This window comes from Actinoplanes sp. ATCC 53533, from assembly GCF_003947245.1.
In genome coordinates this window covers 1-57,671 of record NZ_QHHV01000151.1, presented here as the reverse complement: position 1 = coordinate 57,671, position 57,671 = coordinate 1, and the positions used below count along the sequence as shown (strand labels likewise).

Annotated in this window: 45 protein-coding genes and 1 pseudogene (1 of these 46 running past the window's edge); 28 read left to right on the top strand and 18 right to left on the bottom strand. The window is 71.5% G+C overall.

Annotated elements, in window-relative coordinates; genetic code table 11:
* Positions 1 to 1,231, bottom strand: the 5' portion of a protein-coding gene (gene eno, locus DMB66_RS40635) for a phosphopyruvate hydratase (protein WP_125809450.1). It extends 53 nt beyond the left edge of the window; 1,231 of the gene's 1,284 nt are visible here — the first part of the coding sequence; its start codon is at positions 1,229 to 1,231; its stop codon lies beyond the left edge, outside the window.
* Between the two features lie 169 nt (positions 1,232 to 1,400).
* Here eno and DMB66_RS40630 point away from each other — a divergent pair, with 169 nt between their 5' ends.
* Together DMB66_RS40630 and DMB66_RS40625 are read left to right on the top strand one after the other, a co-directional pair.
* The gene (locus DMB66_RS40630; RefSeq protein WP_125809449.1) at positions 1,401 to 2,018 is read left to right on the top strand and encodes a hypothetical protein; all 618 of its coding nucleotides are present in this window, start codon (positions 1,401 to 1,403) and stop codon (positions 2,016 to 2,018) included.
* A gap of 58 nt (positions 2,019 to 2,076) precedes the next feature.
* Positions 2,077 to 2,766, top strand: a complete 690-nt coding sequence (locus DMB66_RS40625; protein WP_125809448.1) for a hypothetical protein — start codon at positions 2,077 to 2,079, stop codon at positions 2,764 to 2,766.
* Between the two features lie 51 nt (positions 2,767 to 2,817).
* Here the strand turns inward: DMB66_RS40625 and DMB66_RS40620 are convergent, their stop codons facing one another.
* The 4 genes from DMB66_RS40620 to mfd all read right to left on the bottom strand — a co-directional run bounded on the left by DMB66_RS40620 (position 2,818) and on the right by mfd (position 9,967).
* Positions 2,818 to 4,434, bottom strand: coding sequence for a DUF885 domain-containing protein (locus DMB66_RS40620; RefSeq protein WP_125809447.1), 1,617 nt, complete (start codon positions 4,432 to 4,434; stop codon positions 2,818 to 2,820).
* A gap of 138 nt (positions 4,435 to 4,572) precedes the next feature.
* Positions 4,573 to 5,523: a MazG family protein gene (locus tag DMB66_RS40615; protein WP_125809446.1), complete on the bottom strand. Its 951-nt coding sequence runs from the start codon at positions 5,521 to 5,523 to the stop codon at positions 4,573 to 4,575.
* Entirely contained in the window at positions 5,523 to 6,290 is a 768-nt protein-coding gene (locus DMB66_RS40610) for a hypothetical protein (protein WP_125809445.1), read from the bottom strand. The genes DMB66_RS40615 and DMB66_RS40610 overlap by 1 nt, the downstream gene beginning before the upstream one ends.
* A 56-nt stretch (positions 6,291 to 6,346) precedes the next feature.
* Positions 6,347 to 9,967, bottom strand: a complete 3,621-nt coding sequence (mfd, locus tag DMB66_RS40605) for a transcription-repair coupling factor (protein WP_125809444.1) — start codon at positions 9,965 to 9,967, stop codon at positions 6,347 to 6,349.
* A 190-nt stretch (positions 9,968 to 10,157) separates the two neighbouring features.
* On the opposite strand from mfd, the gene DMB66_RS40600 reads away from it, so the two are divergent.
* The 5 genes and pseudogenes from DMB66_RS40600 to DMB66_RS63010 all read left to right on the top strand — a co-directional run bounded on the left by DMB66_RS40600 (position 10,158) and on the right by DMB66_RS63010 (position 16,755).
* Positions 10,158 to 11,954 (top strand): enoyl-CoA hydratase-related protein, encoded by a 1,797-nt coding sequence (locus DMB66_RS40600; protein WP_125809443.1) that lies wholly within the window; start codon positions 10,158 to 10,160, stop codon positions 11,952 to 11,954.
* Between the two features lie 2 nt (positions 11,955 to 11,956).
* Positions 11,957 to 13,735, top strand: a complete 1,779-nt coding sequence (locus DMB66_RS40595; RefSeq protein WP_125809442.1) for a glycosyltransferase family 2 protein — start codon at positions 11,957 to 11,959, stop codon at positions 13,733 to 13,735.
* Positions 13,732 to 15,537, top strand: a pseudogene (locus DMB66_RS66185) (galactose oxidase); the annotation flags it as partial. The gene DMB66_RS40595 and the pseudogene DMB66_RS66185, both read left to right, overlap by 4 nt.
* A 64-nt stretch (positions 15,538 to 15,601) precedes the next feature.
* Entirely contained in the window at positions 15,602 to 15,682 is an 81-nt protein-coding gene (locus DMB66_RS64480; RefSeq protein WP_233625198.1) for a galactose oxidase-like domain-containing protein, read from the top strand.
* On the top strand, positions 15,682 to 16,755 hold the full coding sequence (locus DMB66_RS63010; RefSeq protein ID WP_199752912.1) for a glycoside hydrolase family 6 protein: 1,074 nt from the start codon (positions 15,682 to 15,684) through the stop codon (positions 16,753 to 16,755). Before DMB66_RS64480 ends, DMB66_RS63010 begins: the two co-directional genes overlap by 1 nt.
* 18 nt (positions 16,756 to 16,773) lie before the next feature.
* Here DMB66_RS63010 and DMB66_RS40585 read toward each other — a convergent pair whose 3' ends face one another.
* Positions 16,774 to 18,342 (bottom strand): lysyl oxidase family protein, encoded by a 1,569-nt coding sequence (locus DMB66_RS40585; protein WP_199752911.1) that lies wholly within the window; start codon positions 18,340 to 18,342, stop codon positions 16,774 to 16,776.
* 168 nt (positions 18,343 to 18,510) lie between these two features.
* Positions 18,511 to 20,067: a lysyl oxidase family protein gene (locus DMB66_RS40580; RefSeq protein ID WP_233625196.1), complete on the bottom strand. Its 1,557-nt coding sequence runs from the start codon at positions 20,065 to 20,067 to the stop codon at positions 18,511 to 18,513.
* Between the two features lie 244 nt (positions 20,068 to 20,311).
* On the opposite strand from DMB66_RS40580, the gene ppc reads away from it, so the two are divergent.
* Positions 20,312 to 23,107 (top strand): phosphoenolpyruvate carboxylase, encoded by a 2,796-nt coding sequence (gene ppc / locus DMB66_RS40575; protein WP_125809440.1) that lies wholly within the window; start codon positions 20,312 to 20,314, stop codon positions 23,105 to 23,107.
* Positions 23,108 to 23,197: 90 nt separating this feature from the next.
* Here ppc and DMB66_RS40570 read toward each other — a convergent pair whose 3' ends face one another.
* Positions 23,198 to 23,890 (bottom strand): SDR family oxidoreductase, encoded by a 693-nt coding sequence (locus DMB66_RS40570; protein WP_125809439.1) that lies wholly within the window; start codon positions 23,888 to 23,890, stop codon positions 23,198 to 23,200.
* A 100-nt stretch (positions 23,891 to 23,990) separates the two neighbouring features.
* On the opposite strand from DMB66_RS40570, the gene DMB66_RS40565 reads away from it, so the two are divergent.
* Together DMB66_RS40565 and DMB66_RS40560 are read left to right on the top strand one after the other, a co-directional pair.
* Positions 23,991 to 24,368 (top strand): MerR family transcriptional regulator, encoded by a 378-nt coding sequence (locus DMB66_RS40565; RefSeq protein WP_125809471.1) that lies wholly within the window; start codon positions 23,991 to 23,993, stop codon positions 24,366 to 24,368.
* Between the two features lie 284 nt (positions 24,369 to 24,652).
* Positions 24,653 to 25,315, top strand: a complete 663-nt coding sequence (locus DMB66_RS40560) for a maleylpyruvate isomerase family mycothiol-dependent enzyme (protein WP_125809438.1) — start codon at positions 24,653 to 24,655, stop codon at positions 25,313 to 25,315.
* On the opposite strand, the gene DMB66_RS40555 is transcribed toward DMB66_RS40560, so the two are convergent.
* Positions 25,286 to 25,897 carry a TetR/AcrR family transcriptional regulator gene (locus DMB66_RS40555; RefSeq protein ID WP_233625195.1) on the bottom strand — a complete coding sequence of 204 codons (612 nt, stop codon included), beginning with the start codon at positions 25,895 to 25,897 and terminating at the stop codon, positions 25,286 to 25,288. The two genes, DMB66_RS40560 and DMB66_RS40555, sit on opposite strands and share 30 nt — an antisense overlap.
* 184 nt (positions 25,898 to 26,081) lie before the next feature.
* On the opposite strand from DMB66_RS40555, the gene DMB66_RS40550 reads away from it, so the two are divergent.
* Complete coding sequence (locus tag DMB66_RS40550) at positions 26,082 to 27,023, top strand: endonuclease/exonuclease/phosphatase family protein (RefSeq protein ID WP_233625194.1); 942 nt, start codon at positions 26,082 to 26,084, stop codon at positions 27,021 to 27,023.
* Between the two features lie 6 nt (positions 27,024 to 27,029).
* Here the strand turns inward: DMB66_RS40550 and DMB66_RS40545 are convergent, their stop codons facing one another.
* From DMB66_RS40545 to DMB66_RS40525, 5 genes are read right to left on the bottom strand one after another with little or no spacing between them, the layout of a single operon-like run.
* Positions 27,030 to 27,773, bottom strand: a complete 744-nt coding sequence (locus tag DMB66_RS40545) for a trans-aconitate 2-methyltransferase (RefSeq protein ID WP_125809436.1) — start codon at positions 27,771 to 27,773, stop codon at positions 27,030 to 27,032.
* 22 nt (positions 27,774 to 27,795) lie between these two features.
* The gene (locus DMB66_RS40540) at positions 27,796 to 28,506 is read right to left on the bottom strand and encodes an ABC transporter permease (protein WP_125809435.1); all 711 of its coding nucleotides are present in this window, start codon (positions 28,504 to 28,506) and stop codon (positions 27,796 to 27,798) included.
* A 1-nt stretch (position 28,507) separates the two neighbouring features.
* Complete coding sequence (locus tag DMB66_RS40535; protein WP_199752910.1) at positions 28,508 to 29,419, bottom strand: ABC transporter ATP-binding protein; 912 nt, start codon at positions 29,417 to 29,419, stop codon at positions 28,508 to 28,510.
* A complete protein-coding gene (locus DMB66_RS40530; protein ID WP_125809434.1) occupies positions 29,416 to 30,279 on the bottom strand; it encodes an ABC transporter permease in 864 nt (287 codons plus the stop codon). Before DMB66_RS40530 ends, DMB66_RS40535 begins: the two co-directional genes overlap by 4 nt.
* Positions 30,272 to 31,186, bottom strand: coding sequence for an ABC transporter ATP-binding protein (locus DMB66_RS40525; RefSeq protein ID WP_125809433.1), 915 nt, complete (start codon positions 31,184 to 31,186; stop codon positions 30,272 to 30,274). The genes DMB66_RS40530 and DMB66_RS40525 overlap by 8 nt, the downstream gene beginning before the upstream one ends.
* A 147-nt stretch (positions 31,187 to 31,333) precedes the next feature.
* Here DMB66_RS40525 and DMB66_RS61690 point away from each other — a divergent pair, with 147 nt between their 5' ends.
* A complete protein-coding gene (locus DMB66_RS61690; RefSeq protein WP_158647530.1) occupies positions 31,334 to 35,368 on the top strand; it encodes a hypothetical protein in 4,035 nt (1,344 codons plus the stop codon).
* A gap of 1 nt (position 35,369) precedes the next feature.
* Here the strand turns inward: DMB66_RS61690 and DMB66_RS40515 are convergent, their stop codons facing one another.
* Positions 35,370 to 36,644, bottom strand: a complete 1,275-nt coding sequence (locus DMB66_RS40515; RefSeq protein ID WP_125809432.1) for a glycosyl hydrolase — start codon at positions 36,642 to 36,644, stop codon at positions 35,370 to 35,372.
* Positions 36,645 to 36,845: 201 nt separating this feature from the next.
* Here DMB66_RS40515 and cysC point away from each other — a divergent pair, with 201 nt between their 5' ends.
* The 8 genes from cysC (at position 36,846) to DMB66_RS40475 (ending at position 47,159) form a co-directional block, all read left to right on the top strand.
* Positions 36,846 to 38,369, top strand: a complete 1,524-nt coding sequence (cysC, locus tag DMB66_RS40510; protein ID WP_125809431.1) for an adenylyl-sulfate kinase — start codon at positions 36,846 to 36,848, stop codon at positions 38,367 to 38,369.
* 131 nt (positions 38,370 to 38,500) lie between these two features.
* On the top strand, positions 38,501 to 40,282 hold the full coding sequence (locus DMB66_RS40505; RefSeq protein ID WP_233625193.1) for a Wzz/FepE/Etk N-terminal domain-containing protein: 1,782 nt from the start codon (positions 38,501 to 38,503) through the stop codon (positions 40,280 to 40,282).
* A complete protein-coding gene (locus tag DMB66_RS40500) occupies positions 40,279 to 41,703 on the top strand; it encodes an O-antigen ligase (RefSeq protein ID WP_233625192.1) in 1,425 nt (474 codons plus the stop codon). The genes DMB66_RS40505 and DMB66_RS40500 overlap by 4 nt, the downstream gene beginning before the upstream one ends.
* Entirely contained in the window at positions 41,690 to 42,919 is a 1,230-nt protein-coding gene (locus tag DMB66_RS40495) for a hypothetical protein (protein ID WP_125809429.1), read from the top strand. Before DMB66_RS40500 ends, DMB66_RS40495 begins: the two co-directional genes overlap by 14 nt.
* Before the next feature lie 67 nt (positions 42,920 to 42,986).
* Positions 42,987 to 43,865 carry a sulfotransferase gene (locus DMB66_RS40490; protein ID WP_125809428.1) on the top strand — a complete coding sequence of 293 codons (879 nt, stop codon included), beginning with the start codon at positions 42,987 to 42,989 and terminating at the stop codon, positions 43,863 to 43,865.
* Positions 43,862 to 45,427: a lipopolysaccharide biosynthesis protein gene (locus DMB66_RS40485; RefSeq protein ID WP_125809427.1), complete on the top strand. Its 1,566-nt coding sequence runs from the start codon at positions 43,862 to 43,864 to the stop codon at positions 45,425 to 45,427. Before DMB66_RS40490 ends, DMB66_RS40485 begins: the two co-directional genes overlap by 4 nt.
* Positions 45,424 to 46,152 carry a methyltransferase domain-containing protein gene (locus tag DMB66_RS40480; protein ID WP_125809426.1) on the top strand — a complete coding sequence of 243 codons (729 nt, stop codon included), beginning with the start codon at positions 45,424 to 45,426 and terminating at the stop codon, positions 46,150 to 46,152. Before DMB66_RS40485 ends, DMB66_RS40480 begins: the two co-directional genes overlap by 4 nt.
* Positions 46,153 to 46,160: 8 nt before the next feature.
* A complete protein-coding gene (locus DMB66_RS40475; RefSeq protein WP_125809425.1) occupies positions 46,161 to 47,159 on the top strand; it encodes a glycosyl hydrolase in 999 nt (332 codons plus the stop codon).
* 60 nt (positions 47,160 to 47,219) lie between these two features.
* On the opposite strand, the gene DMB66_RS40470 is transcribed toward DMB66_RS40475, so the two are convergent.
* Positions 47,220 to 48,689 (bottom strand): AAA family ATPase, encoded by a 1,470-nt coding sequence (locus DMB66_RS40470; protein ID WP_125809424.1) that lies wholly within the window; start codon positions 48,687 to 48,689, stop codon positions 47,220 to 47,222.
* 92 nt (positions 48,690 to 48,781) lie between these two features.
* Positions 48,782 to 49,600 carry a WecB/TagA/CpsF family glycosyltransferase gene (locus tag DMB66_RS40465; protein ID WP_125809423.1) on the bottom strand — a complete coding sequence of 273 codons (819 nt, stop codon included), beginning with the start codon at positions 49,598 to 49,600 and terminating at the stop codon, positions 48,782 to 48,784.
* 62 nt (positions 49,601 to 49,662) lie between these two features.
* Here DMB66_RS40465 and DMB66_RS40460 point away from each other — a divergent pair, with 62 nt between their 5' ends.
* The 7 genes from DMB66_RS40460 to DMB66_RS40430 all read left to right on the top strand — a co-directional run bounded on the left by DMB66_RS40460 (position 49,663) and on the right by DMB66_RS40430 (position 55,611).
* Positions 49,663 to 50,613 carry a sulfotransferase gene (locus tag DMB66_RS40460; protein WP_125809422.1) on the top strand — a complete coding sequence of 317 codons (951 nt, stop codon included), beginning with the start codon at positions 49,663 to 49,665 and terminating at the stop codon, positions 50,611 to 50,613.
* Positions 50,613 to 51,527, top strand: coding sequence for a glycosyltransferase family A protein (locus DMB66_RS40455; protein WP_125809421.1), 915 nt, complete (start codon positions 50,613 to 50,615; stop codon positions 51,525 to 51,527). Before DMB66_RS40460 ends, DMB66_RS40455 begins: the two co-directional genes overlap by 1 nt.
* Before the next feature lie 91 nt (positions 51,528 to 51,618).
* The gene (locus DMB66_RS40450; protein WP_125809420.1) at positions 51,619 to 52,395 is read left to right on the top strand and encodes a DeoR/GlpR family DNA-binding transcription regulator; all 777 of its coding nucleotides are present in this window, start codon (positions 51,619 to 51,621) and stop codon (positions 52,393 to 52,395) included.
* Positions 52,392 to 53,483 carry a galactose-1-phosphate uridylyltransferase gene (gene galT, locus DMB66_RS40445; protein WP_125809419.1) on the top strand — a complete coding sequence of 364 codons (1,092 nt, stop codon included), beginning with the start codon at positions 52,392 to 52,394 and terminating at the stop codon, positions 53,481 to 53,483. The genes DMB66_RS40450 and galT overlap by 4 nt, the downstream gene beginning before the upstream one ends.
* Positions 53,484 to 53,757: 274 nt before the next feature.
* Positions 53,758 to 54,009, top strand: a complete 252-nt coding sequence (locus DMB66_RS40440; protein ID WP_199752909.1) for a hypothetical protein — start codon at positions 53,758 to 53,760, stop codon at positions 54,007 to 54,009.
* 35 nt (positions 54,010 to 54,044) lie between these two features.
* On the top strand, positions 54,045 to 55,181 hold the full coding sequence (locus DMB66_RS40435; RefSeq protein ID WP_199752908.1) for a serine protease: 1,137 nt from the start codon (positions 54,045 to 54,047) through the stop codon (positions 55,179 to 55,181).
* Positions 55,182 to 55,200: 19 nt separating this feature from the next.
* Positions 55,201 to 55,611 carry a hypothetical protein gene (locus DMB66_RS40430; RefSeq protein ID WP_125809418.1) on the top strand — a complete coding sequence of 137 codons (411 nt, stop codon included), beginning with the start codon at positions 55,201 to 55,203 and terminating at the stop codon, positions 55,609 to 55,611.
* Between the two features lie 439 nt (positions 55,612 to 56,050).
* Here DMB66_RS40430 and DMB66_RS40425 read toward each other — a convergent pair whose 3' ends face one another.
* On the bottom strand, positions 56,051 to 57,265 hold the full coding sequence (locus tag DMB66_RS40425) for an NADP-dependent isocitrate dehydrogenase (RefSeq protein ID WP_125809417.1): 1,215 nt from the start codon (positions 57,263 to 57,265) through the stop codon (positions 56,051 to 56,053).
* A 145-nt stretch (positions 57,266 to 57,410) separates the two neighbouring features.
* Here DMB66_RS40425 and DMB66_RS40420 point away from each other — a divergent pair.
* On the top strand, positions 57,411 to 57,671 hold a 261-nt coding region (locus DMB66_RS40420), incomplete at its 3' end, for a Uma2 family endonuclease (protein WP_148112803.1).

The following is a 57,671-nucleotide window of genomic DNA, read 5'->3' as shown; positions in this document are numbered from 1 at the left end:
TGCCGAGCTCTTCCTCGATGCGCAGCAGCTGGTTGTACTTGGCGACCCGGTCCGAGCGGGCCGGCGCGCCGGTCTTGATCTGGCCACTACCCACAGCGACGGCCAGGTCCGAGATGGTGGTGTCCTCGGTCTCGCCGGAGCGGTGGCTCATCATCGTCTTGAAGCCGGCCCGGTGCGCCATGTCGACGGCGTCCAGGGTCTCGGTCAGCGAGCCGATCTGGTTGACCTTGACGAGGACCGCGTTGGCGGCGCCCTCGGCGATGCCCCGGCCGATGCGGGTCGGGTTGGTGACGAACAGGTCGTCGCCGACGATCTGGACCTTGTTGCCGATCTGCGAGGTGAGCGCGGTCCAGCCGGCCCAGTCCTCCTCGTCCAGCGGGTCTTCGATGGAGACGATCGGGTACGTCTCGGCGAGCTTGGCGTAGTAGTTGATCATCTCGTCGGTCGACTTCGGCGAGCCCTCGAAGACGTACGCGCCGTCCTTGTGGAACTCGGTCGCCGCGACATCCATGGCGAACACGATGTCGGTGCCCAGGGTGAAGCCGGCGGCCTGCACGGCCTCGGCGATCAGGTCGAGCGCGGCCGCGTTGGTCGGCAGGTTCGGCGCGAAGCCGCCCTCGTCGCCCAGCCCGGTCGACAGGCCCTTCTTCTTCAGCACCGACTTGAGCGCGTGGTAGACCTCCGCGCCGGTGCGCAGCGCCTCGCGGAACGACGGCGCGCCGATCGGGGCGATCATGAATTCCTGCACGTCGACGTTCGAGTCGGCGTGCGCGCCACCGTTGAGGATGTTCATCATCGGCACGGGCAGCACATGCGCGTTCGGTCCGCCGACGTAGCGGAACAGCGGCAGCTCGGCGGAGAGCGCGGCGGCCTTGGCGACGGCGAGCGAGACGCCCAGGATCGCGTTGGCACCCAGCTCGGACTTGTCGGCGGTGCCGTCGATGTCGAGCATCTTCTCGTCGATCAGGCGCTGCTCGCTGGCCTCGTAGCCGAGCAGCTCGTCGGCGATCTTGTCCTCGACGTTGCTGACGGCCTTCTCGACGCCCTTGCCCAGGTAACGGCTCTTGTCGCCGTCACGGAGCTCGATCGCCTCGAAGGCGCCCGTGGAGGCGCCGGAAGGCACCGCGGCGCGTCCGACCGTGCCGTCGTCCAGGCCCACCTCGACCTCGACGGTCGGGTTGCCCCGCGAGTCGAGAATCTCCCGGGCGACGATCGCTTCAATGGTGGCCATCTGTCGTGTCGCTCCTCATGCTCGTATGGATAGATTCCAGACCGCGACCCTGCGGCCCACCACGAGCTAGAGCGTATCGACCCGAGGTGTCGGCCGTGGCGGCGGCCGGTGAACTCACGCACCCACATGCCTCAGGCATGCCCCGAAAATGCCGATCTCGGGTATCGCCATGACTACTATCCTGCTTCTTCCCGATGCCGGCTCGTACGTCGAGATGACTGCCTCCGACGAGCAGGCCACCCGTGTGCGCGTGGTCCACGCCGAGGACCACGGGCTGACCCTGTCCGCCCCGCTGGTTGCCGTCCCCGGCGTGGGCGAGACCATCACGCTGCGCTGGTCGGCGGCCCCGCGCGGCCGGTACGCGCTACCCTGCGCGGTGACCGAGGTGGACGAGAACCGGCTGAAGGTCGAGGCCCGCGGGGAACCGCTGGTCGAGCAGCAGCGGCACTACGTCCGCGGCGGCGGCGGCGAACAGGTGATCATGCACCGGACGGGCTTCCCGAGCGCGAACGGCTGGATCCGCGACATCAGCGAGAACAGCATGCGAGCCCACTTCGAGGGCACCAACGTGCGCGACGAGGAGAATTTGCGGCTGCGGATCGAGCTGGGCAGCGAGATCCTCGAGGTGCTCGCCATCGCGACCAGGGTCGAGGCGCTGCCCCAGCAGGTGCCGCCGGGCCCGATGTCGGTGGAACTGGTGGCCATCTTCGAGCCGAACGAGACCCAGGCCCGGGTCATCCGCAGGTACGTGATGCGCCAGCAGTTGCTGAGCCGCAGCCGAGCCTGAGAGTCACCCCTCGAATACCGGTTTGCGCGCAGTTGCACGCATCGGCAAGGGTGGGCAGGTGCCTTCCTCCCGCCGATTCCTAGCCGCGGCCGCGCTGATGCTGTGCGTCGCGACGGCAGGCTGCTCGGACCTGGACGACCCGGGCCAGGGCCTGACCCGCAACGACCTGGTGGCGGACCTGGCGGCGCAGATGACGGCGGCGGCGGACCTGACATACGAGGCGAGCTATCAGCTCTCCGGCGGCGGCAAGGCGACGGTCGCCCAGACGAAGAAGCCGGCCCGAACGGCATACGTCTACCCGGGCGGCAAAATCACGGTGACGGCCGACGCCACCACGGAGTGCCACATGGCGAAGACGACCACCTGCACGATGACGGCACCGCTCACCGCGGCGAGCCCGGCCCCGGCCACCGTGTTCGACGGCGCGGGCGAGACGGGCCTGGTCACCCCGGCGACGGTGCTGGCCCTGCTGAACGCGGCGGTCCTGGACAACGACGTAGAGGTCGACCAGCACGACACGACGATCGCGGGCCGGCACGCGACCTGCGTGCAGCTCGCCGGGGTCGACGACGCGGCGGCCCGCGACTTCACCACCTGCATCACGAACGAGGGCGTGCTGGGCAGCTTCAGCGGCATCCTGAACCAGACCCGCATGGACGTGGCGATGACCCACTACTCGGAGCAGGTCGAGGAGGCGACGTTCGCGCTGCCACAGTCGGCCAAGCTGGTGGACCGCCGCGGCCGCTGAGCGGTGCCAGGCGGCATATCGATCGCCACACCCGCCCCTGGAATGGACCGACTACACGCCGAGGAGCGTGCGGAGGTGGCGGGGCGGTGGGGAGCCGTGCGCCAGCATCGCGTCGTGCCATGCCTTCGGGGTGGCGCCGAACGGGCGGGCCGCCGCGATCGCCGACACCTCCGTGTAGCCGACGAAGTAGGTCGAGAGCTGGGTTGAGGTCAGCAGGGCGCGCTTCCACTTGCCGGCCGCCTCGCCCTCCTCCTGGAAGCCTCGGCCGGTCATCATCGCCATCGCTTCGTGCTCGCTCAGGCCCTCGCAGTGCACCAACTGGTCCAGAACCGCGTTCAGGCTCATCCGGAGCTGCATCTTGAGCTGCTGCAGGCGCACCGGCAGCCCGCCGAAGCCGAGGCCGGCCATCAGCTCCTCCGCGTAGACCGCCCAGCCCTCCACGAACGGGCCGGAGAAGCCCAGCGCCCGGACCCGGGTGTCCGCGCGGAATCGGCGCGAGTGTGCGAGCTGCAGGAAGTGGCCCGGCATCGCCTCGTGAACTGTCAGATTGCGCAGCATGTGGTCGTTGTATTCGCGGTAGAACGACTGCACGCGCTCGCGCGGCCACTCCGCCGGGGCCGGCGCGATGCAGTAGAACGTCGGCACCTCCGCCGTTTCCAGCGGGCCCGGCGGGTCGCAGTAGGCCACCGCCACGCCGCGGGCGAATTCCGGCATCTCCTCGATCACGCACGGGTCGTCGATCAGTGTCAGCAGGTCGTGCTCGCGGACGAACTCCGTCGCCTCGGCCATCGTGACCTTCGCCAGGTCGACGATCGTGCTGTCGTCCGGGTGCTGCGCGGCCAGGGCGTCCAGGGCGCGGCGCACGGTCTCGTCGGTGGCCGGACCGCCGGTCAGCTCCGCCGCGGCCGCGCGGAGCTGCTCGCCCACCTCCGCCAGGTTGCCTTCGGCGCGGGCCAGCACCTCGGCGGCCGGCAGCTCGGTGTCGAGGGTGTGCCACAGCCGGGCCTCCCACAGCGGGCGGCCCAGGCGGGGGTCGCGGCCCGGCTCGCCGCTCTCCAGCCGGGCCCTGAGCCAGCCGTCGAACTCGGCCAGCGCGGCCAGGGCCGTCGCCGCCGCCGGCTCGATCGCCGAACGCATGCCCGGCGCCTCGGCGAGCAGGCCGGGCACCTGGTCGCGGATCAGCGCCGCCGCGCCGGCGAACTGGCCGACCGCGATCTCGGCGTGCAGCCGGGGCACGTCGCGCAGCACCGCGCGGGCGGTGGCGAGCGCGTCGGGGACCGCCGCCAGCCGGCCGCCGAGGCTGCTGAGCCGCTCCTCCGCCGGGGCGAACGGGCGGGACAGCAGCGTGTGCAGCAGCGGGCCGGGGTTGTGGGAGAGCGGATTCCACTCGTGCTCGCGGACGTCGCCCAGCTCGAACATGCCGCGCTCGACGACCGCGGTGAGGATCGCGTGGTCGACCTTGTCCTGGTCGTCGAAGTCGTCGGGGTCGATGCCGGACAGCGCGTCGGCGGCATCGCGCAGCATGGTGACCCGGTCGGCGACCGCTCCGGGGGACAGATCGGGCAGCCGATCGTCGAACCGGTGATCACCGGCGTAGGACGCCAGCGCTGGGTCGGTCTCCAGGATGGCATCGACAATGCGCTCCGCGAGCGGCACGAACTCCGGCATGCGGCAGAATCTACTCGCCGGGTGCGACATTCTCGCGCCCGCGAACGCACCGGGCGCGGCAGGATCCGGAGCCGGCCGCGGGTCGCGGCCGGCCGCCGCGAACCATCCGCCAGACACCCCAGGCCGGGCGGCGGTGCCTCAGCCCTCGGCCTTGCGGATCTCGGCCGCCAGCTCCAGCGCCGCCTGGCGCAGGGCGGACTCCGGGTCGAGGCCCTGCGAGCGCGCGTCCGCGACCAGCCGCAGCAGCGTCGGGCCGAGCCCGGCGCCCGGCGGCAGCGGCACCGCCACTCCGGCCCGCTCCGCACGCTGCAGGATCTTCGCCGCCAGCGACAGCGCCGGCTGGCTCAGGGCGATCCCGTCCAGGACCGAGTCGCGGGCCTTCTCCGCCTTCTTGATGCGTTCCCAGTTGTCGATGATGTCCTCGACGCCGTCGACCTGTTCCCCCGCGAAGACGTGCGGGTTGCGGCGGACCATCTTCTCCACCAGGCCGCCGGCCACGTCGTCGACGCTCCACCGTTCGTCCTCCGGGAGGTCCTCCGCGAGCCTGGCGTGCAGCACCACCTGCAGCAGCACGTCGCCGAGCTCCTCGCGCAGCGCTGCCAGGTCGCCGGCCACGATCGCGTCGTACGCCTCGTAGCTCTCCTCCAGCAGGTACTGCGCCAGGCTCGAGTGGGTCTGCTGTCGCTTCCACGGGTCGCCGCCGGGCGAGGCGAGCCGGTCCATCACCGCCACCGCGTCGAGCAGCCGGGCGCCCGGCGGGTCCCACGAGCCGTAGCAGAGCTCCAGCTCGGCCAGGGCTGGCTCGCGGGCCAGGCGCAGACCCAGCCGCCGGGCGAAGTCCTCGTCGCCGGCCGCGCCGGCCAGCCAGATCACCGTTTCGTGGGTGGCCAGCGCCGCGATGAGCGTTTCCGGGTCGGGCTCGACCACGGTGACGGTGATGCCGGAGGAGCGCAGCGCGTCCGCCTGGTCGCTCGCGGCGGGCGTGTAGACCGGGTGGGCGCGCAGCAGATCCCAGGCCTCGGCGGTCAGCAGGCCGGCCGGCAGCCGCGGGGACGTGACCAGCAGGACGATGCGCCCGGCTGGGGCCATCAGGAGACGTCGGTGACGAACGGGGCCTCGGACGCGTCGGCGCCGGCGAACGAGACCTCGACCAGCGGTACGTCCTTCTCGCCGGCCTGCGCCGACAACAGCACCAGCTGCTGGTCGCCGAAGCGGGGGTTCAGCTTGACGTCGTCTTCCTCGACGATCTTGGCCAGCTCGTTGCGCAGGCCGATGCTCTGCTGCAGCGCCTTCTCGTTCTCGTCCGAGAGCTGGCTCTTGAACTGGTCGTACGGCGTCGCGTCGCTCCCGCTGCCGGCCAGCAGCCGCTCGTAGACCGGGCGCAGGTCGGCGTCGGTGAGCGCGGCCGGGGTCACCTTTGGCAGCAGCGCCGCCCGCAGCTGGAACGTGCGGGCGTAGAGCTTGGTGTATTCCCAGCCGGCGGAGAAGTTGGAAGCCTGGGCGACCTGCTCGACCGTGGGCTCCGTGGCCGGCTGCACGCTCTTGGCCGCCGCCGCCCGCTCCAGCACCTCGACGGTGAGCAGGGCGTTCAGCACGTCCTTCTGCTTGAACGGCACCTGCACCGGCGCGACGGCCGAGGCCGAGGCACCGGTCGTGTCCTGCTGCTGCACCTGCGCGCGGGACTTGGTCAGCTCGTCGCGGGCCTCGTCGTAGATGCGCGCGACCTGGGAATCGGTGATCGTCTTGCCATCGCCGAGATATGCGGCCACGCCGGGCTCCGCACGGCAGGCGGACAAGCCGCTCACCGCGAGGGCGGCGACGACGGCGGTGGATGCTAGTCGGCGGGCACGCTGCATGGGGATGACTCTCTCACGGGCGATGTGACCTACGCCGCCCGCCCCCGGAAATCGGATCATGCCGACACCGGGGCCGGAACCTCACCCAGCACGTCCTTCAGGAGCTGGGCGCACCACTGCAGCAGAGCCTGGTCGCGCAGCGGCTCGCCGCCCACCCGGCGGGTCGTCGGCCGGGGCACGCTGACCTGGTCGTTGGTGGTCTTGTATACCGCGTCCGGGTGGTAGCGCTTGAGCCGCATCTGCTTCGAATCGGGCAGCGGCAGCGGCGAGAACCGCAGGTGCTTGCCCTGCACGGAGACGTCGGTGAGGCCGTACGCGCGGGCCACCAGCTGGAACCTGGCCACCGCGATCAGGTTGGCGACGTGGGTCGGCGGCTCGCCGTAGCGGTCCGTCATCTCGGCCACGACCTCGTCCAGACGCGCGTTGTCGCGGGCCTCGGCGAGCTTGCGATACATCTCCAGGCGCAGCCGCTCCACCGCGATGTAGTCGGTCGGCAGGTGCGCGTCGATCGGCAGGTCGACCTTGACCTCGGGCTCCTCCTCGGGCCGCTCGCCCTTGAAGGCGCTGACCGCCTCGCCGACCATCCGCACGTACAGGTCGAAGCCGACACCCTCGATGTGGCCGGACTGCTCGCCGCCGAGCAGGTTGCCGGCGCCGCGGATCTCGAGGTCCTTCATCGCCACGTACATGCCCGCGCCGAGCTCGGTGTGCTGGGCGATGGTCGCCAGCCGCTCGTGGGCGGTCTCGGTGAGCGGCTTCTCCCGCGGGTAGAGGAAGTACGCGTACGCGCGCTCGCGGCCGCGGCCGACCCGGCCGCGGATCTGGTGCAGCTGGGAGAGGCCGAGCAGGTCGGCACGCTCGACGATGAGGGTGTTGGCGTTCGGGATGTCGATGCCGGACTCGACGATGGTCGTGCAGACCAGGACGTCGAAGTCCTTCTCCCAGAAGCCGACCATCACCTTCTCCAGGGCTTCCTCGCTCATCTGCCCGTGCGCGACGGCGATCCGCGCCTCGGGCACCAGCTCGCGCAGCCGGCGGGCCGCCCGGTCGATGGACTCGACCCGGTTGTGCAGGTAGAAGACCTGGCCGTCGCGGAGCAACTCGCGGTGGACGGCCGCGGCCACCTGCTTGTCGTCGTGCGCCCCGACGAAGGTCAGCACCGGATGCCGCTCCTCGGGCGGGGTGGCGATGGTGGACATCTCGCGGATGCCGGTGATCGCCATCTCCAGGGTGCGCGGGATCGGCGTGGCGGACATGGTCAGCACGTCCACGGACGCCCGCAGCGTCTTGAGCTGCTCCTTGTGCTCGACGCCGAAGCGCTGCTCCTCGTCGACGATGACCATGCCGAGGCTCTTGAAGCGGGTCGCCGCGGCCAGCAGCCGGTGGGTGCCGATGACGATGTCGGCGGTGCCGTTGGCGGCCTCCTCCAGCGTCTGGGTGGCCTCCTTCGGCGTCTGGAACCGGGAGAGCTGCTTGATCGTCACCGGGAACTGGCTCATCCGCTCGGCGAACGTGTTGTAGTGCTGCTGGGCGAGCAGGGTGGTCGGCACCAGGATGGCGACCTGCTTGCCGTCCTGCACCGCCTTGAACGCCGCCCGGACCGCGATCTCGGTCTTGCCGTAGCCGACGTCGCCGCAGATCAGCCTGTCCATCGGGACGGCGAGCTCCATGTCCTGCTTGACATCGATGATCGCCGCCATCTGGTCGGGGGTCTCGGTGTACGGGAAGGCGTCCTCGAGCTCACGCTGCCACGGGGTGTCCGGTCCGAACGCGTGTCCCTTGGAGGCCTGCCGGGCCGCGTACAGCTGGATGAGCTGGGCCGCGATCTCGCGGACGGCCTTGCGGGCCCGGGCCTTGCTCTTCTGCCACTCGGAGCCGCCCATCTTGTGCAGCGTGGGCGACTCACCGCCGACGTAGCGGGAGAGCTGGTCGAGCTGGTCGGTGGGGACGAAGAGCCGGTCGCCGGGCTGGCCGCGCTTGCTGGCCGCATATTCGATGACCATGTATTCGCGCTCGGCGCCGTTGACCGTGCGCTGCACAAGCTCGACGTATTTGCCGATGCCGTGCTGCTCGTGCACGACGTGGTCGCCGGGCTTGAGCTCCAGCGGGTCGATGGTGTTGCGCCGCCGGCTGGGCAGCTTGCGCATGTCCTTCGTGGACGCGCCGCGGCCGCCGGTGATGTCGTTGCCGGTGATGATCGCGAGCCGGGAGCCCTCGTCGACGAAGCCGTGGTTGAGCCCGCCGCAGGTCACCAGGAGCTGGCCCGGCTCGATCGCGGCGGGGATGGCGTCGACCGGGGTGACGCCGAGGCCGGCGTCGCGCAGCAGCTCGGTGGCCCGCTGTGCGGTGCCGTGGCCCTCGAAGACCAGCGCGATCGCCCACTGCTCGCCGGCCCACTGCCGCAGGTCGGCGGCGAGCTTGGCGGTGTCGCCGTGGTAGAGCGCGACGGGCTGGGCAGTCAGCGCGATGGCGTCGCCGAGGTCGGGCGACACCTCCACCGCGGGGGTCTCCAGCCACGGCGTCTCGGACTCTGCCGGAGCGGCGTCGGCCAGGCCGAAGGGCGAGACCGTCCACCATGGCTGGTGCAGGACCGCGGCGTGGGCGCGGACGTCGGCGAGGGTCTTGAACGCGGCGGCGCCGACGTCGATCGGGGCCTGGCCGCCGACCGCGGCCGCGGCCCAGCTGGCCTCCAGGAACTCGTCCGAGGTGCGGGTCAGGTCGTGCGCCCTGGTGCGGATCCGCTCGGGGTCGCAGAGCAGCACGTGCGTGCCTCGCGGCATGCAGTCGATCAGCAGCTCCATCGCATCCGAGTCGCCCACCAGCGCGGGCGCCAGCGACTCCATGCCCTCGACCGGGATGCCCTCGGCCAGCTTGTCCAGGATCTCGCCGATCTCCGGGTGTTGCTCGGCCAGCTCGGCGGCGCGGGCGCGCACCTGCGGGGTGAGCAGCAGCTCGCGGCAGGGCGGCGCCCAGAGCCGCTGGACCTCGGAGATGGTGCGCTGGTCGGCGACGGCGAAGGTGCGGATCTCCTCCACGTCGTCGCCCCAGAACTCGACCCGGGACGGGTGCTCGTCGGTGGGCGGGAAGACGTCGAGGATGCCGCCGCGCACGGCGAACTCGCCGCGCTTGGTGACCAGGTCGACCCGGGCGTACGCCATGTCGGTGAGCCGGCGCGCGACCGTCTCGAGCTCGGCGGCGCCGCCGGTGTGCAGCTCCACCGGCTCCAGGTCGCCGAGGCCTTTGAGCTGGGGCTGCAGCAGGCTGCGGACCGGCGCGACGACCACCTGGACCGGCTCGCCGCCGACGGCGCCGGGGTGGGCGAGGCGGCGCAGCACGGCCAGCCGGCGCCCGACGGTGTCGGAGCGGGGCGAGAGGCGTTCGTGCGGCAGCGTCTCCCACGAGGGGAAGACGGCGACGCGGTCGGGCGAGATGAGGCAGCCGAGCGCCTCGGCCAGGTCGTCGGCCTCCCGGCTGGTCGCGGTCACGGCGAGCACCGGGCGCCCGGCGCCACCGGACTCGGCCGGGCCGGCGACGGCGGCCACGATGAACGGGCGCAGCGAGGCCGGCGCGGTGAGGTCGAGGGCGTCGGAGTCGGCCCCGCCCTTGTGGGCCAGATCGCGGGCCCGGGCCAGCCCGCGGTCACGCAGGGCGGCCGGGATCAGGCCACTGAGTTGCATGAGAAAGACTCCCGAGGAGGCACATCGAAAACCCCCGACGCCAGTTGGACGGGGGGTATGCCCCAAGCTTAGTCCGCCGACCGACATCCTCGGGACGACGGACCGCTATCGGACAGCATGTCCGACATACCGGCAAACGGGTGGCAAAGACTGCCCATTGATCGTTGGGGGAATTGTCTGGGGAGGCAATGTGCGGGTTCTGCTGCTCGTGTCGGCGTTCAACGGTCTGAGCCAGCGGGCCTGGTGCGCGCTGCGGGAGGCGGGCCATGACGTCGGTGTGCTGCTCGCCACCGGTGACCAGGAGGTCATCGACGCGGTAGCCGCAGCCGAGCCCGAGTTGATCCTGTGCCCGTACCTCAGGGACCGGGTCCCCGCCCAGGTCTGGCGCCGGCACCGCACGGTGATCATCCATCCCGGGCCGGTCGGCGACCGCGGGCCGTCGTCGCTGGACTGGGCGATCACCGAGGGCACCCCCACCTGGGGAGTCACCGCCCTGCAGGCCGTCGAGGAGATGGACGCGGGGCCGGTCTGGGCCACCCGGACCTTTCCGATGCCCGCCGCCGCACCGCGCAAGTCCTCGCTCTACAACGGACCGGTCGCCGACGCGACCATGGAATGCCTCTTCGAGGTCCTCGCCAAGGCCGCCGACCCGGCGTTCCGCCCGGTGGCCGCCGCCGAGATGACCATCGAGGTGCAGGGCGCCCGGCCGCGGCCCGCCATGCGGCAGGCCGACCGCGCCTTCGACTGGTCCCAGCCCGGCGAGCAGATCCTGCGGCGGATCCGCGCGGCCGACGGCGCTCCCGGGGTACGGACCACGGTCGCCGGACTGGAGGTCTTCGCCTACGACGCGCACACCGGGCCGGGCCGCGGCGCCCGCCCCGGCATGGTGCTCAGCCGCCGCCAGGGTGCCGTGCTCGTGGCCACCGGGGACAGCAGCCTCTGGCTCGGCAACCTGCGCGACGCGGCCCACCCCGACCGGGTCAAGCTGCCGGCCACCACCCTGCTCGGCAAGCGGCTGCGCGGCGTACCCGACTCGCCGCTGCCGCCGGGCACGGAGCCGGAGGTGCCCTCGTACCGGCAGGTGCGGTACCGCCGGGCCGGGCCGGTCGGCTGGCTGGCCTTCGACTTCTACAACGGCGCGATGTCGACCGGGCACTGCCGCCGGCTGCTGGCCGCGCTGCGGTACGCGACGCTCCAGGACACCCGGGTGCTGGTGCTACGCAGCGGCACCGACGCGTTCAGCAACGGCATCCACCTCGCGGCGGTGGACGCCGCCGCCGACCCGGCCGCCGCGGCCTGGGCGAACATCAAGGCCATCAACGCGGTGTGCCGCGAGATCATCTCCTGCACCCGGCAGGTCGTGGTGGCCGCGTACGCGGGCAGCGCCGGCGCCGGCGGCGTGATGCTCGGCCTCGGCGCCGACATCGTGGCGGCCCGCCGGGGCACCGTGCTGAACCCCTACTACGACATCGGCCTGTACGGCTCCGAGCTGCACACGTTCACCCTCCCCCGGCGGGTCGGGCCGGAGGCCGCCCAACGGCTGATCGACGCGAAGCTGCCGGTCAGCGTCGAGCAGGCGGCCTCGCTGGGCCTGATCGACGAGGTCGGCCCCCGCCACCCCGAGGCGTACGCCGAGTGGCTGACCGCGCTCGCCGCCCGGCTCGCGGACGCCCGCGACGCCCGCCGTCGTCAGTCGGCGAAGGCCCAGCGGCTCGCCGCCGAACGGGTGCCGCTGGACGTGTACGAGGCACGCGAACTCGCGGAGATGAGCAGCGACATGTTCGGCGACCGGTCCGGCTTCGCCGCCGCCCGCCGGGCGTTCGTCAGCAAGACCCGGCCGGCCGCGACACCGGCCCGCCTGCTGCCGGCTCCGCGCGCCGAGCAGGCCGCCGCCCGCCCGCGCCGGCTCAACGTGTCGCGCGCCACCGGCGACAGCGCGGCCGATACCCAGGTGCGGGTCCGCTCCGCTGTGCCGCTGTCCGCCTGAGGATGAGTGACCCCAGCCTCGCGCGGGTTCTGAACGCCCCCACCGCCCTGCTGCCCGGCCGGTACGAGTACAGCGGCTACAGCGTGCTCGCCGGCCCCGCGGAGGTTCCCGGTCCGGGCCCGAACCGGGTCAGGATGCGCCCGCTGGCCCGGCGCAGGCCGCTGACCACCGTCCTGATCACCCTGTTCGCCTTCGCCTTCGAGAGCACGTTCCTCGCCTGGCTGGTCTCCTCGATCGAGCTCCCCGCCGCCGGCTCGCGCACCTGGCTCTACGCCGCCACCGTCGTGATGATCGTGTCGACCACGCTGATCGAGCTGTTCCGGCTGCTCAACGTGGTCACGTTGTGCCTGGCCACGCTCTGGGCCCGGGACCCGGTGCCGATGGTGCCGGACCGCGACCTGCGGGTCGCGTTCCTCACCACCATCGTGCCGGGCAAGGAACCGGTCGCGATGGTCGAGCGCACGCTGCGCGCGGCCCGGGCCATCCGCCACCCCGGCCGCTACGACGTCTGGCTGCTCGACGAGGGCGACAACGACGAGGTCAAGGCGATGTGCGCGCGGATCGGCGTGCGGCACTTCAGCCGGCGCGGCCGGGCGCAGTACAACACCGAGACCGGCGCCTTCAAGGCGAAGACCAAGCACGGCAACTACAACTCCTGGGTCAGCGACCACGGCACGGAGTACGACGTGTTCGTCTCGGTCGACCCCGACCACGTGCCGATGCCCAACTTCTGCGAGCGGCTGCTGGGCTACTTCCGCGATCCAGACGTCGCTTTCGTGGTCGGCCCGCAGATCTACGGCAACTACGACAACGTGGTGACCCGCTGGGCCGAGTCCCAGCAGTACCTGTTCCATTCGTTGCTGCAGCGGGCCGGCAACCGGCTCGGCGTCTCGATGCTGGTCGGCACCAACAACGCGGTGCGCATCTCGGCGCTGCGCGGCATCGGCGGCCTGCAGGACTCCATCACCGAGGACATGGCCACCAGCCTGGTGCTGCACAGCGCCCGCAATCCGGGCTCCGGCAAGCGCTGGCGCTCGGTCTACACCCCGGACGTGCTCGCCGTCGGCGAGGGCCCGTCGTCGTGGACCGACTACTTCACCCAGCAGCACCGGTGGTCGCGCGGCACGAACGAGGTCCTCGTCACCTCGTTCGCCAGGTTCCTGTGGCGGCTGGGGTTCCGCCGGGCGCTGCACTACGCGCTGCTGATGTCCTACTACCCGCTGACCGCGCTGGCGTGGCTGCTCGGCGCGGTCAACGCCGTCTGCTATCTGGTGCTCGGCGCCAAGGGCGTGCAGGTGCCGCAGGAGGTGTGGCTGATGTTCTATGTGGACGCCGCCCTGTTCCAGGTCGGGCTGTACCTGTGGAACCGCCGGCACAACACCAGCCCGCACGAGGACGCCGGCTCGTCCGGGTTCACCGGCATGCTGATATCCACATTGTCCACGCCGGTGTACGTGTCCTCGTACCTGAGCTCATTGCTGCGCCGGCAGACCGGCTTCGTGGTGACGCCGAAGGGCGACTCGGCCAGCCCGGACCGGTTGCTGACGTTCGGGCCCGGCCTGCGCTGGGCGGCCTTCTATCTGGTGCTGCTCGCCTGCGCGCCGATCGGCGGGCACGTCGACGGCACGATGTGGCTGTGGCCCAGCCTCAACCTGGTCATCTGCCTGCTGCCGCCCGCGATCTGGGCCGGCCAGGAACACCGGCGCCGCCGGGCGGCACCGCCGTCGTCCGGCACCCCGCAGGAGAAGTCCGCCGCCGACCCCGTGGAGTCCCCCGCATGAAGCCCCGCCCCCGCCCGTCGCTGCCGCGCCGCCTGCTGAGCGGCCTGATCGGCCTCGCCGTCCTGGGCCTGCTCGTCTTCGTCAACCAGCCGGTGGTGGCGTTCGGCTCGGCCGCGCTGCACGACTTCACCATCAACCGCGACTCCTACAAACAGCGGTACGGCCACTGGGCGCAGCTGCCGGTGCCGGCCGCCTTCCGGGTCAACGCCATCCACGCGGCCCTGCTGAACACCGGCAAGGTACTGATCGTGGCGGGCAGCGGCAACAACCGGAAGGATTTCGAGGCCGGCACCTTCCGCTCGGTGCTGTACGACCCCGGGCGCGACACGTTCAGCGAGGTGCCCACGCCGACGGACGTGTTCTGTGCCGGGCACACCTTCCTGCCCAACGGCAACCTGCTGGTCGCGGGTGGGACGAAATCGTACGAGGTGCTGGCGAAGAACATCACGCACGCCGCCGGCGTCATGAAGATCAAGAACGAGTCGCCGGCCGGCGGCCCCCGGGTATTGCGGAAGGGCACCAGGCTGACCGGCGCGACCGGCCAGTCCTACCTGACCCGCGCCGACGTGACCGTGCCGGCGGCGACCGCGATGAAGCACGGCGCGCAGGTCGCGACCCACGCGGGCGAGGCCGAGGTATGGGTCGACGCCGCGGCCGAGGGCGACGCGGCGGTGGTGGACCACCCGGCCCAGTACGCGGTCGCCGGCCTGCGGGGCCCGGACCGGCGCAACATCTACGGCGTCTCGGACAAGATCACCCGGGAGAAGCAGGAGTACGGCGGGGACAAGACGTCCTACGAGTTCGACCCGCGGACCGAGCGGTACGTCCGCACCGGCGACATGGTCAAGAGTCGCTGGTATCCGACGCTCGCCGAACTGCCCAACGGTGACGTGCTCGCGGTGTCCGGGCTGGACGAGTTCGGCCGGATGCTGCCCGGCAACAACGAGCGGTACGTCAAGGACCAGCGGCGCTGGGTCGACGCGCCGAAGCTCAAGCGGGTCTTTCCCACCTATCCCGCGCTGCACCTGATGCGGGACGGGCGGCTGTTCTTCTCGGGCGCCAACTCCGGCTACGGCTCGGACACCGTCGGGCGCACCCCCGGATTGTGGGACCTCGGGACGAACCGGTTCCGGGTGGTGCCCGGCCTGCTCGATCCGCGGCTGACCGAGACGAGTTCGTCGGTGCTGCTGCCGCCGGCGCAGGACCAGCGGGTGATGATCTTCGGCGGCGGCGAGGTGGGCGATTCGGCCGTGTCCACCCCGCGTACGGCCATCGCGGACCTGGACGAGGCGGCGCCCAGATACCGGCCCGGGCCGGACCTGCCGCAGCCGGCCCGGTACCTGAGCACGGTGCTGCTGCCCGACGACACGGTGCTGACCACCGGCGGCTCGTCCGGCTACCGCGGCGGCGAATACCGGGGCCGGCCCCGCAGCGACCTGTTCAACGCGCAGATCTACCGGCCCGCGAGCAACCGTTTCGAGGCCGTGGCGGAGTCCACGGTCGGCCGCGATTACCACTCCGAGGCGCTGCTGCTGCCCGACGGACGGGTCATCACCATGGGCGGCGATCCGCTCTACGACCCGGCCGGCAAGGACCCCGGCACCTTCGAGCAGCGCATCGAGGTCTACTCCCCGCCGTACCTCTTCAAGGGCCGGCGGCCCACCGTCGGCGCCGGACCGTCCTCTGTGCAGCGTGGCACGACGGTCGGCTTCGCCACCCCGGACGCCGGTCGGGTGCGCGCCGCCCGGCTGCTGCGGCCCAGTGCCGTCACCCACGTCACCGACGTGGATCAGCGGTCGGTCGCGCTGGACGTGACGCCGGCGGCGAACGGCGTGGCGCTGTCGATCCCGAAGGCCAAGGGGGCTCGTGCCGTCGGGCTGGTACCTGCTGTTCCTCGTCGACGACAGGGGTGTGCCGTCGACGGGCCGCTGGGTCCGGGTGCGCTGATGTCGAGGAGACGCCCCGGCCCGGGCCTGTCCCGCTGGGCGCTGCCCGCGGCCGGGCTGGCCCTCGTGCTGGTCGTAGCCGCTATCCTGGTGCTCGCCCGGCGCGACGCCGACTCGCCCGTCGTGCTCGGTCCGGCAGCCAGCCGGTCGGGCATGCCCGCTGCCCGGGCCGCCGGGCGGCTGGCCGGACAACCGCTGTACGTCGACCCGAACGGCGCGGCGGTGAACCAGATCGCGGCGTGGCGGGGCGCCGGGCGTACCGCCGACGTCGCGGCCATCCGGCGGATCGCCGACCAGCCGACCGCGACCTGGTTCGCCGACGAGGCACCGGGCTACGCGCAGCGGGCCCGGAGCCTGGTCGCGGCCGCGACCGCGGCCGGGCGGCTGCCCGTGCTCACCTTCTACAACATCCCGGAGCGGGACTGCTCCGGGCAGTCGGCCGGCGGCGCGGCCGGTGCCGACGCCTACCGGGCCTGGGTACGGGCCATGGCCGGCGCCCTGCACGGCCACCGGGCGCTGATCGTGCTCGAACCCGACGCGATTCCGCAGGCCGTGCGGGGCTGCCTGGACACCGAGGCCACGGAGGAGCGGTACGACCTGCTCGCCGAGGCCGTCGACGCGCTGCGAGCGGTCCCGGGCGTGCTGGTCTACCTCGACGCGGGCAATCCGACCTGGATCATCGAGCCGTCCCGGATGACCGCCCCCCTGCGCCGGGCCGGCATCACCCGGGCGGCCGGCTTCGCGCTCAACGTCGCCAACTTCGAGACGACCGCGGACAACGTCGCGTACGGCCGGAAACTCTCCGCGCTGCTGGACGGCGCGCACTTCGTCGTGGACACCAGCCGCAACGGCAACGGGCCGGCCCAGCGGGGCGGCGGCGACCGGCACTGGTGCAACCCGCCCGGCCGGGCCCTCGGCGAGACGCCGACCACCCGGACCGGCGTGCCGCTCGCCGACGCGTACCTGTGGATCAAACGGCCGGGCGAGTCCGACGGCGCCTGCGGCGGCGGCGCTCCCCCGGCCGGCGAATGGTGGCCGGAGTACGCCCTGGACCTGGCCGGCCCCCGGTCGTGAGCCGGGGGCCGGCGAGATTCAGCCCTCGATGCCGTTGACCGGCGGCACCTCAAGGGTGCGCGCGGTCGGCGTGCCGCCCAGGACGATCTTCCGCAGGGCGGAGTTGTTGGTCGTGCTCAGCTCGGTCAGCCTGTCGGACGGGTTGGCCTTGACCTCGATGTAGTAGGTGCCGTTCGGCAGGTCGGTGATGTCGAAGGACTGGCCGGGCAGGTTCTGCGTGTAGGTGTCGCCGCTACCGATGTCGAGCACCTCACGCACCGCGACGGCGGTGTTCTGGCCGCAGGAGCTGGACAGGTCGGTGTTGTCCGGGCGCCACTTGGCGTTCGGGATGGTGTAGTCGACCGCGTCGGTGTTGACCAGGCAGAAGGCCTCCTTGCCGCTGCGCACGGCCACCTTCTGGTCCGCCTTGAGCAGGTTGTACTGCGCGAAGTCGGTGAAGTGCCAGTGCCGGTGCCCGTCGCGGGCGTCCCATTCCATGGTGCCGGCGGCGACGGAGCCGACCTCCTTGCCGCTGGCGTCGAAGAAGTACTGGTACGCGTCCATCAGGTCGGTGCCGGTCTGCCGGAAACCGTCGACCAGTAGCGGCGACGTCCCCCCGTTCCAGACGGTGGCGCCGAAGGCGACATAGGTCTTGTCGCCCTCCTGTGACAGGGAGATGCCCCAGGCCGGCAGCGAACGCAGGTCCGGACGCGGGCCCTTGGCGATGCTGGCGGCCTTGACGGCCTTCGGCCGCTTCGCCGGCGGCCGGAAGCCCGGCTTGTAGGCCGAGATCTGCAGCTCCGGGTCGCCCTGGCTGGCGTGCTCACCGTGCTCGGCGACGGCCGCCGCCTCGGCGGTGTCCGCGCCCACCCGGGCGGCCTGCACCTTCGCCTTGACGGCCGCCGCGCCCTCGCCTTGGTCGATGGTCTCGACCTTGAGATTCACGCTCATCGCGGAGCTGCCCGCGATCTTGAAGTAGTCCCGGTACGTCTGGTTCACCGTCACGGTCGCCGTGTAGTCGCCGTCGGCCAGGTCGAACTGGCCGGTGGCCGGGATGCTGTCGGTGGTGGCGTTCCAGCCGGCCTGGATGCCCCAGACCCCGCCGATGGTGAACGGGTTGTACGAGCAGCCGCGCGGGTACGGGTTCTGCGCGGGCGCGTCCCGCCGGGTCCGCGCCGACTCGAACGAATTCGGGCAGAAGTCGGTCTTGTAGTTCGCGACCTCGGCGCCCGCGGGATTCTTGATGCTGACCGTGGTGAAGTCCTTGAGGCCCTGCCACCCGGTGACCATCCCGGCCGGCAGCGTCACCTCCTGCTTCTTGCCGTTCTTGAGCACGATCTGCTTGGCGACGATCGGGTCGGCGTACGACTTGCGGGTCGCCCGGATCTCGAACGGGTCCTTGCCCGCGATCACGTTGACGCCCAGGTCGAAGAACAGATAGCTCTCTTCGTCCCAGACGTACCGCTCGGCGACCACACTGGTGGTGGCGAGCGTCAGCGCCAGCGGTGGCAGTTCGGCGGCCGCGTTCGCCACGCCCACCCCGCCGGCGGCCACGCCGACGGTGGCGGCCACGGCGCCGGCCACCAGGATCCTGGTCCTTCTTGTCATGCTTTTCCTCCCCAGAGGCTGTGTTGCGCCCAGGTAAACCGGAAAGGAGTGAAGCGGACGTAAGGACCTATGAGACCTACCTCAAATCACGCAGGTGGGGACATACACGCGGGCACCGCCTCCCAAGAGCGGGAGCCGGTGCCCGGGTGTGCGTCGCGGGTGGAACGGTCAGTCGAGCCCGTAGACCGAGGGCACCTTGAGGGTGCGCGCGGTCGCGGTGCCGCCGATCACGATCTTGCGAAGGGCGGTGTTGTTCTTCGTGCTCAGCTCGGCCAGCTTGTTGGACGGGTTGGCCTTGACCTCGATGTAATAGGTGCCGTTCGGCACGCTGGTGATGTCGAAGGACTGGCCCGGCCGGTCCTGCGAGTAGGTGTCGCCGCCGCCGATGTCGAGCACCTCACGCACCGCGACGGCGGTGTTCTGGCCGCAGGAGCTGGACAGGTCGGTGTTGTCCGGGCGCCACTTGGCGTTCGGGATGGTGTAGTCGACCGCGTCGGTGTTGGCCAGGCAGAAGGCCTCCTTGCCGCTGCGCACGGCCACCTTCTTGTTCGCCTTGAGCAGGTTGTACTGCGCGAAGTCGGTGAAGTGCCAGTGCCGGTGCCCCTCGCGGGCGTCCCACTCCATGGTGCCGGCCGCGACCGAGCCGACCTCCTTGCCCTTGGCGTCGAAGAAGTACTGGTACGCGTCCATCAGCTCGGTGCCGGTCCGGCGGAAGCCGTCGACCAGCAGCGGCGATGTGCCGGCGTTCCACACGGTGGCCCCGAAGTTGACGTACGACTTCCGGCCCTCCTGCGACAGCGAGATCCCCCAGGCCGGCAGCGAGCGCAGGTCCGGACGCGGGCCCTTGGCGATGCGGGACGCGGCGACGGCCTTCGGCCGCTTCGCCGGCGGCCGGAAGCCCGGCTTGTAGGCCGAGATCTGCAGCTCCGGGTCGCCCTGGCCGGCGTGCTCACCGTGCTCGCCGACGGCTGCCGCCCGGGCCGGGTCGTCACCCGCGCGAGCCGCCCTGACCTGGGCCACGGCCGCCGCCGACTCCTCATCGTCGGTCACCGTGATGGTCTTGACCGTGATGTTGAGCTTCAGCGTCCCGCTCTTCGCGGTGATCTTGAAGTGGTCCCGGTACTTCTTGTTGACCGTGACGGTCGCGGTGTACTTGCCCTCCGCGAGGTCGAAGCTCTCGCTCCGGGGCAGGCTGGCGACGGGAGCGTTCCAGCCGGCCTGGATGCCCCACACCGCACCCAGGTTGAACGGAGCGTCCGAACAGCCCCGCGGATAGGGGGTCTGCGCCGGCGCGTCGCGCCGGGTCCGGACCGATTCGTAGGCATTCGGGCAGAAGTCGTTCTGGTAGCTGCCGACCTGCTTGCCCGCGGCGTTCTTGAGGACGACCGTGGTGAAGTTCTTCAGACCGCCCCACCCGGTGACCATCCCGGCGGGCAGCCGCACTGCCGTCTTCTTGCCGTTCTTGACAACGATCTGCTCGGCTGTGATCGGCTTGGCGTAGGAGGCGCGCTTCGCCCGGATCTCCAGCGCGTTCTTCCCGGCGATGGCGTACACGCCGAGGTCGAGGTTGAGGGACACCTCTTGTTGCCCGTCTTCGCCCTGATAGACGTACCGCTCCGCGAGCACGTTCTGCGTGGCCATGGTGAGGGCCAGCGGCGGCGGTGCGGCGGCGGCGTTCGCCACGCCCATGCCGGCGGCGGCCATGCCGACGGCAGTGACGGCCACGCCCGCCACCATGATTCGGGTCCTACTTGGCATTCTTGTTCCTCCCCAGAGGGTTTGTCTCGCACAGGTAATCCGAACAGGCGTGAAGCGGACGTAAGCGGCTATGAGACTTGCCTCAAAGCACCCCTGCGGGGCGGGGCACCGATACGATCGGCGAAGTCGGGACAGCGCTGTCCTCCGCACGCGATGCAGATCCAGTCCGCGGCGGAAAGCCCATGCAAGTCCTTCGTTGAGGAGCGCTCCGATGACAGACCAGCACGGCCAGCTCGACCCCGAGAGCCCCGACGCGGCGCTGCGCGCCGATATCCGGCGGATCGGCACGCTGCTCGGCCAGACGCTCGCCCGCCAGGAGGGCAAGCCCCTGCTCGACCTGGTCGAGGAGGTCCGTGCGCTGGTCCGGGCCGACGCTCCGGCCGCCGCCGAGCGCCTCGCCGCCATGGATGTCACCACCGGCACCAAGCTGGCCCGGGCGTTCTCCACCTACTTCCACCTGGCGAACATCACCGAGCAGGTGCACCGCGCCCGCGACCTGCGCCGCCGCCGGGCCCGCAACGGCGGCTGGCTGGACCAGGCCGCCAAGCGCATCGCCGAGCAGGGGGTCCCCGCCGACGAGATCGCCGCCGCCGCCCGCCGGCTGGCGGTGCGCCCGGTCTTCACCGCGCACCCCACCGAGGCCGCCCGCCGCTCGATCCTGTCGAAGCTGCGAGGGCTCGCCGACTCGCTGGACGGCGAGGCCAGCGCCGCGATCCTGTACGGCGCCTCCGACACCACGGCCTCCACGCGCCGCTTCGCGGAGCTGATCGACCTGCTCTGGCAGACCGACGAGCTGCGCCTGGACCGGCCCGACCCGACCGACGAGGCCCGCAACGCGGTCTACTACCTCAAGGACCTGTACGCGGACGCCGCCCCGCAGGTGCTCGACGATCTCGCCGAGACGCTGCGCCAGCTCGGCGTGGAGACCTCACCGACGTCGCGCCCGCTGACCTTCGGCACGTGGATCGGCGGCGACCGCGACGGCAACCCGTTCGTCACCCCGGCCGTCACCCGCGACGTGCTGATCATCCAGCACGAGCACGGCATCCAGGCCACCGAGGCGGCGATGGACGCCCTGATCGACGAGCTGTCGGTCTCCCGGCGCCTGCGCGGGGTGTCCCTCGATCTCTCCGCCAGCCTGGCCAAGGATCTCGACGCGCTCGCCGAGGTCGCGCCGCGGTTCCGCCGCACCAACGCCGAGGAGCCCTACCGGCTCAAGGTCCGCTGCATCAAGGCCAAGCTCGCCAACACCCGCGACCGGCTGCACCGCGGCACCGCCCACGTGCCCGGCCGTGACTACCTGGGCACCGACGAGCTGATCGGCGACCTCGAGCTGATCCGGGCCTCGCTGGCCCGCAACTCGGGGCAGCTCACCGCGGTCGGCACGGTCGCCTCGGCGATCCGGACGGTCTCCGCCTTCGGTCTGCAACTCGCCACTCTCGACGTCCGAGAGCACGCCGAGAAGCACCACGAAGTGCTGGCGCAGATGTACACGCAGGTCGGCGAGGTCGAGGACTACCTCTCGCTGGAGCGGCCCGACCGCACCAAGCTGCTCGCCACCGAGCTGACCGGCCGGCGGCCGCTGTCCAGCAACGACACCCCGCTGACCGACTCGGCGCGCAAGACCTTCGACGTGTTCAACACGATCCGCGACTCGCAGGACCGGTTCGGCGCGGAGGTCATCGAGTCGTACATCATCTCGATGACTCTCGGCGTGGACGACGTGCTCGCCGCGGCGGTGCTGGCCCGCGAGGCCGGCCTCATCGACATCCACACCGGCCGGGCCCGGATCGGCATCGTCCCGCTGCTGGAGACCCCGGCCGAGCTGGACGCCGGTGGCGACCTGCTGGACGAGATGCTGTCCCTCCCGGCATACCGGGAGATCGTGCGGGCCCGCGGCGACCTGCAGGAGGTCATGCTCGGCTATTCCGACAGCAACAAGGAGGCCGGGATCACCACCAGCCAGTGGTCGATCCACAAGGCACAGCGGGCGCTGCGCGACGCGGCGGCCCGGCACGGCGTCCGGCTGCGGCTGTTCCACGGCCGCGGCGGCACGGTCGGCCGCGGCGGCGGCCCGACGCACGAGGCGATCCTGGCCCAGCCGTACGGCACGCTGGACGGTGCGATCAAGGTGACCGAGCAGGGCGAGGTCATCTCGGACAAGTACACGCTGCCGGCCCTGGCCCGGGAAAACCTCGAGCTGACCGTGGCGGCGGTGCTGCAGGCGACGCTGCTGCACACCTCCCCGTCGGTCGATCTCACCTCGCTGGCCCGCTGGGACGGGGCGATGGACACCGCGTCGGCGGCGGCCTACGGGGCATACCGGGCGCTGGTCGAAAATCCGGACCTGCCCGCGTACTTCTGGGCGGCGACCCCGACCGAGCTGCTGGGCGCGCTGAACATCGGCTCCCGGCCGGCGAAGCGGCCGAACGCGGACGCCGGCCTGGGCGGCCTGCGGGCCATCCCGTGGGTCTTCGGCTGGACCCAGACCCGGCAGATCGTGCCCGGCTGGTTCGGCGTGGGCACCGGCCTGACGGCGGTCCGCGCGGCCGGCCACACGGATGTCCTGCACGAGATGTACGCGAACTGGCAGTTCTTCCGCACGTTCATCTCCAACGTGGAGATGATGCTGGCGAAGACCGACCTGAACATCGCCCGTCGCTACGTCGAGACGCTGGTGCCGGCCGAGCTGAAGCCCATCTTCGACACCATCGAGCAGGAATACGCCAAGACGGTCGAGCAGATCCTGGCCATCACCGGCCGGGACGAGCTGCTGGCCGGCTCGCCGGAGCTGTCCCGCACGCTGGGCGTCCGGGACACGTACCTGGAGCCGCTGCACCACCTGCAGGTCGCGCTGCTGCGCCAATACCGCGAGCTCAACGACGACGACCGGCAGCCGGCGACAGCACCGGGCGCACGGCGCCCACCGTCGGATTCGACGGCGCTGGAGCGGGCGCTGCTGACCACGGTCAACGGCATCGCGGCCGGGATGCGCAACACCGGCTGAGCCCACCCGCGGCGGAAACCAGGCAAGTTCGCCAGATGAACCCGTACCGATCGACGGCCGGGCCCGCATCGCGGGCCCGGCCGCTTCGTCTCAGACCGCCGTGGGGTAGGTCAGCCTGGGATCGCCGGCCAGGGCGGCTTTGGCCTGGGCGGCGGCCTCGTCGGCGAGTACCTCGATGACGCCGGCCTCGATGCCGTCGAGGGCGCGCCGGGCGATCACGGCGGGGCCGGTCTTCTCGACGTCGAAACCGGCCATCATGTCGGTGTCCGCGGCGCCGAGCAGCAGCCCGGTGACCAGCGTGCCCTGGGCCGCCAGTTCCAGCCGGACGCCGTTGGTGAGGCTCCACTCAGCGGCCTTGGCCACGCTGTAGGCGTTCGCGCCGTCGTAGGAGATCCAGGACAGCGCGGAGAGCACGTTGAGGACGGCGCCGTCGCCGAGCGCCGGCGCGAAGGCCCGGATGACGTTCAGCGTCCCCCAGAAGTGCGTGTCCAGCTCCAGCCGGATCTTGTCGAGGTCGCCGGTGACGAGGTTGGTGTAGGTGGCGACGCCGGCGTTGTTGATCAGCAGATCCACGTCCCCGGCCCGCGCGGCGGCGGCGGCGACGGAGGCCGGATCGGTGATGTCCAGCGCCAGCACCTCGACGCCGGGGATGTCAACGAGCTCGGGATTGCGCGCGGTGGCGTAGACCTTGGCGGCGCCACGGGCCAGCAACTCAAGGACGAACTGCCGGCCGATGCCGCGGTTGGCGCCGGTGACGAGGGCGACGGATCCAGAAATCTTCATGGCGGCTACGCTAAAACCTGACGTTGACGTCAGAGGCAAGGGTCGTGGCCGACGTCACTTCGGGTGGCCGGCCCGGCGGGATCGACTCCGGGAGATGACCATGAGGATCGGCGAACTGGCCGGCGCGACGGGCGTGAGCGTCCGCGCGCTGCGCTACTACGAGGAGCAGGGCCTGCTGAAGTCGCAGCGCACACCCCGCGGCCAGCGGCTCTACCCGCCGGCGGCGGCGGAGCGGGTCGAGCTCATCCAGCAGCTCTACGCGGCCGGGCTGCCCAGCCGGACGATCCTGGAGCTGCTGCCCTGCGTGCACACGGGGGTGACCACGCCGGAAACGCTGGCCCTGCTGAGGGTCGAACGCGACCGCATCGACCGGCAGATCACCGGGCTGCTGGCGACCCGCGACCGCCTGGACTCGGTGATCGCGATCGCCGGGGACCCCACCCACCCCTGCACCCACAAGCTCGGCGTCTCCGCCTGACTCCCTCGGATCCCCTCGCCACGCCTGCCGATCATGGGAGTGAATATGACATCGTGGTTGTCATGTTGGAACGGGGGCCGGCGGTTTACGAAGTCCTCCGGCATGTCCGGCCGCTGCTGCTGAGCTCGACCCGGGTGGTCGAGGCCTCGCTGCGGCCGAAGGGCCTCAGCGTTACGGCAGCTGGCCGGCCTGGCCCGGGACTGCACACAGGAGGAGATCGCGACGGCCGCCAAGGTCCTGCGGTCGCTGAGCCGCGACGTGCGCAGGCGGGCCGGGGAGACTTCATGATCACCGACGTCGAGATCTACGCCCGGGCCACGAGCAACCGGCTGGTGATCGCCGACTTGCTCGAGACCCTCGACGACACCCAGTGGCGGACCGAGACGCTGTGCGCCGGCTGGAACGTCGGCCACCTGGCCGCGCACCTTCTCCAGCCGATGCTGGTCGGCGTCGGGCGGTTCGTCCTCACTGCGCTGCGCTACCGGGGCGACATCGACCGGGCCGTGGACCATTTCGCCCGCGATCTCGCCCGGAAGCCTCGGCACGAGCTGATCGCCCTGCTGCGCGAGCACGCCCCGGACCAGGTGAGCCCGCCGCGGATCGGCCCGCTGGGGCCGTTCACCGACACCTGCGTCCACCTGCGCGATATCGCCCGGCCGCTCGGCCTGCCCATCGACGTGCCGATCGAGCACTGGCGCATCCTGCTGGACTACCTGACGTCGGACCGCGTTGTTCGCACGCTGGTGCCGCCGGGCCGGCTCGACGGGCTCGAAATGGTCGCCACCGACACCGACTGGCGCGGCGGCTCCGGCGCGCCGCTGACCGGCCCGATCGAGGCCATCGGCATGGTGGCCTGCGGACGAGCGGCCGCCCTCGCCGACCTGCGCGGCCCGGGCTGCGCCGTCCTAGCGGGCCGGCTATCCGGCGCGGCGCCGCACGAGCGGTAGGTAGACCTCGTCGACGATCTCGATGAGGACCTCGTCCGGGGCGGTCGGCGCGCCTCGGGTGACGAATTCGTTGCGCAGCAGCACGATCGCCACGGTGGCCACCCGGGGATGCAGCGATTCGGGGGAGGCTTCCCCGCGCGCGACGGCGCGGCCCAGGATGGTGAGCCACATCGCGGTCATGGCGTCGGTGGACTGCTCCGGCAGCTGCGCCACGAGCTGCTGCGCGCTGCCGGCCGCCGTCAGCAGGTCGCGCAGGACGGCACCGAGCGGTGAACTCCAGTGCCGGTTGGCCCGGCGCAGCAGCTCCAGCACGTCGTCGCGCAGATCGCCGGTGTCCGGCGGCTGGATCGTCCTGGCCAGCTTGCGGTAGGCGGCGATGCCGAGAGCGAGCCGGTCCGGCCAGCGGCGGTAGATCGCGTTCTTGTTGGTGCCGGCCCGCTTGGCGACCCGGTCCATGGTCAGCCCGGGGTAACCGCACTCGGCGAGCTCGTCGGCCGCGGCGAGCAGGATCGCCTCCTCCAGCGCCGCGCCGCGGCGCCGCGTCTGTCCCGTCCGGGGTGGTGTCATCTCCTCGTCCGGCATGCCTTTCCTCCCGATCGGTACTCCGCGTTCCCTCCCAAGCATCGCCTTGACCTACACCTTGAGGCAAAATAGGGCACCTACCGTACCTAACTCCCGGCGGCGCTTCGAAGAGGAGACGCAGTCAGCGGCTCTGACGGCCGCGCGAGGCGACGACGGGGTTGCGGCGCCCTGTCAGCATCACGTGGTGCGAAGCCTGAGCCGACGTCCCTGGCGGATCCGCGGCGCAGCCATTGTGGTGCTCGCCGTGGCGGTCGCTGGCTTGCTGGTCTTCCCTCGGGCGGTGCCGAACGCGGTCGGGCAGCTCGGCAGCCTGGTGGAGACGTTTCTCCCGTGGCTCGGCCTCAGCGTTCCGGTGCTGCTCGGTCTGGCCTGGTGGCGGCGTTCGGGTGTCGCCGCGCTGGCCGCACTGCTGCCGGTTGCCGCCTGGCTCGGCGTCTTCGGCGGGCATCTTGGCTCCCCGCCCGGCTCCCCCCACGACCTGGTCGCCGTGCAGCACAACGTCAGCGACGAGAACGCCGACCCCGCCGCCACCGTGCGGGAGTTACTGAAGGTCGGGCCCGGCCTCATCGCGCTGGAGGAGGTGACGCCCGCCGCGCTCGCGGCCTATGCGGCGGCGATGCCCGCCGAATACGCCCACCACACCGTGCAGGGCACCGTCGGGCTCTGGTCGCGGTATCCGCTGTCCGAGGCGCGGCTGCTGGACATCCGGCCCAGGGACGTCGGCACCGACTGGAACCGGGGATTGCGGGCCGTCGCGCGGATGCCCGGCGGCGACGTCGCTGTCTACGTCGCCCATCTGCCGTCGATGCGGATCGGGGTGAGTGGGCTCGGTTCGGCGCGGCGGAATGAGAGCGCCGCACGGCTCGGGGCCGCGATCGCCGCCGATCCGCTCGGCAAGGTGCTGCTGCTGGGCGACCTGAACTACACAGTGGACGACCGGGAGCTGGCGCCGATCAGCGCCCTGCTCAGCACGGCGGAATCGACCTTCGCCTTCAGCTGGCCGGCCCGGGCGCCGGTCGCGCGGATCGACCAGATCATGGGGCGGTCGGTGACCGTCACCGAGGTCTGGGCGCTCCCGGCGACCGGCAGTGACCACCTGCCGATCGCCGCCCGCATCCGGCTCTGAGGGGATTCAGCCGGCGGCGTGGCCGATCACGCTTTTCAGGCCGACGGGCAGCGGATGCTCCGGATCGTCGAACGAGTCTCCGATCGTGGCCGTCACGCCGTGGTCGAGCAGCAGGCCCGGCACCGCCGCGGTGTCGACCAGAACGTTGCCGTGGTGCTCCTCGTCGCGGCGGTAGGTGCCGTCCGGGAGCCGCACGAAGGTCGTCATGTCCCGCTCGAAGCGATCCGGGGCCGGCCGGCTGAACCGGGTGACGATCGCCCAGTCGGCGCCGACCCGGCCCTGCCCGACGGCACCCGCCCGGGCGGCTCCCCATTCCAGGTCGCACAGGTCCAGGGCGAGCACCCCGCCGGGCAGCAGCGCGCCGGCCAGCGCGGCGAGACCGCGCTGCACGGCCGCCAGATCCGGCAGGTAGTTCAGCGCGTGCCCGACGCCGACGACCGCGTCGACCGGCGGCACCGGATCGTCCGGCAGGACCAGCGTCCGGATGTCCTCCGCCTCCGGTACGGCCGCCCGCGCCAGGTCGAGCATCGCCGGGGCCGCATCCGTCGCGATGACCCGGTGGCCGGCCCGCACCAGCAGCCTGGTCAGCAGGCCGGACCCGCAGCCGATCTCCAGGACCAGGCCGCCCCGCTCGCGCACCGGCTCCAGCAGCTTCAGGATGCCGGGCGCGCAGTCCGTGGCGTGGAATCCGTAGCCCTGATCGTGGATGTAGGCGAGGTCGGGGCGGTAGTACGGAGCGTCGGCCGGCATCCGTCCATCATCGCCGATGGAGTCAGCTCGTCTCGCCGGCCATGCTGAAGCTGCGCAGGCGATCCACCGCCGCCACGGCGCAGCCCACCACGAAGATCGCCGCCATCACGATCGACACCGTCGGGGAGACCCGGGCCTCCAGGATGCCGGTCGGGGCGATCTTGTCCGCGATCGTGATCACGTACTGCTCGATCGACAGCACCCGGGTGCCGCTGACGAAGCGGCCCAGCAGGCCCTCCCAGACCAGGATGTAGAGCAGGCCGAACAGCACCGGCCGCCTGGTGATCAGGCTCAGCAGCAGGAAGAACGCCGAGTACGCGCAGGCGCCGACCACCGCCGCCAGCGCCAGGCCGAGGCCGAGGCGGGCCGAATCCGCCAGCACGCCCGCCACGAACAGCGGCACCGCCGAGGTCACCGCGCTCACCCCGATCGCCACGCCCAGCTTCGCCACGATGATGTCGCGGCGCGGCAGCGGCTTGGTCAGGATGTGCACGATCGTGCCGTCGTCCACTTCGGAGCCCAGCACGCCGGTGCCCACGATCAGGCTGATCACCGGCAGCATCACGGCCAGCCCGAGGCCGACCAGCACCGGGGCGCCCCACTCCGCCGGGTCCACGTCGTACGACCGGCACAGCAGCGCCAGGCCCACCAGCAGCAACGGCAGGGGCAGCAGCAGGAGCACCCGGCGCCTGCCGAACAGCCCGCGGGCGGTGATCCACGCAACGGTCGACACGTCAGGCCTCCAGCAGGTAGGAGAAGACACTCTCCAGGGATTCGTCGGAGGGCAGCAGCTTGCGCAGCCGGATGCCCTCACCGATGGCGATGCGCGGCAGCGCGCGGGTGAAGCTGCCGTAGTCGGAGGCGCGCACGGTCAGCCCGGCGTGGTCGATCTCCACGCCGCTGACCGACTTTTCGGCGATCAGCGCCACCGCCAGCCGCCGGTCGTCGGACGACTGCAGGGCGAAGACGTGCGGGCGGTTGGTCATCAGCCGGCGGATCTTGCGGTAGTCGCCCGAGGCGGCCAGCCGGCCGGCCACGATCACCTGGACCGTGCCCGAGACCTGCTCCACCTCCTCCAGGATGTGCGAGCTGAACAGGATCGTGTGGCCCCGGTCCCCCAGGTCGTGCAGCAAGCCCATCATGTGCATCCGCTGCCGCGGGTCCATGCCGTTGAACGGCTCGTCCAGCAGCAGCACCTGCGGGTCGTGCACCAGCGCCGCCGCGACCCGGGTGCGCTGACGCATGCCCTTGGAGTACGTCTCGATCCGGCGATCCGCGGCGTCGGTCATCTCGACCAGGCCCAGCGCCCGATCGGCGGCGGCCTTCGGGTCGGGCAGCTTGTGCATCCTGGCGCTGGCCCGCACGAACTCGCGGGCGGTCAGGAAGCCGTGCACCGCCTCGCGCTCGGCGACCAGGCCGAGCCGGCGGTAGATCGCCGGGTTGCGCCAGGTCGACCCGCCGTCGATGGTCACCGTGCCGCGCGAGGGCGAGAGGAAGCCCGCCATCATGTGCAGCACGGTGGTCTTGCCGGCGCCGTTCGGGCCGAGCAGGCCGGTGACGCCCGGCTCCAGCGTCATGCTGATGTCGTTGACCGCCACCACGTTGCCGTACCAGCGGGACACGTTCTCGAGCTCGACCGTGGTCACAGCGAGGCCACCTTCCGGTAGCGGGCCAGTAGCAGCAGCAGGCAGGTGGCGATCAGGGTGGCCGCCTCGATGGCGTACACCGGGCCGAACTCTCCGATGATCATTCCCGTGTTGGCGCCGCCGATCAGCCACTGTCCGACGCCGCTGACCAGGGTCATCGGGCTGGCCAGGCCGGCCAGGTCCTGCGCGGTCTCCGACGGCAGGATGGACAGCACGCCGACGACCGGGGTGGTCATCAGGAAGACGGCGACGATGCCGCCGGCCGCGAACGCGCGCTTGCCGGTCAGCGAGGCGACCAGCAGCCCGATCCCGGTGAAGACCAGGGCCCAGAGCAGGCTGTACGCCCACGCCGGCAGCAGGTCGCCGAGCTCGTTCCAGACCCCGGACATGCCGGTCTTGGTGGTGAAGGCACCGCCGAGGAACAGGATCAGCTGCGGCCCGGCCAGCAGCACCCACACCGCCGTCACCAGCGCGGCGACCTTCGCACCGAGGTAGTCGGCCGACCGCAGCGGGCGGCTGAAGTAGAGCGGCAGCACCCCGGCCTTCATGTCGCGGGAGACGAGTTCCGGAGCCACGATCGCGACGAAGAAGATGATCAGCCAGCTCATCGCGTCGGAGAACTGGATGTAGTTCAGCGGCAGCAGGCCGGTCTGTGCGCGTACCGCCGCGAGAATCACCGCGACCAGGGCGACGATCCCGAAGACCAGCCAGGGGAAGATCTTGGCCTTGGCCGACCGGCCGAGGCCGTAGGCCGCGCGGATGCCGTGCACGTAGAGCGCGCCGAACACGGCGGCGCGACCCAGCCGCGGCCCGGTGTAGCGCTGATATCCGATGTCGTGGATGACGCTCGGCTCAGGCATCGGCGGTCTCCCTCGTGGCGAAGAGCTCGGCCACGCGGTGGCGGCGCTCGTCCAGGCGGTGCAACGGCAGGTCGAGATCGGCCACGGCCTGCAGGACGTGGTCGTAGGTGGCCTCCCGGGTCAGCGGCACGAGCAGCAGCCGGCCGTCGCGGGTCACCGGCAGCTCCAGCGCCTCCAGCGCCGCGGCGAGCTCGTCCATACCCTCGCTGACCTCGATCGCGAGCACCTCACTGGCCTCGGTCATCGCCGAGATCCGGTCGGCGCGCAGCAGCCGGCCGCCCTCGATGGCGACCAGCGAGTCGCAGATCCGCTCGACCTCGCCGAGCAGGTGCGAGCAGACCACGACGGAGATGCCGAACTCGCCGCCGATCCGGTGGATGAGCGCCAGCATGGCGTCGCGCCCGGCCGGGTCGAGGCCGTTGGTCGGCTCGTCGAGCAGCAGCAGATCGGGGTCGTGCACCAGCGCCTGGGCCAGCTTGACCCGCTGCTTCATGCCGGTCGAATAGCCGCCGATCTGCCGGTAACGCTCCTCGTAGAGCCCCACGTGGCGCAGCGCCTCGGAGGCTCGCTCGCGGGCGGCGGTGCGCGGCAGCCCGCTGATCCGGCCCAGGTGGGTGACGAACTCGGCGGCGGAGACGTCCGGGGGCAGGGCGTCGTGCTCCGGCATATAGCCGACCTTGGCTCGCACCCGGTCGGGGTCGACAGTGGGATCGATGTCGAAGACCCGCACCTGCCCCGCGGTCGGCGCGATCAGACCCAGCAGGATCTTGATGAAGGTCGACTTGCCGGCGCCGTTGGCGCCGACCAGTCCGATGATCCCGGGCTCGACAGCGACGGTCAGGTCATGCAGGGCGGTCACCTGCGTGCCGTACGTCTTGGTCAACCCTTGGGTAACGATAAGGCTCACAGTCGACAGCGTAGAAAGCGTTGTCACCGGAGCGGATCAGGTAAACCCCCGAGTCACCCCTGAATACGGGGCAGACGGCGAGCCGGGCCCGTGCAAAGATGCCGCTGGATTTTCATCGGATCTTGAAGCAACACGGGGGTACGGCGCATGGCGAAGCGCGCGCGAAAAGGCACACATCGGCTCGTCCAGGCACTCGCCAGCATCGCCACCGCAGCGGCCCTCCTGGTGGCCCCGCAGTCGGTGGCGGCCGCGGCCGAGGCGCCCGTACCGTCCGGCTCGGCATCCGCCACCGCCGACCCGGCACCGTCGGTCTCGCCGACCCCGTCAGCCAGTGAGCCGGCACCCGAGCCGACGCCCACGCCGACGCCGACGGCGACCCCTCCCACGCCGCCCAGCACGGGCGACGCACCGGGGAAGGCGGCCACGCCGAAGCCGAGCCGGTCCGCCGCGCGGGCCGAGGCCGCCGCGGCCGAGCCCTGCGGGGGCACGATCGCGTTCGGCGCGGTGGTGGACTGCGCCGAGATCAAGGACAAGCAGAGGCACGTCTACGCGCTGACCAGCGCGGCGGACAACGAGCGCGTGATAGTCGTGCTGCGCCAGCGGATCGAGGGCGGCGACAGCGTGGGCGGCATGCTGGCCGGACCGGACGGCGAGAATGTCTGCCACGTGGGGTCGTACCCCTCCGACTGCGTCCTGCCGGTCGCGGGGACGTACACGATCACGGTGTCCCTCTCCTACGACTCCGGCAGCAACGGCTATGTGCTCGGCATCGACTCGAAGTCGCATCCGTCGTCGTGCGCCACGCTGACGGACGACTCTTTCGGGTTCCCCGCCGTCGCCAGGGAGGGCACGCTGGTCGCCGGTTCCGCCGGCCGGTGCTTCCGCTTCTCCCAGGCCGAGGGCGCGCTGGTGCGGGTCACGGTGTCCGGCGACGGCGGCGACGTGCGCGGGCAGTTGGAGAACGCCGCCGGCGAGGAGATCTGCTACCTGCAGGGCGCCGCGGAGTGCACGCTGACCGGCGCCGGGCCGTACCGCTTCTTCCTCACCGAGCACTACGGCGCGGCGACGACCTACCACCTGGCCGTGACCCGGCTCTCCGACCCGGTCGGCTGCGACGACGTGCGGCCGGCGACGTTCGGCGACCCGGGTGACCGCACCGGATCGGCGACCATCGACGGCACCGACCTCACCTGCCAGACCTTCACCGCCGCCGCGGCGGGGCTGCACCTGCTCGCCTTCACCAACGATCAGTACCTGAGCTGGCGGGTGACCGACCACACCGGCGCGACGCAGTGCACGAAGTGGAGCGAGCCCGACGAACGCTGCCTGTTGCCCGCCGCCGGCACGTACACACTGTTCGGTGAGCACCGGGACGCCTGGGCCGGGCCGCAGACCTTCACCGTCGCGATCTTCCCGCTCACCACGATGACGGGCTGCGGCCCGGCGGTGGGCACGGCGTGGGACACGCCCGCGACGCGGGTGCCGGTGACCGCGCCGCTGCAGGTCGACTGCCACCCGCTCGACGCGCGGCCCGGCGACCGGATCGACCTGCGCGCCGGTGGCTGGATCACCGACGGCTCGGGCAGGCGGATCTGCGACACGGGTGGCGAACAGGACGGCGACGGCTGCGTGCTGCCCGGTGCGGGCCCGTACCGGATCATCTCCGAGCCCTCCTGGAGCACCGACCCCGACAACCGGTCGTACCTGATCGAGGCGCGCCGGCTCAACGACCCGCAGGGCTGCACCACGGTCACGGCCGGCCGCTACGGCGCGGCCCCGGCCGGTCCGGCCACGGCGAACCCGTGCCGGACGCTGACGGTCACGGTGCCGGGCCAGTACCGCGTCGCGCTGGTCGACGACGAGAACTACCACGGGTACGGGAAGGTCTACGACCCGTCCGGGCGGCGCCTGTGCGGCATGGGCACGTGCACCTTCCCGGCAGCGGGGTCTTACTCGCTGGTGGTCGACGGCGGCGGCACCTACGCCACCGTGCTGCTGCCCGCCACGGGTGCCGGCAACGGCTGTGTGACCGCGTCCGACCAGCCCACCGCCGCGCCGGTCAAGGGTGCGTTCCGCTCCGCCGGCCAGTACGACTGCCTGCTCCTGCCCACCCCGAAGGGCGCCGGTCTGGCGCTGCTCAGGCCGCAGGACGCCACCGGTGCGGGCTATCCCGAGATGGCGGTCTACGACGCCACCGGCAGCTACGAATGCGAGCTCTACCAGCTCCGCGATTCCTCCTGTGTGCCGGACGGGACAGCACCCTTCCGGGTCGTGCTGCACCTCGACGAGGACACTCCCACGGTCACCGGGCCGTACACGCTGCAGTTCGCCCGGACCACCGGCGGCCCGGCCTGCAGGACGCTGCCGGGTGGTGGCGCGTTGACGGCCCTGTCGCTCGGCGGCGACCGGTACGCCGGCTGCTTCACCCTGCCGGCGGGGCAGCACACGGCCGCCGAGGCGCTGTCGTTCCGGCGCACCGCGGGCACCGGCAGGGCCCGGCTGTCCGTGTTCGGCCCGACCGGCAGCCGGCGCTGTTACACGCAGCCGTCGGATGCGAACTTCACGGTCTGCCGGCTGGAACCGGGCGCGGCCACGATTCTGGTGGAGGGCAGCGCGGCCACCGGGACGTTCCAGCTCTCGCGCCGGGACGTCACCGGCACGGCGGCGGGCTGCACGACGATCACGTCCACGGTGGTCGGTGCGCCCTCGCGGACCGGCACGGTCGCGTCGCGGGCGGATCTGCGCTGTTACCAGGTGTCAGCCGCGGCGGCCGACCGGCTGCTGATCGACACCCGCGACCAGGACAACCTGTCGCGGACGATCGTGCTGGACCCGGCCGGTGAGACCACCACCTGTGCCGGTTATGTCAGCGCCTGCTCGGTCACCGGCAAGACCAAGTACCAGGTGCTGGTGTGGAGCCTGGCGGCCGGCAGCACGCCGTACCAGCTCGATGTCTGGAAGGTGTGGGCCAACGGCAAGCCGCCCGCGGAGTGCGCCAAGGTCCCGTCGGCGGCCTACGGCTTCGGTCCGTACACGGGCACGCTGAGCAGCGCGAAGCCCGCGCTGTGCGTGGTGGCACCGGCCACGTACTACGACGATCTGACGATCGACGTCAGCAACCCGCAGGATCCGGACGACGGCTATTACTGGGACGCGGGCATGTACGCGGTCACCGGCACCACCGGCATGCAGCCCTGCGCCATCGGCGAGGGCGGATTCCACTGCTGGCACGGCCGGGATCGCGTCGAGCAGACCGTGTACCTGCTGACCAACGGCAATCGGGTGGCGGCTCACCCGTACCGGCTGGAGGCGACCTGCAGGAACACCTCGGCACTGTGTGGCGGCGCGCTGTTCGCCGTGACGGCGGCAGCGCCGGCATCGGTCGCCCACGGGGCCAAGCGGACCATCACCGTCTCCGGCACTTCCCTGCACCTGAGGGACACGGTCCTGGTCACGCCGTCGGGTCGACCGGCGGTGACCGCCACGGTCAAGACCGTGTCGGCGGACCGCCGGACGCTGACGGCCGAGGTCGACCTGACCGACGCGCCCACCGGCCCGGCGGACCTGAGCGTCGACTCGTTCGGCACCGACGGCGAGCCCGTCGTGCGGGCCGCCGCCTTCACCATCACCCTGCCGCCGCTGCGGGCCACCAAGGCGCCGGCGATCAGTGGCACGGTCGCGGTCGGCGGCACCGTCAAGGCGTCCGCCGGCGGGTGGACGCCGGCCGCGACGTCGTACCGCTATCAGTGGAGGGCGAACGGGACCGCGATCAAGGGCGCGACCGGTTCGTCGTACCCGATCGCCGCCGCCGTGCTCGGCAAGCGGCTGACGGTGACCGTCACCGCGGTCCGTTCGGGATATCCGGCCGGGGTGGCCGCCGCGCCCGCGACGGCCGCCGTCGCCAAGGGCAAGGCCCCGAAGGCGACCAAGCGGCCGGCGATCACCGGCACGGCCAAGGTCGGCCGCACGGTGCGGGTCTCGGCCGGCTCCTGGTCGCCGAAGGCGGGCTCGTACCGCTACGAATGGCGGCTCAACGGCAAGCTGATCAAGGGCGCCACCAAGTCGTCGCTGAAGCTGACCGCCTCGATGCGCGACAAGAAGCTCACTGTCACGGTGATCGCCAAGCGGGCCGGCCACGCGGACGGCAAGGCCGCCGGCCGGGCGGTCACCGTCCGCCGCTGACCTACGGCAGGGCGGGCGCGACGTCGACCTGGAAGATCGGCATCTTGCCGAGCTTGCGGTACGCCCTCAGCGCCTCCGGGGTCGCGTCCACCGACGAGTCGCGACCGTCCTGGTTGTGCGGGGTGTCGAAGTGCACCATCGCCCGGATGCTCGGGAACCTGGTGATCTGCCGGCCCACCTCGCGGTAGAACTCCGCCTTGTGGCCCGGGTTCCGCTTCGACGACCAGACGCCCCACTCGGCCACCATCAGCGGCTTGCCGGGGTGCTGCTCCCTGGCCCAGTTGTAGAAGCCGGGCCAGTTCGGGCGCGCCGAGCTCTGCCGGTTCAGCAGTTCGGCGAAGTCGCCGTGGCCGTAGCCGGGGTCGCTGTAGGCGTACGTGTCGAAGCCCATCCAGTCGACCACGTCGTCACCCGGGTACATGTCGTCGAACCACTTCTTGCTCGTGTGCGGCACGTAGGCCATGTGCACCAGCACCGTGACCAGGTTGTCGACCCCGTGACCGCGCAGCCGCTCCACCACGTGCCGGTACATGGCCGAATAGTCCGCGGCCGTGTAGCCGGAGCCCTTCTTCTCCTTGACGTTGTCCTCGGCCTCATGGTGCACCGTGAAGAAGAACTGCTCGGGGAAGGTCTTGTCGATGTGCCGGGCGAGGCGGTCGAGGTAGGCGTCGGTGGCCTTGTCCCCCTTGGCGATCTCGGCCCAGGAGGCGCCGGCCGGCTTCCAGTTGAGGAAGAGGATGCGTTCCCGGGCCGGCTCGCGGGCGATCGTCCGCTCGGCCTCCGTCGGGAAGAGCTGCCGGTTGCCCTTGTGATAGGCGTGGTAGACGGCCTGGTGCCGCTCGGTCTTGCGCTCGAACGCCGCCAGCGCCTGCCGGCCGCGGTTGTCGGTGAAGGCGCCGGGCGCCACCCCCCAGAGCACGCCGCAGGTCGGGACGAGCTTGCGGCCGACGCGGCACCGCTCCCCGTTCCTGTCGCGCAGGGCCGGGCGGGGGCCGGCGAGTGCGGTCTGTCCCGGGCCGGGCCGGCCGGCCTGCGTGCCCGGTGCGGCGGAGCCCGACGGTACGGGCGCGCCCGAGGCGCCGGGGGTGACGGTCGGTGCGTCGGGGATGGCCGGTACGCCCGGTTCCGCGTTCGGCCGGGTCCCGGGCAGCGGCGGCAGCGGGCGGCCGGGCATGGTCACGACCGGGTCGCTGCCCGGCAGGCCGAGCCGATCGGCACCGCCGGTCCAGGCCCACGACAGGGTGGCCACCACGGAGAGCGCAAAGATCACCGTCATGGCGATGAGGTGCGGAAGCCTGGTCCGGCGCGGTCGACGTCTCACGATCGCCCACTATGATGCTTAAAGTCCGTTTTGTCGACTACCTTGGCCGCTTCGGCGCGTGGCGACGGTCGAGATCAGACAGAGTGCCGACCCCGCTCGACCGCGGGGAGGGCGGCTGCGAAACTGTCCCTCAAGCCGCTGCAAGGGGAGTCTTAGGTGAACGACGGTTCTGTGCTGCCCGAGGACGTGCTGCGTGACGCGCCTTCGTACACCCCCCGCGCGCACGAACTCGCCGATCTGGAGTTGCTGCTCTCCGGGGCGTACGCGCCGCTGACCGGCTTCCTCGGGCGTGCCGACCTGACGGCCCTGCGCCGCCGCGGCCGGCTCGCCGACGGGACACCGTGGCCGGTCGGGGTCACCTGCGAGATCCCCGCCGAGCTCGGCAGCGCCCTCAACCTCGACGATCCGCTGCGCCGCACGGTGGTGCTGACCGACCCCGAGGGTGCGCCGGTCGCCGCGGTCGAGGTCACCGACACCTGGCCGACCAGCGAGCGGATGTTCGCGATCGGTGGCACGGTGCGCCGGATGGGCGACGGCGGGCACGGGCCGTTCCAGCGGCTGCGGCGCACCCCGGAGGAAGTGAAGGCCCTGCTCCCGCCGGGCCGGGTGCTCGGCGTCATCGCCGACCGGCCGCTGCACCGCCCGCAGCTCGCCCAGATCGCGCACGCCGCCCGCACCCTCGCGGCCCACCTGCTGATCATCATCCCGGTCACCGGCCCCGGTCCGGACGGGCTGCCACCGGAGGCACTGGTCCGGGCGATCTTCGCGGCCCGCGACCGGATGCCGCCCGCGACGATCGTGGCGGTGCCGCTGATGCCGCGCAACGACGAGATGCGGGAGGCGCTGCTGCGGGCCCGGGTGGCCACGGCGTACGGCGTGACCCACGTCCTGTCCACCGGCGACATGCTCTCCGGCGCCGGCCTGCGGGTGCTGGTCCCCCGCGAGCTCGCCTACGACAACCGGGACGGTCAGTGGCGCTGGCGCGACGACATCCCGCCGCGCAACCGCCGGCTGGCGATGTCCACCGTCGAGGTGGAAGACCTGCTCGACCGCGGCTTCCCGCTGCCGGAGTGGCACACCCCGCCCGCGGTGGCCAAGGAGCTGGCCCGGGTGCGCCCGCCCCGCCGGCACCGCGGCCTGGTCGTCTTCTTCACCGGCTTCTCCGGCTCCGGCAAGTCCACGATCGCCCGGGGCCTCGCCGACTCGCTGCGGGAGAGCGGCGAGCGGACGATCACCTTCCTCGACGGCGACGTGGTGCGCCGCGAGCTCTCGGCCGGGCTCGGCTTCAGCCGGGCCGACCGGGACCGCAACGTGCGGCGGATCGGCTGGGTGGCCGCCGAGGTGGCCCGGCACCGCGGCATGTCGATCGCGTGCCCGATCGCCCCGTACGCCGACGCCCGGGCCGCCGTGCGCCAGATGGCCACCGAGGCGGGCGCCGGCTTCGTGCTGGTGCACGTGGCGACCCCGTTGGAGGTCTGCGAGCGCCGCGACCGCAAGGGCCTGTACGCCCGCGCCCGGGCCGGCCAGCTGCGCGGGATGACCGGCGTCGACGACCCGTACGAGGAGCCGGCGGACGCCGAGCTGACGCTGGACACGACGGACATGACCGTGGTCGAGGCCATCGACGTGGTGCTTGCCTATCTGATCGAGAGCGGCTGGGTGGAACCGAACATGAAGTAACCGGTGGCTGTGGAGTAGTTACGCAACGGCGTACGGGCCGTTTACCCCCTACGGGGGCGAAACGCCCGATTGTCGACCAACTCACTCCACACCCCGAAAGGGCCGCCGAACCGATGGAAGATCCGCGCCCGGTGTCTGCCGACCTCTCGCACTACCTGGGCGTGTTCCGCCGGCACTGGTGGGTCGTGCTCGCCGCCGCGGGCGTCGGCCTCGGGTTCGGCGCCCTGGTCACCCAGGCCATACCGAAGGTCTACGAATCGTCGACCTCGGTGCTGGTGCAGGCCGTCTCCGGGGACACCAACGCGTCCGGCGGCCGGACCAAGGGCCAGATCAACCTGGACACCGAGGCCCAGCTCGTCGGCTCGGGCGCGGTCGCCGTCAAGGCCGCGGCCCTGCTGCGGTCGCCGGTCTCCCCGATCGAGCTGGCCCATGACGTGTCCGTCGAGGTGCCGGCCAACACGACTGTCCTGGTGATCCGGTTCTCGGCGGACACCCCCAAGGGCGCGCAGGCCGGATCGCACGCGTTCGCGGAGGCGTACCTGCGCAACCGGGAGGAGACCGCCCGGGCCGGGCTGGACCAGCAGATCAAGACGCTGAACCTCAAGGCCAAGCAGCTGACCGCGAGCCTGAGCAGCATCAACAACCGGCTGGCCAGGGCGGCGGACGGCAGCTTCGAGCGCAGCAACCTGGAGAGCCTGCGCAACAACTCGCAGAACCAGCTCAACAACATCACCGGCCGGCTCAACGAGCTGACCACCGCCACCGTGGGCGCCGGCAGCATCATCAGCGACGCCCGCGAGCCCGAGGCCCCGATCAGCCCGAACGCGATGCTCAACATGGCCACCGGTGCGATGGCCGGCCTGCTCATCGGGCTGGGGCTGGCGTTCGCCCGGGAGCGTTTCGACCGGCGGCTGCGCAGCGCGGGCGACGTGCGTGACCGGGGGCGCATCCCGGTGCTGGCGGCGCTGGACGAGCGGACCACCCCGCGTTTCGACGACGTGCTGCAGCCGTACGGGCCCGGCGGGCGGGTCTTCAACCGGCTGCGCAACGAGGTCCTGGCCAGCCTGAACAGCGGTGACCAGATCATCGTGGTGACCGGCGCCAGCCGGGGCTCGGCGACCACGCTGGTCGCCGCGAACCTGGCCGCCGCGCTGGCGCGTACCGGAAGTGATGTCGTGCTGATCGGCGCGCACCTGCCGGACAGCGTCGTGGACGCGGCGCCGCTGGCCCGGATGCTCGGCGTCGCGCCGATGCCGGGCCTGTCCGACCTGCTGGCCGGCCGGATCGGCCTGCACAAGGCCATGCAGCGCACCCCGCGCATCCCGTCGCTGCGGGTCATCACGACCGGCGGCGCGGCGACCGCGGCGGGCCTGATGCAGTCCCAGCGGCTGCGCGACACGCTGGACGCGCTGCGCCGGCAGACCGGCTACGTGGTCATCGAGGCCCCGTCGACCAGCAGCAGCGCCGACGCGCAGAGCCTGGCCAGCCTGGCCGACGCCGCGATCCTCGCGGTCGAGCTGCGCCGCGCCAAGCGACCCGCGCTGCTGGACGCGGCCGAGCAGCTCAGCCGGGTCGGCACCCCGCTGCTGGGCGCCGTGGTGCTGCCCCGGCTGAGCGCGATGCGGGCCGACGAGCAGAACCTGCCGGCGGTCACCCTGCCGGCCGAGCGCCGGCCCGAGCCGCGCCCCGAGCCCCGGTCCGACGAACGCGCGGAGCCGCGGCCGGACGAGACCGCGGTGCTCGACGCGGAACGGACCCAGGCGATGCGCCGGCCGGCCGGTCCCACCCCCGGCGGCCCGGTCCGGCCGCGCCCGAACGAGCTCGACGAGGTCACCGCGATCATCGACCTGGGCTCGGCGGGCACCCAGACGAAGACGGCCGAGAAGACCGGCGAGCAGCCGGACCAAAAGTGACGCTGGTCGTCCCGGGCGGCCGTCACACCAGCAGCTCAGCCGCTACCAGCACGCGGGCCGCCGCGCACTCCGCTCCGGAACAGCGGCCGACCGCCCTGCCGGCCTGGCCGCTGGCCGGCGTGCTGGCCTGCTACCCGCTGTGGTGGGCGCTCGGCCTGGGCGTGCTGATCTTTCCGCTGGCCGCGGCGCCGATGCTGGTGCTGCTGCTGCGCCGGCGCGCCGCCGGCCGGCCGCTGCTGCTGCCGCCCGGCTTCGCCTGGTGGCTGTTGTTCCTGGCCGCGGTCGTGGTGAGCGTCGCGGCGCTGGGCGCCGACCCGAGCGGAACGGTGGCCGAGCCGGCGACCGGCCGCCTGGTCGCGGTCGTCTACCGGCTGTCGCTGTACGCGTCGCTCACGGTCCTGCTCGTGTACGCGGGCAACCTCACCGAGCGGGAACTGCCCCGGCGGCGGCTGGTCAAGCTGCTCGGCTGGCTCTTCGTCATCACCGTGGCCGGCGGGCTGCTCGGCATGGTGGCGGGGCGCTTCGAATTCACGTCGCCGGTTGAGTGGCTGCTGCCGCACGGGATCCGCAGCAAGGGCTTCGTGCAGTCGATGGTGCACCCGTACGCCGCGCAGATCATGGACCTGGTCGGCGGCGAGAAGCCGCGCCCGGCCGCGCCGTGGGGTTACACCAACACCTGGGGCAACAACTTCTGCCTGCTGGTCGGCTGGCTCGTGGTGGCCGCGTGGGCCTCGCGGCGGGGCGGCGTCAAGCTGTTCGCGGTGCTCTGCCTGGCCGTCTCGATCGTGCCGGCGATCTTCTCGCTCAACCGTGGCCTGTGGATCGGCCTCGGCGTCGTGGTCGGCTACGTCGCCGCCCGGTACGTGCTGATGGGCCGGATCTGGATCATCGGGGCGGTCGCGCTCGCCGCGGCCGGCCTGGTCGTCGCCCTGGTCGCCACCCCGCTCGGCGACACGGTGAACGCCCGGATCGACAACGGCAAGTCCAACGGGGTGCGCTCGTTTCTCATCGAGCGCGCGGTCGACGGCTTCGCCGAGTCCCCCCTGATCGGCTACGGCTCGACCCGGAACACGATCGGCGGCCGCAACTCGATCACCGTCGGCGAGAGCTCCGAGTGTGAGCGCTGCGGCAACTTCACCGTCGGCGGCAACGGCCAGTTCTGGCAGCTGATGTACGCGCACGGCGCGGCCGGGACGGGCGCCTACCTGGCCTTCTTCGGCTACGGCCTGTGGCGCTTCCGGCGCGACCGCACCCCGATCGGCATCGCCGGCAGCGCCGCGATCGTCAGCTCGTTCTCGGCGATGCTCTGGTACAACTCGCTGGCCACCCCCCTGGTCTTCATGTTCCTGGCCTACGCGCTGCTCTGGCGCAACGAACAGGCAGCGAACCGACAAGGAGGGCAAGCACTTGAGTCCCGTTAAGACCGCGCCCGCCGCCCTGACGGCAGGCGACTCGGCGTTGCGCACGCAGTACCTCGCGGAGGTGCTCGACCTGCTCTACCCCGCGCCGTGCGACACCGCCGGCGGCCCCGGTGCGCCGATCACCGAATACGTGGTCGTGCCGGACGCGCGCCGGCCCCGGCTGCTGGTGCCGAACACCTCGCGCCGGGTCGCCGCGGCGGCGGTGCGCCGGTACGCCGAGCCGCAGTCCCGCACCGCCCGCCTCAAGCGGGACGCGGTGGTGGCCGCCCTGCGCACCGGCGCCTCCGGCATGCTGCTGCGCGACCGGATCAGGATCACCGGCCCGGCCAGGGAGAGCATCGACGGGCACCTGCGCGAGGCGCTCGGCCGCGAACTGTCGGTCAGCATCCACATCGGGCCCGCCCGGGCCAACCGCAAACCGGTGCTGCAACTGATCAGCCCCGACGGCGAGACGTTCGGCTTCGGCAAGCTCGGCACCGGCCCGCTCACCCGGCGGCTGGTCGAGGCCGAGACGTCCGCGCTGGCCACCCTCGCCACGGCCGGGCTCACCAGGCTGGCCGTGCCGACCGTGCTGCACGCCGGAGAGTGGCGCGGCCTGCAGGTGCTGGTCCAGTCGGCGCTGCCGGTGTGGCTGCCCCGGGCGCCGCTGACCCCGCGCCGGCTGGTCGCCGCCATGCTCGACGTCGCCGGGTGCCGCGGATACCACAGCGGCCCGCTGGTCGGCAGCGCGTACTGGGCCGAGCTGCGCGGGCGGCTCGCCGCCGTCGGCGACCGGCCCGAGGGGGTCGCGCTGACGTCGGCCGCGGAGCTGCTCGCCACCCACGCCGGGCAGCACACCCTGCGGTACGGCGCCTGGCACGGCGACTGGGCGCCGTGGAACATGGCCAACCTCGCGGACGCGCTGCTGGTCTGGGACTGGGAGCGGTTCGCCACCGGGGTGCCGGCCGGCTTCGACGCCGTACACCACGAGTTGCAGCGGCGGATCCAGTCCTCCGGCGATGCCACCGCCGCGGTCGAGGCGACCGTGCGCCGGGCCGGGGAGCTGCTCGCGCCGTTCGGGGTGGACGGCGACGCCCGCGAGCTGACCGCCCTGCTCTACCTGATCGACCTGGCCGCGCGGTACCTGGCCGACCGCCAGGCCGAGGCGGGCGCCCGGCTCGGTGTGCTCGGCACCTGGCTGCTGCCGGTGCTGATCCGGCGGGTGGAGGAGCTGTGACGGCCCGGCGGCGTGACCCGCACACCCGGCATCCCCAGCACCTCGACGATGGAAGGCCGCTGTAGCCATGGACGTCTCCAAAGTTCCGTCACCCGTCAAGCGGGTCGTGCACCTGGGCTCGCGCTCGTACGGCCGGCTCACCGCGCCCGCGCGGATGACCCCGTCGTTCCTGATCTGCGGCGGCCAGCGCTGCGGCACCACCTCGCTGTACCGCGCCCTCGCCGCGCACCCGGCGGTGCTCAAGGCCGTGCTGCACAAGGGCGTGCACTACTTCGACGTGTCCTACGACCGGGGCATGGGCTGGTACAAGGGCCACTTCCCGATGCAGCGCAGCGCCGAGAAGGTGCGCACCCGGCACGGCGTCGACGCGCAGACGTTCGAATCCAGCCCGTACTACATGTACCACCCGCAGGCGGCGGCCCGGATCGCCGCGGACCTGCCCGGCGCGAAGCTGCTGGTGCTGGTCCGCGACCCGGTGGAGCGGGCCTACTCCCAGCACCACCACGAGGTGGCCCGGGGCTTCGAGCAGGAACGGGACTTCGGCAACGCGCTCGCGCTGGAGGCCGCCCGGATGCACCGCCAGGAGCACCAGCTGGCGACGGATCCGACCTACTACTCGTTCGCCCATCAGCACCACGCCTACCGGGCCCGCGGCGAGTATGCCCGCTACCTGAGCGTGATGGCCCAGCACGTCGGCCGGGAACGCATCCACGTGGTGGAGAGCGAGCGGTTCTTCGCCGACCCGGAGCAGACCTACGACGAGGTGTGCCGGTTCCTCGGCCTGCCGACCGATCTCGGGCATCCGCCGTTCGAACGGCACAACGCCCGGCCCCGGCAGTCCGACATGGACCCGGTGCTGCGCCAGGACCTGACCGAGCACTTCGCCCCGCACGACGACGCCTTGATCACCTGGCTGGGCCGGGTGCCCAGCTGGCGTTCGGTATGACGCCCACCGACGTCGCCGACGCTCCGGACCGGCAGGGGACCCGGGGCGTCGCGCGGGGCGGGCTCGCCAACATGGTCGGCGCCGCGCTGGCCGGGGGCACCGGCGTCGTGGTCACCTGGGTCGTCGCGCGCAGCCTCGGCGCCGAGCAGGCCGGCGCCTTCTTCGCGGCCACGGCCGCCTTCGTGCTGGCCGGCGGGCTGGCCAAGCTGGGTACGCAGACCGGCCTGGTCTACTGGCCGGCCCGGTTGCGCGCCACCGGCCGGGACCATCTGCTCGGCACCTGCCTGCGGATCGCGCTGACCCCGGTGTTCGTGCTCGCGGTCATGCTGGCCGTCGCGATGTGGTTCGGCGCCCCGGCGATCGCGCACCTGACCGCCGCGGACTCGCCGCACGTCATGGCCGGGCACATCACCGCCCTGCGGGTGCTGGCCGCCTTCCTGCCGCTGCAGGCGCTCACCGACGCGCTGCTCACCGCCACCCGCGGCTACAAGGCCATGCGACCGACCGTCACCCTGGACCGCGTCCTGCGCAGCACGCTGCAGTTGCTGTGCGTCGGCGCGGTCGGCGTGCTGACGCTGTGGACGACGGCGACGCTGCCCGCGTTCGCGTTCGCCTGGGCGGTGCCCTACCTGCCGGTGGCGGTCCTGGCCGCGGTCGCGCTGCGCCGCACCTATCTCGCCGGCAAGCCGCGCGGGCCGCGGGCCCGCCGCCGCGACCGGCGTGAGCTGCGCCGCGACTTCTGGCGTTTCACCGGGCCGCGGGCCCTGGCCAGCGTCGCGCAACTCGCGCTGCAGCGGGTCGACGTGCTGCTGGTGGCGGCGCTGGGCGGGCTCGCGCCGGCCGCGATCTACGCGGTCGCGGGCCGGTTCGTGGTGCTCATCCAGTTCGCCAACCAGGGCATCTCCCAGTCGGTGCAGCCGCGCCTCGCCGAGGCGCTGGCGGTCGGCGACCGGGAGACCGCCAACCACCTCTATCAGACCGCGACCGGCTGGCTGGTGCTGGTCACCTGGCCGATCAACTTCCTGGTGATCCTGTTCGCGCCCGTCTACCTCGGACTGTTCGGCAGCGGCTACCGCCGCAGCGCCGACGTCGTGGTCGTGCTGGCCTGCGCGATGCTCGTGGCCACCGGCTGCGGCATGGTCGACATGGTGCTGGCGATGGCCGGGCGCACCTCGTGGAACCTGGTCAACGTCCTGATCGCGCTGGCCGTCACGGTCGGCCTGGACGTGCTGCTGATCCCCCGGTACGGCGCGCTCGGCGCCGCGATCGGGCTGGCCTGCGCGATGGTCGCCAACAACGTGCTGCCGCTGATCCAGGTCGGCCGGGCCGCCCGGCTGCACCCGTTCGGCCCCGGGACGCTGGCCGCCGCCGGCCTCGCCGTCGCGTGTTTCGGCGTCCTCCCGCATGCGGTCACCGCCGTGGCCGGCACCGGCGCGGCCGGCCTGGCGCTGGCCGTGGCGCTGGCCGTGCCCGCCTTCGCCGCGGGCGCGTGGCTGCTGCGCGGACGTCTCGGCCTCAACGCCTTCAAGCCCCGCAAGCTCACCCAGAGGAGGACCGGTTGACCAGCGAATACACCAGGGTGTTCCAGGATGCCGACGCCGTCGACAAGTACGAGCACGTCACCTACGCGCCGGACAGTTACGCATCACGGATCAACGAACGGCAGCGGGCGTACCTGCGCAAGCTGGTCGCCCGGGAGTTCGGCACCGCGCCGGTGCAGCACGACTTCGCCTGCGGCACCGGGCGTGCCATCCGTACGCTGCACGGCCTGGTCCGCGAGGCGCACGGCTACGACACGTCCGCCGAGATGATGGCGAAGGCCGAGGAGGTCGGGTCGCGGGCCAACTGGCACCAGGTGCCGATGGACGGCCCGGTGCCGGAGCCGGTGCGAGCCGGCCACCCGGCGATCGTGACGATGTTCCGGCTGCTGCTCAACGTGCACGCCGACATCCGGGACCGGGCCGTCGCGTTCGCCGCGAAGGCGCTGCCGGAGGCCGGGTCGGGCGTGCTGGTGGTCGAGAACCACGGCAACGCCGGCTCGCTGCGGCACCTGCGGGCCCGGCGGCACTCGGGCGAACGCTGGTTCGCCGAGCTGTCCCACTCCGATGTCGAGGAGCTGCTCGGCCGGCACGGCTTCGAGGTGACCGAGCGGCGCGGCTTCTCGATGCTGACCGAGTCGCTGGACCACAAGCTGCTGGCCCGCGCCGCCGACGCGGCCGCCCGCAAGTTGCCCGGGACCGACGGTTTCGCCGTCAACGTCCTCTACACGGCCCGCCGGAAGAAGTAGCCACTGCCATGCGCCGCGTTCTCGCCCTGCTGAGCCTGCTCGCCCTCGTGCTCGCCGGTTGCACCTCGCACCGGCGCGACGAGCCCGAGCCCACCCCGTCCCCCGACCTGACCAGCGCGCCGGTCGCGGTGGCCGTGCACCCCGGCCCGTTCGCCGCGGGCCCGTTCGCGCCCCCCGAGACCGGCGCGTACCTGGGCGCCTGGATCAAGCCGGACGCGCTCACCCACGCCGGCCGGGTGGAGGCCGTCGACGACCTCGAAAAGGTGCTGGGCCGGCCGCTCGACATCGTCAACACCTACCGGCGCTTCGACCAGATGGTCGGCACCGCGTCGGACGAGGAGTTCCTCGCGTCGGACGCCACGCTGATGGTCAGCTGGGCGACCGGCGACAACCGCTCGATCCTGGCCGGCGAGCACGACCGGCTGATCCGCCGGCAGGCCAAGGCGATCCGCAAGGTGAAGGAGCCGGTGCTGCTGCGGATCCGCTGGGAGATGGACCGCCCCAACCTGCGCGCCACGATGTGGTCCGGTGCGGACTACATCGCCGCGTACAAGCACATCCGGGAGATCTTCGCCCAGCAGCGGGTCAAGAACGTGTCCTGGGTCTGGTGCCCGACCGCGGAGGGCTTCATCCGCGGTGACGCGCCGGCCTTCTACCCCGGCGACGACCAGGTGGACTGGACCTGCGTCGACGTCTACGCGGGCAACCTGTTCCAGCCGATCGGGCAGCTCATGGGCCCGTTCCTGCGCTGGGCGGCGCAACGGCCGAAGCCGATCGTCATCGGCGAGTTCGGGGTCGCCCGGGCCTGGGGCTCGGCGGGGCGGGCGGCCTGGCTGGCGGACGCGGAACGCACCTTCAAGGCCAACAAGCAGATCAAGGCCGTCGTCTACTTCGAGTCCGATCCCGAGGGCAACGGGCCGAAGCAGCAGTTCCAGCTGGCGGGCGACCAGCCCGCATTCCAGCAGTTCGCCCGGCTGACCCGGGACCCGTACTTCAACCCGCGATAGTGGCCCGCCCGGGGCCGCCGAACGGACTCACCCGTTCGGCGGCCGCCGGTCCGGGAACAGTCACAGGAGGAGCAGGGACAACAACGGGGCCGGCACCGCCCACACTCTGCGGCTGGAGTCGAGGATGGTTTTCGTGGCGACGACGCCGCGCTCGTACTTGCCGTCGATGGTGCGTGCTTCCCCCCGCCATCCTTGGTCGACCCATTTGCTCTCTATCGGAACCGTCTGGCGCGACCCTGCCGCTGACGGGATCGACACGGGTGCAAGGTCGATCTCGTTCTCGGACGCGGTACGGCTGTATCCGATGGTGTCACCACTGACCCAACGGCCCTCGTCCAGATCGTCGATTCGGCGCGCAAGGGCGACGCCGAGCGTGCTCTCGGTTAGCCGGGTCATGTCCGGCTGTCGCAGACCGGCGCGCAGCCGAGCGGGCAGCCAGGCAAGCAACGGATCTGTCAGATAGAGCTTCGACTGCGCCCCTGGGACAGGCGCGTCACCATCTCGGCGTGGGCAGTGAAGTGCTGCGTGGCTGGCGATAAGGCGCCTGATCCGCAAGTCGAACACGTCCCGACTCGGGTAACCGATGTCGGCAGCGGCCGAGGCGACGTTCAGCGGGCTGGTCGCGCGACAAGACAACATGTCGAGCAATCGTGGAACGGACTCCTGGGGGGCGTCAGGGTCCACGTCGCGGCGCAGCCATGCCGCCAGATCGCGAACATAGCCAATCGAGACGTCGCCGGTTCGGCTGTACTCCGCAACGGCTCTGGGAAAGCCGCCGCAGCTGAGGTACGCCTGCCATGCGAGGTCGTAGCCGTCTACGTCGAAAGCGACCTCCTCCAGCGCGGTAGCCACGGCTGGATCTTGGAGGCGCGATGGATCAACCGGACTCAGCCGATGAAGTTCCGGGCGTGCCGCGGCAAGGTAGTCACGAAAGCTCATCGGAAGCAGCAAGCGCCGGCGGCGTCCTGGACCTGTGCCGGCCCGGCCCGCCATCAGGTTGCCCTCGATGTCCTCTCGCGCAGCCCATCGGCTACCGGTCGCGACGACCGTGTCATCACCGACCGAGGTGCCGTCCCTGGCCGCCTTGAGCACAGCAGACCAACCGGTGACTGCGCTGACCTCATCCAACAACCACAACCGGGAACGCCGCCCGTCGATATCGATGGACCTGGTCAGCTCGCGCCCCAGCGTGAGGGCACGGCGCAGATCACGGTCCCGCATTCCGTCGCAAGGGAAATGAATCACCTGGCGGGGATCAACGTCGGAACGGGCACACAAAGCGGCAGCAGTGTCGATCAGAGTCACGGACTTGCCGATGCGCCTTGGGCCGGTGAGCACGACGAGTTGATCGGTGATCGGGCCATTGGCGACGTCGTCGAGGACGCCGGAGCGGAACCCAAGGTCGTGGGTGGCACGATCGCGTAGCAACCGGTGGTCCGAGATCCACGAAGTCGGGTCCGCACCCGCCGCCGCGGCACGCCACCAGGGGTTGGCATCAGTGAGGATCCGGCGGATCTCATCGTCACGCATGGCGCCAGCCTAGGATCCGACCCGTCAAAAGGGGAGGGGTATCACCCATAAGGACCCGCTAAAAGGGGAGGGGTAGAGAGAGGGTCGACCCGTCAAAAGGGGAGGGGTAGGCCGGACAGCCCACGAGCCGGGCGGCGGCCCGCGGCGCCGGCGAGCAGGCGCATCGCGTACGGGGCGTCGTGCTTGAGGTAGCGACCGGCCAGCCGGCTCGGTTCGGTGCCCAGCCGGTGCGCCCACTCCAGGCCGGTCTTCCGCATCCAGCGCGGCGCCCGTTCGATGTCGCCGGCCACGAAGTTGACCGCCGCGCCGCAGCCGATGAACCAGGCACCCGGTAGTTCCGCGCGCAGCCGGGTGATCACCGCCTCCTGCTTCGGGAAGCCCAGGCCGACGAAGATCAGGTCGGGCTCCGCCCCGGCGACCTTGCGGCAGAGGTCGGCGTAGGACGGCTCGTCGCGTTCGAAGCCGAACGGCGGGCACAGCGTGCCGGCGATCCGCAGGCCCGGGCACTCCCGGGCGAGGCGGTCGGCGGCCCTCGTGGCGCCGTCCTTGATCCCTTCGGCCGCCGGTGCGCCGCCGACGACGAAGACGGACCGGCGGTCGTGGGCCAGGCCGCGCGACAGCGACCAGATCAGGCTGCTGCCCGCGACGCGTTCCGGCAGCGGGGTGCCGCTGAGCTTGCTGGCCCAGACCAGGGGCATCCCGTCGGCGACGACCAGGTCCGCGTCGTCGAGGTAGGCGCGGACCCGGCCGTCCACCTGGGCCTGGCGCAGGATGTCCACGTTCGGGGTGAGGATGCGGCCGCCCCGGCCGGCATTGATCGCCTCGCGGACGACGGCGACCACCTCCTCCTCGGTGATGCGGTCGAATCCCGTGCCGTCGAGATGTACCCGGTCGAATGCCTCGATGGTCATGCGACGCCTCCTTCAGCCTTGTTCGCTCGTTATAGGAGCGAAACGAGCGAAGGTGGGCGAAAGTGGCACGGGTTCTCTATTTGGGTGGATTGGGACGAAGTGGGACGACGCTCGTCGAGCGCCTGCTCGGCGAACTGCCCTCCGTGTGCGCGCTCGGCGAGATCGTCCACCTCTGGCAGCGCGACATCCGCGACGACGAACGCTGCGGGTGCGGCGCCCGGTTCTCGGCCTGCACGTTCTGGAAGCGCGTCGGCGAGCGCGCCTTCGGCCATTGGGGCAATGTGGACGTCGAGCGGGTGCGCTCGCTGCGCGACGTCGTCGAACGCACCCGGCACATCCCCCGCCTCGCCGGCGCCCAGCTCCCGCCGGCCCAGCTCGCCGACGTCCGCGAGTACGCCGCCTTCTACACCCGGGTCTACTCCGCCGCCGCGGCGGTCTCCGGGGCTCAGGTCGTCGTCGACTCCTCCAAACACAGCGCCCTGGCGCACGTGCTGCGCTGGGCCGACGACCTCGATCTGCGGGTCGTGCACGTGGTGCGGGACGCGCGCGGCGTCGCGTACTCCTGGACCAAGACCGTCGCCCGGCCGGAGACGGACGGCGGCGACGAGATGACCCGCTACTCCCCCGGCCGTTCGGCCCTGCTGTGGAACGCGCACAACGCGGCCTTCGGCCTGCTCGCGCGCCGCGGCGTCCCGGTGCACCGGATCCGCTACGAGCAACTCCTCACCGATCCGCGCGCCGCGCTGCGTGCGCTCGCCGACTACGCCGGCGTCCCGGCCACCGACGCCGACCTGACCTTCCTCGGCGACGGCTATGCGGACCTGCGGGTGGGTCACAGCGCGGCCGGCAACCCGATGCGCTTCAGCGTCGGGCGGCTGCCGCTGCGCCGCGACGACGCCTGGGTGCGCGCGCTGCCCAGCGGCCAGCGCCGGCTGGTCGGCGCGGTGTGCGCCCCGATGCTGCGCGCGTACGGCTATCCGCTCAATCCCGCACAAGTGTCCCAGGAGGCGTGATGAACTGGCCGTCCATCGGTGTCGTGATCCCCACCCGCAACCGTCCCGAACTCCTCCGCAAGGCGATCGCCGGGGTACGCGCCCAGCGCTACCCGGGTGACCTGAAGATCGTGGTGGTCTACGACCAGACCGAACCCGACTACCTGCTCGCCGCCACCGGCCAGACCCAGGTGCTGGTGCTGACGAACTGGCGCACGTCCGGCCTGGCCGGGGCGCGCAACACCGGCATCCTCGCGCTGGACACCGAGTACGTGGCCTTCTGCGACGACGACGACCAGTGGACGCCGGACAAGCTGCGCCGCCAGGTCGCCGCCCTGCTGGCCGAGCCGGACTCCGAGATGGCCACCTGCTCGATCGAGGTCGAGTACGAGGGCAAGCGGACCCCGCGGCTGGCCGGGCTCAGCCGGGTGACGGTCGACGAGCTGGCCCGCTCCCGGATGGCGATGCTGCACTCGTCGTCGTTCCTGATCCGCCGCGAGGCGCTGGCCGACTCCGCGATCGGGCTGGTCGCCGAGGACGCGCCGGGCAGCCAGAACGAGGACTGGGACCTGCTGCTGCGGGCGGCCCGCCGGGCCCCGATCGTGCACCTGGACGAGCCGCTGGTCCGGGTGCTGTGGGGCCGCACCTCGCACTACGCCTACGAGTACGCCACCAAGATCTCGTCCCTGCGCTGGATGATGCAGCGCCACCCGGAGATCGGCGGCTGCCGGCCGGGCGCGGCCCGGGTCTACGGTCAGCTCGCGTGCTGGTCCGCGGCGACCGGCAACCGGAGCCAGGCGTGGCAGTTCAGCAAGGAGGCGGTCCGCGCCAACTGGAAGGAGCCGCGGACAGCGATCGCCCTCGCTGCCATGACCGGCGCGGTGAAGGTGGAGAACGTGCTGTCCGCCCTGCACAAGCGGGGCCGAGGTATCTGACACACCATCTTTCGCGCACACCCGATCAGCGGTAGTGTTCGCACGTGTTCGAATTAGTGCGGTTATCCCGACCGAGCGACGGTGAGTGCTGATGCTGGCGCAGCAGCGCCAGGCCGCGATCCTGGACCGGGTCCGGGCCGCCGGCGGCGTCCGCGTCAGCGAGTTGGCCAGCGAGTACGGCGTCTCCGACATGACGATCCGCCGCGACCTGGAGACCCTCGCCGACCGCGGCCTGCTGGCGAAGGTACACGGCGGCGCGACCACAGTCAGCCCGGGTTCCGCACACGAGCCGGGCTTCGCGGCGAAATCGGTGCGCCAGCGCGCCGAGAAGGCGGCGATGGCGATGCGCGCCGCCGCCCTGGTCTCCCCCGGCGACGCCATCGCGCTGTCCGCCGGCACCACGACCGCGGGCCTCGCCCAGCGGCTCGTCGACGTGCCCGCGCTCACGGTGGTCACCAACTCGATCCCGGTCGCGGACGTCTTCTACCGGGCCGGGCGCCCGGACCAGACCGTGGTGCTGACCGGCGGCACCCGGACCCCCTCCGACGCGCTGGTCGGGCCGGTGGCGGTCGCCGCGATCGGCACGCTGCACCTGGACGTGCTGTTCCTGGGCGTGCACGGAATGAGCGAACGGGCCGGCTATACGACGCCTAACCTCATGGAGGCGGACGTCAACCGGGCACTGGTGGAAGCGGCAGAGCGGCTCGTGGTGCTCGCCGACCACACTAAGTGGGGCACCGTGGGCATCTCCTCGATCGTGCCGCTGAACCGCGCCGACGTGGTCATCACGGATGACCAACTGGACGAGACCGCACGTGCGGTCCTGGTGGAACAGGTGAACGAGCTGATGGTGGTAAGCGCCCAATGATCTCTCAGAGGACTTCGATCCGGCTCTCCGACGGCCGCGAGCTCATCTACTTCGACGAGGCCCCGGACGCGGGCCGGGACAAGTGGCCGGACACCCGGCACCTGCCGCCCCCGCCGCCGACCTCGCAGCTGCGGTACGACCCGCTGGTCGACGAGTGGGTGGCGGTCGCGGCACACCGGCAGACCCGCACGTTCCTGCCGCCGAGCGACAAGTGCCCGCTCTGCCCGTCGACGCCGGAGTTCGCCAGCGAGATCCCCGCGCCGGACTACGACGTGGTGGTCTTCGAAAACCAGTTCCCGTCGTTCAGCGACCGGGTCGCGCCGGACGAGATCACCGAGCTGACCGGCATGGTGCCGGTCCGGCCGGCCGTCGGTCGCTGCGAGGTGGTCTGCTTCACCAGCGACCACAACAGCGCCTTCGGCTCGCTGCCGCCGGCCCGGGTCCGTACGGTGCTCGACGCCCTGGCGGACCGCACGACGGAGATGTCCGCGATGCCGGGCGTCGCGCAGGTGTTCCCGTTCGAAAACCGCGGCATCGAGATCGGCGTGACGCTGAGCCACCCGCACGGGCAGATCTACGCATACCCGATGGTCCCGCCGCGCACCCAGGCAATGCTGCGGGCGGCCGGGCGGCACGCCGAGCGGACCGGCGGGCGCAACCTATACGCGGACGTGCTGGCCGCCGAGCGGGAGGCCCGGGTCCGGGTGGTGGCGTCGAACGAGCACTGGATCGCCTACGTGCCGGCCGCCGCCCGCTGGCCGTACGAGGTGCAGATCGCCCCGCACCGGCAAGTCGCCGACCTACCGGGCCTGAGCGAACAGGAGCGCGACGCGTTCGGCCCGCTCTACCTGGACGTGCTGCGCCGCTTCGACGCCCTGTTCGGCAAGCCGATGCCCTACATCTCGGCCTGGCACCAGGCGGTCGTCGGCGAGGGCCGCGACCTGGGCTACCTGCACCTGCAGCTGTTCAGCATCCGCCGCGCGGCGGACAAGCTGAAGTATCTGGCCGGCTCGGAATCGGCCATGGGCGCCTTCGTGAACGACATCGTCCCCGAGACCGCGGCCCAGGCCCTTCGCGACGCGATCTGATCGCCGCACCGCACCGGAGCCGGCCTCGCACGTCGCGAGGCTGGCTTCGCGCGTTGGCGAACACGCGACCGGATTTCGTCAAAGAATAGGTCGGACAGATCGTAAAGGGCGGGCGGGATCTGCACGTTCACCAATACTGAAAAGAAGATCTCGAATAGCGGCTGTCGCAATCCTGCGGGAGGGTTGCGGGCGGTGCCCTCCAAGGCATAGAACGATAGGCGGAAGTAAGCACTGATCTCTTTCCGTCTGGTCCGGGGGGCAGGTCCGGACCGGCATGAATCGGGAGTTCCAGATGGCTGATGCCGGGTCAATTCGCCATCGGCACGAAAACGCATTACTGGCGCTTCCGAACGTGATCGGCGTGGGAACCGGCCGGGACGAGACGGGATCAGAGGTCATCGACGTCTACGTGCAGCGCAAGGTGGCTCTGCAGGAGCTGGCCCCCGGCGAGACGATTCCCGACGTGCTCGAAGGAGTACCGGTCCGAGTCGTTCCCATAGGGGAGGTCACCGCCCAGGCCCCCTGACGCGTGTCAGCACATGCTCAGGAGAGGCGGTCAGCATGACTAGACAGGACTTGATGCGCGGGCCCGCCGGTGGACGGCTGAGCGAAGCCGCTCGCGAACAGGCCTACAACCAACTGCTCGATCCCGCGCGCCCGGTCTCGAATGTGATCGGCTTCGGCTCCGGGGTCAAGTGGACCAACGGCGAGCCGACCGGCCAGCCCGCGATGCTGGTCTTCGTCACCAGCAAGGTGTCCGAAGCGTCACTCACCAACCGCGATGTCGTGCCGCGGCAGCTGGAGGACGGCACGCGGACGGACGTAGTCGCCATCGGCCACGTCTCCGCTCAGCAACGGGGGCTCAGCGCCCCCGACACGGACCTGTTCGTCCGGCTCAGCGACCGTCACGCCGAGGGTCGCACGGAGGCACCGACCTCGGACGTGGCCGGCCTGATCGAGGCCGAGCCGCAGCTGCTGAGCCGCCGGATGCGCCCGTGCCCGTCGGGCTTCTCGATCGGCAACGTGGGCATCACGGCGGGCACGCTGGGCAGCGTGGTCTACGACTTCCTGCCCGGTGCGACCACCGACCCGCCCGCCCCCGGCCTGGGCATGCCCTCGCGCTACTACGTGCTCAGCAACAACCACGTGCTGGCCGCGAGCAACGCCGCCCCGATCGGCAGCGCGATCGTCCAGCCTGGACCGTTCGACGGTGGCACCGACCCGCGCGACCGGATCGCCACCCTGAGCCGCTTCATCCCGATCCAGTTCGCCCCGCAGGTGCCGCTGGAGAGGCACAACAACGTCGTCGACGCGGCCCTCGGTACGGTGGAATTCGGTGACGCGACGCGCGAGGCCACCTTCAACGGACCACCGCGGGCATGGCGGCGCAAGGCGAACGTGGCCGTCGGCGACAAACTCCGCAAGACCGGCCGGACGACCAACGTGACGTTCGGGCGCATCATCAGCGTCGACGCCACCGTCGACGTCAACTACGGTCCGGCCGGCGTCGCCCGCTTCCGCGACCAGATCATCACCACCGCCATGTCGGCCGGGGGCGACTCCGGGTCGCTGGTGACCTCGTTCGACAACGTCGCGGTCGGGCTGCTGTTCGCCGGCTCGTCGGTGACGACCGTCATCAACCACATCGAGACCGTGCGCTCCTTGCTGCGCGTCGAAATCGCCGAGCTGCTGGCCTGAGTCGGATTGGGGAGCAAACATGTCCACTGAAGTCCATGAACGGACCACGTATCTCGATCCCTACGGCACCCGGGTCGAGTCGCGCGAGCAGGCCTTCGCCGAGCCCGAGGCCGTCAGCACGACCGTCAAGCTGACCCTGCACAACACGGCCGTGACGTTCGAGATCGAGGCCCAGATCAACCCGAACACCTACCCCTTCAGCCTGACCGGCGGCCAGATCACGTCCGGAATCTGCGGCGCGCCCTGGAACATCACCGGCGGATTCATCGGCGAAGACCTGCTCCTGCAGGCCAACCGGGCCGGCGAGGGTCCGTGCGCCGACTCGATCATCGTGGTCGGCGAGTTCGTCCGCCCGGGGGCCTACCGCGGCACGTACGGCTTCAACGGCGCCAGCAGTTCGTTCCGTCACACCACGCTTTATCGCGGCTGAACCGATACCGGATCCCGGGGAGCGTCGTTCCCCGGGATCCGCCCGGTCGCCGCCGCATTCGTTAATGCGATTAAATGAGCGACCCCGGGCCGGCCGGATAAGTCTGCATTTCGGCACCCGACGTCCCGCCGGGCGCCGAAATGCGGCCACGCGAGAAATGGCCGAATAGTGGGGGCGGGGGGCCCGGGACAAGGCCCCCCGCAGGGAAGGGACGGCAGGCGCAGCTCGCCTACTGATCGCGCGCTGTTCCCAGAACCGATCGGCGCCCGGGACAAGGCGGCCGGACCGGCGGGCGACTGGGAGCGCTACGCGACCGTCATCCGTTCTAATCAAAGAAACGAACAGGAGTACCCCGAAGTTACGCGCCCAAACCCCCCTTTTGGGGAAATTTCGCGCAAAAAAGGCCGCCGGCTGCTGCCGGCGGCCTTCAGGTTCGAAATCAGGCGAGCTTGCGCGCCAGGTTCTCGTCCAGCGCGTTCATGAACTCGTCCGTGGTCAGCCACGGGGCGTCCCGGGAGATCAGCAGCGCGAGGTCCTTGGTCATCTGACCGGCCTCGACCGTCTCCACGCAGACCCGCTCCAGCGTCTCGGCGAACTCGGTGACCGCCGGCGTGCCGTCCAGCTTGCCGCGGTGCTTGAGGCCGCCGGTCCAGGCGAAGATCGACGCGATCGGGTTCGTCGAGGTCTTCTCGCCCTTCTGCCACTGCCGGTAGTGCCGGGTGACCGTGCCGTGCGCGGCCTCGGCCTCGACGGTCTGGCCGTCCGGCGTCATCAGCACGGAGGTCATCAGGCCGAGCGAGCCGAAGCCCTGGGCCACGGTGTCGGACTGCACGTCACCGTCGTAGTTCTTGCAAGCCCAGACGTAGCCGCCCTCCCACTTCATGGCGGCGGCGACCATGTCGTCGATCAGCCGGTGCTCGTAGGTGAGGCCGGCCGCCTTGAACTGGTCGGCGAACTCGGTCTCGAAGATCTCGGCGAACAGGTCCTTGAACCGGCCGTCGTACGCCTTCAGAATCGTGTTCTTGGTCGACAGGTAGACCGGGTAGTCGCGGGCCAGGCCGTAGCGGAACGAGGCGCGCGCGAAGTCGCGGATCGAGTCGTCGTAGTTGTACATCGCCATCGCGACGCCGCCGCCCGGGTAGTCCGCGACGTGGAACTCCATCGGCGCGGAGCCGTCCTCGGGCGTGAAGGTGACGGTCAGCTTGCCGGCGCTCGGCACGACGAAGTCGGTCGCCTTGTACTGGTCGCCGTGCGCGTGCCGGCCGATGATGATCGGCTTGGTCCAGCCCGGCACCAGCCTGGGTACGTTCGACATGATGATCGGCTCGCGGAAGACCACGCCGCCGAGGATGTTGCGGATCGTGCCGTTCGGCGACCGCCACATCTTCTTGAGGCCGAACTCCTCGACGCGGGCCTCGTCCGGGGTGATCGTCGCGCACTTGACGCCGACGCCGTGCCGCTTGATCGCGTTGGCCGCGTCGATGGTCACCTGGTCGTCGGTCTCGTCGCGGTACTGGATCGACAGGTCGTAGTACTCAAGATTGACGTCGAGGTACGGCAGCACCAGCTGCTCACGGATCTGCTTCCAGATGATCCGGGTCATCTCGTCGCCATCGAGCTCCACGACCGGGTTGTTGACCTTGATCTTCGCCATCGACCGGCGCTCCTCTCCGGGACACATGCTTCTAGCAGTACGAGCGTACTGCAGGTCGGGTGAAGATCGCCGCTCGGCCCCGATCCCGAGCCGTCCGGTCCGGTATTGTGAGCTAGGACTGCCCAACGCGGTGAGGAGGTTCACGATGACCGCCGCGCTCAGTGGTGCGCCGCCCGAGGGCGGCTGGACCGTCGACGATCTCGACGCCCTGCCCGACGACGGTGTGCGCCGCGAACTGATTGATGGAGCACTGCACGTGTCCCCTTCACCGACCAGCATCCACCAGGTCATCGCCATGCGTCTGGGTGTCGCGCTCGAGCAGACGTGTCCGGACCACCTCTTCGTGAGCCAGTCCAACGACGTGCAGCTCAGCCCGCGCCGGCTCTTCATCCCCGACGTGCTGGTC

Bases quoted from the DNA above. Each gene is read 5' to 3' on its own strand.
- DMB66_RS40630 (WP_125809449.1), top strand. From the start codon at position 1,401: ATGACTACTATCCTGCTTCTTCCCGATGCCGGCTCGTACGTCGAGATG.
- DMB66_RS40620 (WP_125809447.1), bottom strand. From the start codon at position 4,434: ATGCCGGAGTTCGTGCCGCTCGCGGAGCGCATTGTCGATGCCATCCTG.
- DMB66_RS40615 (WP_125809446.1), bottom strand. From the start codon at position 5,523: ATGGCCCCAGCCGGGCGCATCGTCCTGCTGGTCACGTCCCCGCGGCTG.
- DMB66_RS40610 (WP_125809445.1), bottom strand. From the start codon at position 6,290: ATGCAGCGTGCCCGCCGACTAGCATCCACCGCCGTCGTCGCCGCCCTC.
- mfd (WP_125809444.1), bottom strand. From the start codon at position 9,967: ATGCAACTCAGTGGCCTGATCCCGGCCGCCCTGCGTGACCGCGGGCTG.
- DMB66_RS40595 (WP_125809442.1), top strand. From the start codon at position 11,957: ATGAGTGACCCCAGCCTCGCGCGGGTTCTGAACGCCCCCACCGCCCTG.
- DMB66_RS63010 (WP_199752912.1), top strand. From the start codon at position 15,682: ATGTCGAGGAGACGCCCCGGCCCGGGCCTGTCCCGCTGGGCGCTGCCC.
- DMB66_RS40585 (WP_199752911.1), bottom strand. From the start codon at position 18,342: ATGACAAGAAGGACCAGGATCCTGGTGGCCGGCGCCGTGGCCGCCACC.
- ppc (WP_125809440.1), top strand. From the start codon at position 20,312: ATGACAGACCAGCACGGCCAGCTCGACCCCGAGAGCCCCGACGCGGCG.
- DMB66_RS40570 (WP_125809439.1), bottom strand. From the start codon at position 23,890: ATGAAGATTTCTGGATCCGTCGCCCTCGTCACCGGCGCCAACCGCGGC.
- DMB66_RS40565 (WP_125809471.1), top strand. From the start codon at position 23,991: ATGAGGATCGGCGAACTGGCCGGCGCGACGGGCGTGAGCGTCCGCGCG.
- DMB66_RS40560 (WP_125809438.1), top strand. From the start codon at position 24,653: ATGATCACCGACGTCGAGATCTACGCCCGGGCCACGAGCAACCGGCTG.
- DMB66_RS40555 (WP_233625195.1), bottom strand. From the start codon at position 25,897: ATGCCGGACGAGGAGATGACACCACCCCGGACGGGACAGACGCGGCGC.
- DMB66_RS40545 (WP_125809436.1), bottom strand. From the start codon at position 27,773: ATGCCGGCCGACGCTCCGTACTACCGCCCCGACCTCGCCTACATCCAC.
- DMB66_RS40530 (WP_125809434.1), bottom strand. From the start codon at position 30,279: ATGCCTGAGCCGAGCGTCATCCACGACATCGGATATCAGCGCTACACC.
- DMB66_RS61690 (WP_158647530.1), top strand. From the start codon at position 31,334: ATGGCGAAGCGCGCGCGAAAAGGCACACATCGGCTCGTCCAGGCACTC.
- DMB66_RS40515 (WP_125809432.1), bottom strand. From the start codon at position 36,644: ATGACGGTGATCTTTGCGCTCTCCGTGGTGGCCACCCTGTCGTGGGCC.
- DMB66_RS40490 (WP_125809428.1), top strand. From the start codon at position 42,987: ATGGACGTCTCCAAAGTTCCGTCACCCGTCAAGCGGGTCGTGCACCTG.
- DMB66_RS40485 (WP_125809427.1), top strand. From the start codon at position 43,862: ATGACGCCCACCGACGTCGCCGACGCTCCGGACCGGCAGGGGACCCGG.
- DMB66_RS40475 (WP_125809425.1), top strand. From the start codon at position 46,161: ATGCGCCGCGTTCTCGCCCTGCTGAGCCTGCTCGCCCTCGTGCTCGCC.
- DMB66_RS40470 (WP_125809424.1), bottom strand. From the start codon at position 48,689: ATGCGTGACGATGAGATCCGCCGGATCCTCACTGATGCCAACCCCTGG.
- DMB66_RS40465 (WP_125809423.1), bottom strand. From the start codon at position 49,600: ATGACCATCGAGGCATTCGACCGGGTACATCTCGACGGCACGGGATTC.
- DMB66_RS40455 (WP_125809421.1), top strand. From the start codon at position 50,613: ATGAACTGGCCGTCCATCGGTGTCGTGATCCCCACCCGCAACCGTCCC.
- DMB66_RS40450 (WP_125809420.1), top strand. From the start codon at position 51,619: ATGCTGGCGCAGCAGCGCCAGGCCGCGATCCTGGACCGGGTCCGGGCC.
- galT (WP_125809419.1), top strand. From the start codon at position 52,392: ATGATCTCTCAGAGGACTTCGATCCGGCTCTCCGACGGCCGCGAGCTC.
- DMB66_RS40440 (WP_199752909.1), top strand. From the start codon at position 53,758: ATGAATCGGGAGTTCCAGATGGCTGATGCCGGGTCAATTCGCCATCGG.
- DMB66_RS40435 (WP_199752908.1), top strand. From the start codon at position 54,045: ATGACTAGACAGGACTTGATGCGCGGGCCCGCCGGTGGACGGCTGAGC.
- DMB66_RS40430 (WP_125809418.1), top strand. From the start codon at position 55,201: ATGTCCACTGAAGTCCATGAACGGACCACGTATCTCGATCCCTACGGC.
- DMB66_RS40425 (WP_125809417.1), bottom strand. From the start codon at position 57,265: ATGGCGAAGATCAAGGTCAACAACCCGGTCGTGGAGCTCGATGGCGAC.